Source organism: Neobacillus rhizosphaerae, assembly GCF_050477885.1.
Lineage (GTDB): Bacteria > Bacillota > Bacilli > Bacillales > Cytobacillaceae > Neobacillus > Neobacillus rhizosphaerae_A.
This window is the reverse complement of sequence record NZ_JBCNAC010000137.1, coordinates 1-57,671: the sequence shown is the minus strand read 5'-3', so window position 1 is coordinate 57,671 and position 57,671 is coordinate 1. Positions and strand designations below refer to the sequence as shown.

Genomic DNA, 57,671 nt, shown 5'->3' with positions numbered 1-57,671 from the left:
TAGCGATAAAAAATAATCGGTTTGAAGATGAAATCGTTCCCGTTGAGGTGAAAGGAAAAAAGAATTCGATTATTTTTTCAGTGGATGAACATCCGAGATCTGAAACAACAATCGAAAGCTTAAGCAAGTTAAGACCGGTGTTTAAAGAAAATGGAACGGTTACTGCTGGTAATGCCTGCGGCCGTAATGATGGGGCAGCTGCCTTAGTGTTGACGTCACGTAGTTATGCAGAAGGACTGGGATTGAAGCCAATGGCTAGAATTGTGGATTGGTCAGTGGTCGGTGTCTCACCACAGGTCATGGGAATTGGTCCAGTGCCAGCTGTAAAAAAGCTATTGGAGCGAACAGGGTTAACACTTGATGATATTGATTTATTTGAGTTAAATGAAGCCTTTGCCTCCCAGGCATTAGCTGTGATTCGGGAATTGAATGTTGATCAGGATAAGGTAAATGTGAACGGTGGTGCGATTGCGCTTGGACATCCGCTTGGAGCCACGGGGGCAAAAATCTTAACTACTTTAATTTACGAACTATCCCGACAACAGAAAAAAAGAGGCATTGCTACTTTATGTGTTGGCGGAGGCCAGGGAATGGCCATGATGGTAGAGATTATTTAACCTTACTCTTAAAGGAGAAAGACGAATGAAAATGCCCGAAACTACATCAACATTTTTCGACTATATGGGTTTTAGTGGGGAATGGTCGGATACCTTTCAATTAGAGATTGGCATGCATCCGCATTTACTTCAGGATGACGGAACCGTTCATCCTGGGGTCTTCTCCACCATGCTTGATATTATAATGGGAGCAAACATCTCTTTAGAAACCCAGTCATTCGCCGCTACCATTAATCTAAATCTATCATTCTTTGATCTTTTACCAAAAGAAAAATATCGTGCAGAAACAACAATATTGAACCAAGACGGAAAATATATCACGGCTGAAGGGACCATTTACGATCAAAATCATTCTCTAATTGCGAAAGGGATAGGGACATTTAAAACAAGTCCAATTATACAAGGATAGTAAGTAGGTGGGGATAAATTGTCGGTCTTGAATACGGAGCTTCATAAATATATAGAGAATAATCCGTTCAATAACCATATCGGTTTTGAACTAATAACTGAAAAGAAAGATGAAATCCTTCTTAAGCTTTCACTGAAAAGAGAGCTCCTAAATACTAATAAAACTGTTCACGGAGGAGTACATGCCTCCATGCTGGATACAGTGCATTCAATCGTTCTTCGGTCTATATATCAAACCCCGGTAGCAGCTATGAATTTGGATGTATATTATTTTTCACCAGCTCATTCTGGTCATCTCTATGCAAAAGCTAAAATCCTTCAAAAGGGCTATAAACTGGCTACTATCGAAGCGGAAATAGAAGACGATCATCAACAATTGATAGCAAAAGGTACAGGCATCTATCGGATTATTAGAAAACTATAAGGTCCAGAAGACTTTTCTACTATACTAATGAGGAATTTGTCGAATGACTGGATGTTGAATATTCTAAAAATTTCTAATATTATAAGATTAATAACATACCAACTAGTTAGTATGTTTAAGATTATTTAAACCTGTTTTTTTGGATTACCGAACTTTATGAAAAGACGATACCAATTGAGTGATAGAAATAGGAGGAAATAGAATGCACGTAAAAGACCTTTTTGATCTCAAAGGAAAAGTAGCCATTGTTACAGGTGGGGGTCGAGGATTAGGGCAGCAAATTGCTGAAGGATTTGCGGAAGCAGGGGCAAATGTAGTGGTCTGTTCCAGAAGACTGGAGGCCTGTGAAGAAGTGAGTGAAGGACTGAGGAAGCTTGGGGTGGAGAGCTTTGCATTACAATGTGATGTCACAAACCCTGAAGATGTCAAACAGGTCGTTGAGAAGACGGTAGAAAAATTTGGACGGATTGATATTCTCGTCAACAACAGTGGCGCTTCTTGGGGAGCACCAGTCGAAGAAATGCCACTTGAGGCCTGGTATAAGGTAATGAATGTGAATGTAACAGGCACTTTCTTAATGTCTCAGGCCGCTGGAAAAGTGATGCTTGAGCAGAAATCAGGAAAAATTATCAATATCGCTTCGGTTGCTGGTTTAAAAGGCAGTAACCCTAAATATATGAATGCCATTGGCTATAACGCTAGTAAAGGAGCCGTTATTACGTTTACGAAGGATTTGGCTGTGAAATGGGGCCCACAAGGAATCTATGTGAATGCGATTGCTCCGGGCTTTTTCCCAACAAAAATGTCCAAAGGGTTACTAGACCAAGGTGGAGAAGCGATTCTCGAAGGCACACCATTAAGAAAATTCGGCTCGGATACAGACCTTAAAGGAGTGGCGTTATTTTTAGCATCGCCTGCCTCTAATTTTGTAACCGGTGACATTATTGTAGTTGATGGCGGAGCACATGCCATGTAAATGAAATAATCCAAAAACTAGGGGGGATTTATACGATGAAAAGAGATGCAGTGATTGTTTCAGCGGTACGTACGGCGATTGGCAGACAAGGGAGTTCACTTGCAGGTGTTCCAGCCCATGTCTTAGGCGCAGAGGTCATTAAAGAAGCAGTAAAACGAGCAAAGATTCAGCCTGAAATGATTGATGATGTGATTTTCGGCAATGTGCTTTCAGGTGGAGGAAATATTGCTAGATTAACTGCATTACAGACAGGTTTATCGCTAGATTTACCTGGGTTAACAGTGGACCGGCAGTGCGGATCAGGAATTAACGCGATCAATCTTGCCGCACAGGCGATTCGGGCTGGAGATGGTGATGTGTATATTGCCGGTGGTACGGAAAGTATGAGCCGTGCTCCTTATTTAATGGATCGTCCAGAAAAACCTTACAATCCTATGCCGCCAAGCTTCCGAAAGTCTCAACTGTCGCCAAAGGAAATTGGCGACCCGCCAATGGGGATTACTGCTGAAAACCTTGTTGAAAAATACCAGATTTCACGAGAGGAACAGGATCAATTTTCCCTCCAAAGTCAACAGAGGATGGCAGTTGCAATGGAGGAGGGACGGTTTGATGAACAAATTGTGCCAATTTCCATTCCTGTAAAAAAGGGTGAACCTGTTGTATTTAAAACAGATGAGCACCCTAGACCACAAACAACCTATGAGGCATTGGCGAAGCTACAACCTGCTTTTCTAAAGGGTGGAACGGTCACTGCAGGAAACAGTTCAGGATTAAATGATGCAGCATCAGCTCTTGTCATTATGTCGAGAGAAAAGGCAGAAGAATTAAATCTCACTCCGCTTGCGGTTGTTCGTCACTACGCTGTAGCAGGTGTGGATCCAAATATAATGGGTATTGGACCGGTTCCTGCTGTAAGGAAAGTAATGGAGAAGTCCGGTCTATCCATAGAAGATATGGACTTAATTGAAATTAATGAAGCTTTTGCCTCACAGGTGCTAGCTTGTAACCGCGAGCTTGGTATGGATCTTGAAAAGGTAAATGTTAATGGAGGAGCCATTGCCCATGGACATCCACTAGGTGCTACAGGTGCCATCCTTGTCACAAAGGCAGTCTATGAACTAAAACGGTCAGAGGGACGATACGCCCTCATTACCGCCTGTATCGGTGGAGGCCAGGGAATCGCCACCATTATTGAACGCGAATAATTCCGCGGTGAGGTTGATTCAAAAATAAGGGAGTCAACCTCACCACAGGTAATTGCCGAAAGGAAATATCCAATGAAGCGAAAATTAATGGAGACTGGAATCCAGTTATTTGATCAAAATGGATTTAAATCCACGTCTGTGCAGGATATTGTTCAATCGCTGGGTGTGACGAAGGGAACCTTTTACTATTATTTTAGCAGTAAAGAAGAACTGCTAAAGGATATCCATTTGACCTACATCGAGGAACTGGTAAAAAAGCAGGAAGTAATCCTAAATAATCCTTACTCAGATTGTATAAAAAAGCTATATGAGATTGTCTTTATGCTAATCAGCAGCATTAAGACGGAACGACCGAGCGCGCGAATCTTTTCAAGGGAAATGCGGCATTTAAGCGAAAAATATATCGAGGAAATCAAACAAAAACGAACGTTGTTTAGGAAAAATACACAAAGACTGATTGAAGATGGAATAAAGCTTGGCAAATTTAAATCAAGTCTTCGTGCGGATATATTAACGATGGGGATTCTTGGAATAACCAATTGGAGTTTTTATTGGTTTAACCCAACCGGGGAAGTCCCGGAGGAGAAAGTCGTGGAGATTTATATAGATATGATCTTAAATGGAATTTTAAAAAATGACAGCGGTTACAGTAAAATCTAATATTCTATTTATTCAGGAGGATATGCAATGCTTACTCTTCATTACGAATACTGGCCAAAAATCTCTAAATCATTAAAAGTCCCTTCTACCTCTCTTTATGACAACCTACGAGTCAGTGCTGCCCGTTATCCGGACCAAGATGCCATTTTCTATTACGGAAACAAGGTATCCTATCAACAGCTGGACGAGGAAGTGAATGCGCTTGCCGGGTACCTGCAACATAAGCTTGGGGTAAAAAAGGGTGAAAAAGTATTGCTTTTCATGCAAAATTCACCACAATTTGTGATTGGTTATTATGCAATTTTAAGAGCAAATGCCGTGGTTGTTCCAATTAATCCGATGTTAGTTGCCGATGAATTAGAATTTTACGTGCGTGACTGTGAAATCAAAACAGCTCTAGCAGGTCAAGAGTTATATGACCGAGTCCGTCCATTATTAGGCACGACTACTCTTGAAAACTTAATGCTTGCAGCCTATTCAGATTATACAGGGACTGGGTTTGAAGATACGCTTCCAAAAGAGGTGGAAGCTCCAAGTGTTCCTTTTTCAGAGGCGGGTCACTATCTGTGGAAGGATGCAATTCAAGCTAATATAGCTCCATCTGAACATACAGCAAAGGGAGATGACCTCGCAGTCTTGCCCTATACATCGGGAACAACGGGTCTGCCAAAAGGCTGTATGCACACAAATCGGACGGTAAACGCCAATACTGTAGGTGCCTATCATTGGTCAAATACCACACCGAACGCAGTGCATTTAATGTCCCTTCCGCTTTTTCATGTAACAGGGATGGTGCACAGTATGCATATGCCAATCTACAGTGGAAGTACAATGGTCATTCTGACAAGATGGAATCGAGATGCGGCAGTCGAAATGATTAAAAATCTTCAATGTACCCATTGGGTAACAATTGCCACCATGATCGTCGATTTCTTAGCCAATCCAAAGCTGAAAGCAGAGGATATCGCATCTTTAACTTCGATCTCTGGTGGTGGTGCTGCCCTTCCTGAGGCGGTGGGGGAAAAGCTGTTCAAGCTATCGGGTTTACGGTTTGTCGAGGGCTACGGCTTATCTGAGACGATTGCTCAAACACATTTCAATCCGGCAGAGCGTCCCAAAATGCAATGTCTTGGAATTCCCTCCTTTGACGTGGATGCTAGAATTATCGAACCAGCTACAGGAAAAGAGCTTGGTGTTGGGGAAGTAGGCGAAATTATCGTCAATGGCCCACAGGTAATGGTTGGTTACTATAACCGCGACGATGAAAATAGAAGTGCTTTTATTGAAATCGATGGAAAATCGTTTTTTAGAACAGGTGATATTGGTCGCTATGATGAGGAAGGATACTTCTTCATTGTTGATCGCGTGAAACGGATGATTAATGCATCTGGTTATAAGGTATGGCCAACAGAAGTTGAGTCGTACCTGTATAAGCACCCAGCGATTCAGCAGGCATGTGTGGTTGGCATCCCTGATCCAAGAAGAGGGGAGACGGTGAAGGCATTCGTTATATTAAACGAAGGCTTTGAAGGAAAAGTGAGTGAAGAGGAAATTATTGAGTGGTCAAAACAACATATGGCTGCCTATAAATACCCAAGATTCATAGAATTCCGCAAGCAGTTCCCGATGACCTCAAGTGGAAAAATTTTATGGCGAACGCTTCAGGAAGAGGAAAAAGAGAAGGTAACAAATAAGGTACAGTAATTTTGTTCAAAAAGGGGAGCTATCCGAACGGAACGCTCCCGTAAAGAAATTAGTTTATTTGTATTGTAACTTCGAAAAAAGTATAAGGGGGAAGCTATGGAGATTCTTATTCAGCAGCTGTTTAATGGCTTAACCATTGGAAGCGTTTACGCCCTTGTTGCCTTAGGATTAACGCTCGTTTATGGTATCCTGCACATTCCAAATTTTGCGCATGGAGCATTATACATGATGGGTGGATACATAACCTTAACGATGATGACCAAGTTTGGGCTTCATTATTGGGTCGCTATTTTCGTTTCAATTCTAGTTGTGGGTCTTCTTGGTGTCATGATGGAACGGTTTGTCTTTCACCCACTTAGAGAAGCACCGCCCATACACGACAAAATTGCTGCCATTGGGATTCTCTTATTCTTAGAAGCTTTCGCCCAATTTTATTGGGGGGCAGAATATCAAAGTATGCCAACACCGTACGGGCAGGTCGTTCAACTATTTGGATTGACGTTTACGATGCAGCGAATCCTGATAGTTGTTGCAGCCATTGTCGTGATGATTCTTCTCTATCTTTTCTTGAAAAAAACCTTCACAGGGGCAACCATCATTGCTATGTCACAAAATCGTGAAGGTGCCAATCTGGTTGGTATTAACACAAACAAGGTGGCTATGTTAACCTTTATGATTTCTGGCGGACTTGCTGCCATTGCATCCTCTCTATCTGCACCTATTAATCTAGTATTCCCAGGAATGGGACAGCTAGTTATTCTTAAAGCCTTTGTTATCATTATCCTCGGTGGTATGGGCAGTATCCCGGGAGCCATTGTCGGTGGATATATCCTAGGTTTTAGTGAAAGTTTAGGCGCAACCTACATTTCAAACGACTACAAAGACATCATCGCTTTCGTCCTTCTCGTGATCATCTTAACAGTAAAACCAACAGGATTGTTTTCAAAGGGGGGACACTAATGGGAAAAGTATTTAATCAAAGAAATGTAATTATTGCTTTAATCCTTTTTGCCATCTGTTTCCCTTTAGTATCAAATAATAATTACTTCATTCACATCATGACGCTTGCTTTTATTTGGATGATTGGTGTGTACGGATTAAATTTACTAGCAGGTTATACGGGTTATCTTTCACTGGCCCATGCTGGCTTCTTTGGGATAGGAGCTTATTCCTTAGGGATCTTAACCGTAAAAGCAGGGATGAATTTCTGGGCGGCTTTCTTTTTATCCCTGGTAATTACTAGTGTACTAGGCTTCCTCGTTGGTTTAATCGCCTTACGGACGAAAGAACACTTCTTTGCTATTTATACTCTGTGTCTGGGCTACATTATCTATCTCGTTATTGATAAATGGGACAGCTTAACAGAAGGTGTCCGCGGCTTGATTGGAATTCCTGCACCTGCAGGGTTTGGTCCAATTACCTTTGATACAGAGGTTTCACACTATTATTTAGTGTTGTTCTTCTTACTACTCGTGGTTCTAGTCATGTACCGAATTATTCACTCCCTGTCAGGTCGGACCTATATTGCGATTCGAAACAGTGAAGATTTAGCACAAACCATTGGGATATCCACGATGAAAAATAAATTAACAGTCTTTGTATTGTCTACGCTTTTTGCCGGATTATCTGGAGCCCTATATGCATCATTTGTTCGTTTTATTGGTCCAGATATTGGCTCAATCACTATCACCTTTGACCTATTAACCTATTTGCTTGTAGGCGGAATTGGTACGCTAAGCGGTCCTCTGGTCGGCACCTTGCTTATTGTTTGGTTGTCACAGCAACTCCAGGATTTCCAACAGTACCGGATGCTTATTTTCGGCCCTGTCTTAACACTACTGGTCATTTTTTATCCACGTGGAATTGTGGGAGCGATCTCAAGTGGGGTGGCTAAACGGAGGGCGAAAAAAAATCAGCTGCAGCTTACTAGTACAGCCCGTGCTAACGGTAAGCCATTTATCGACCGTGAAAAGCAAGTAGAGGAGGTATAGGGATGCAATTTTTAGAAACAAGAAATCTAACAAAGAAATTTGGCGGCCTGGTTGCTGTGAATCAAGTGGATTTTACGATAGAACAAGGAAAAATAAATGCCATTATTGGTCCAAACGGGGCCGGTAAGTCAACCTTTTTCAACTTAATCAGCGGCTTTCATCAACCCAGCTCCGGACAGGTGATTTATAAAGGAAAGGATATTACCACGTTACCTTCCAATAAAATCGCAGAGCTAGGAGTGGCACGTACCTTTCAAACAACGAATTTGTTCGAACAATCCACCGTTCTTGACAATGTCATCGTTGGACATCGCTTGCGGACAAAGTCTAATTTGCTGGATGCCATTTTTCGCACACCGCGTTTAAGAAGCGAAGAGAAGCAGTGCCGTGAAAAAGCGATGGAAGTGTTAGAGTTCGTTGATTTAAAACAGGCAGCTAATAAACTCGTTGGCAGCTTAACGCAGGAAGAAAAAAAGCGAACGGCATTTGCCTTGGCGTTAGCAACGGATCCTGAAATCGTTTTTCTCGATGAACCAGCCGCCGGTGTAAACCCGGATGAAACGGAAGGGCTGGCAGATTTGATGAAAAAGATGGTAAGTAAAGGAATCACGGTTTGCTTAATCGAGCACAAAATGTCAATGATTATGAGAATTGCCGATAAAATTATGGTTCTAAATTATGGGGAAAAAATCGCCGAAGGCAGACCGGAAGAAATCCGTAATAATGAAACGGTTATAAAAGCGTACTTGGGAGGGAGCGCCATTGCTTAGTTTACAAAATATCTCTGTCAAATACGGTAGCTTTACGGCCATTCAAAACGTGAACATTGAGGTTAAAGAAGGAGAAATCGTCGTCCTATTGGGGTCAAATGGGGCCGGGAAAAGTACAACCTTCCGAACCATTAGTGGTCTAAGTAAGCCTGCCTCCGGGGAAATCCTTTTCGAAGGCAAAAGATTGAATCGAACATCGGCAGACCAAATTGTAAAATTAGGGATTGGTCAATGTCCGGAGGGAAGGAAACTGTTCCCAGCCATGTCTGTCCAAGAGAATCTTAGAATGGGTGCCTATGTTCACCGTAGAAAAAAGGAAGAATACAAGCAGTCTCTTGAGCATGTATATGAGTTGTTTCCGATTCTTAGGGAAAAAAAGAACGATGCTGCAGGCTCTCTAAGCGGTGGACAGCAACAAATGCTCGCCATTGGCAGAGCATTAATGTCAAAACCGAAGCTGATGCTGCTTGATGAACCCTCTATCGGTCTTGCACCGTTGATTGTGGAGCAAATGTTTGAGGTTATTCAAAAAATTAATCAAGAGGGGACTACCATCCTGTTAGCAGAACAAAATGCGAATGCGGCATTAAAAATTGCTGATAAAGGCTATGTCTTTGAAAATGGCTCCATCGTCCTTCAAGGTACTTCAGAAGAATTATTTGCGAATGATGAAGTGAGAAAGGCGTATATTGGCGCTTAATAGTTGCTTCATACGCTTATAAGGGGGTGAGGAACGGCTTATTACCACTGTCAAAATCTGAATATTTTTAAAATATAAGGGGGAAAACCAATGAAAAGATTAAAATCTCTTTTGATGCTGAGTTTGATCTTCGTAGTTATTTTCAGTTTGGTAGCATGTAACAGCACATCCAATGAATCAGCAAGCACGAAACCGGCTGCAGGAGGCGGCGGTGACAGTAAATCCGAAGAAGCAGGCACAGTTAATATTGGATATACTGGCCCATTAAGCGGACCTGCTGCCTTTTATGGTGAGCGTACTTTAAATGGTGTGAAGATGGCGGCAGAAGAGATTAATAGTGCCGGTGGATTTGAAGTAGGTGGAAAAAAATTCAAGCTGAATATTGTTTCTTTGGATGACAAATACCTACCGAATGAAGCTGGGGCTAACGCCAAAAGGTTGATTCAGGAAAACAAAACACCGATTATTTTCACTCCGCACAGCGGTGGTGTCTTTGCTCTTCAAGTATTTAACCAGCAAGATAAATTCCTCATTGGTGCTTACACAAGTGAACCTAAAGTGTCAGAGGTGGGCAATAACCTGACCGTTCGTATTCCTCCTCGTTATGATGGATATTTAAAGCCGTTTACAGACTATGAAATGAAAAAATTCGGTAAAAAGATTGCCTTCCTCCCAACTGCGTCACAATACGGAAAAGACTGGTCTGAAAAGCTGAAAGCACATTGGGAAAAAGAAGGTGGTAAGGTTGTTTACAACTCAGCCATCGACTTTGCGAAAGAAACAGACTTCTTCACGATTGTTACAAATGCTTTAAAGGAAAAGCCAGATGTATTGTTTATCGGCGGTGCATCTGAACCAACAGCAAAAGTAGCGAAGCAAGCACGTGAGCTAGGCTTTAAGGGCGGCTTCATCGTAATGGACCAAGCAAAATTTGATGAAATGAAAAAGGTAACGGGTTCTTATGATATGTTAAACGGTTCAATCGGCGTTATGCCTCTAATTGAATCAAAAAGCCCAGCTATTCCTGATTTTGCGAAGAAGTACAAGGAGAAGTATGGTGAGACTCCGGGATCAGAAGCAGGCCTCAATTACATTGCGATGTACATCTTTGTGGAAGCAATGAAAGCGGCAGGATCTGTTGATGACGCGGAAAAAATTCAAGCCAAAATGCAGGATGGCGTAAGCAATATTCCTGACAATGTGAAAATCTATGACTTTACGAAATTTACTGGCGGCGGCTTCGATGGTGAATTAGAGGTTGCAGCGGTAGAGGACGGAAAAATCGTACCAATCAAGATTAAATAATAGGTAGCAATATGAGACCTTCCCCCTTGTATATCATCCGACCCACTTGGGTGTTTAGTTTACAAGGGGGATTTTAATAGTTTTTTGAAAAAACATCACATAATCTTCGGTTGCTAGAAATATAGTCTATTGGTCAACCCTCCTTTAGAAGTGATTGCTACTACCAGACCAAAATCATTTAACAAACGAAGGAAAGGTCTCCTATAAGGCTTCTATGCGACCGAAACAGCTGAAAAAACGAAAGAAAGGTCTCCTATAAGGGCTCTATGCGACCAAAACAACTAAAAAAACGAAAGAACGGTCCCCTATAAGGGCTCTATGCGACCGAAACTACTAAAAAAACGAAAGAAAGGTCTCCTATAAGGGTTCTACGCGACCGAAACAGCTAAAAAAACGAAAAAAAGGTCTCCTATAAGGGTTCGAAGCCACCAAAACTTCTTGAAATTCAAAAGATTTGGCGCATTCCAGGCCTCTTATCGTTCAGAAGGGAGGAGCCGTTACATGTTTAAAATTGTTCCTCTAGAGCTACAAACACACTTTGCCGAAGGAACGGTCAATGCCTTCTTGGCCATTGGGGAAACCGTTACCTTAGTGGATACCGGAAACCCTGGCAGAGAGTCCTATCAACAGTTAAAGAATCAACTACATAATCATGGCATTCAACTAACAGATATTGATCATATTGTCCTCACCCATATTCATATAGACCATGCTGGTGCCATTCCACATCTTCAAGAAGAAGTCGATATTCCTATTTTTGTACATGAACAGGCGGCCGGGTCCATCAACACTGGTCTTCAAGAGTATGAAAGAGTACAGCAATTTTTTGACCAGTTTGTAACAAGCTGTGGTGCCGACCCGAAAAAGCATATTATTAAGCGTCCATTTCATGAGGAAATTTGGCGGAATGTTACTTACTTAAAAGAAGGAGACCTGGTTTCTCTAGGTGGCAGGGAATTTGAAGTGGTCCATGTTCCTGGTCATAGTCAATGTGATCTGTTGCTGTGGTGCCGTGAGACGGGGGAAACATTCGCTGGTGATCATTTATTAAAGGCCTTTTCCGTGAATGCCTTTATTGAACCGCCAAATCCGGGGGAGCTGATTCGTCCGCGACCATTATTACAATATAGGGATTCGATGAAAAAAGTCAGTCGGCTGCCTCTAGGAACGGTATATCCCGGCCATGGGGAGGTATTTACTGATCACGTATCATTAATCAAAACAAGATTGAATGAACAGGAAAAGCGCTGTAAACAGATTCTATCCATTCTTGATAGTGGCGAAAAAAGTATTTTTGAGATTTGTAGCGTGATGTATCCTCGATTAAATGGTAGAACGGTGTTTTTGGGGCTATCTCAAATCCAGGGTCATTTAGATTTGCTTGAGCAAAGACAGCAAGTAAGTTACGAAAAACAAGGTTCCATAGTGGTGTACCGAAGGGAGCGGATTGGATGAAGCTTAAGGAGTTACTTGAAACAAATATTACTAATTTTGGAGAGTACCCTTTTTTATTTTTCAAAGAGAAATCCTACACAAATGTGGAAACGAAACACTATGCAGACCAATTTGCACAAGGATTACGGAAACTTGGAATAAATAAGGGCGACCGAGTCATGATTTGCATGCCAAATTGTCCGGAAGTCCTCTTCTCCTATCAAGCGATCACAAGAGCAGGTGCCATCATTGTACCAGTCATGTTTACTTTACACCCGAAAGAGCTTCACTATATCGCGGAAAAATCTGGAGCCAAAGCTGTGATTACCTCCTCGTATGTGTTAGCTAATGTGGAAAAATCGCTTGAAGGATTAACAGTGAGACCAGAGTTAATTGTGGTCGACCAGGCTTCGTCGAGTCAGGTGAAAAATTTTTACGAGGTGATGGTTCAGGACAATTGTCCTCTAGATGAAGGGGTGACAGAAGAAGATACCGCAGTGATTTTATACACCTCTGGAACAACAGGAAATCCAAAAGGAGTTCTCTTGACCCATAAAAACTTATTTTCCAATGCTGAAAATTCGGCAAAACATAACGAAACGGAGCGCGGAACAACACTTGGGGTTCTACCGCTTGCTCATGTCTATGGTCTGACGGTGTCCAATGTATGCTACTTAACAGGCAGTTCGATCGTAGTTTTTTCAAGCTTTGATGTAACAGAAGTGTTTAAAGCCATTGAAACCTATAAGGTTCGGACGTTTTCCGCGGTTCCGGCGATGATTCATGCGATGTTATCCTTTCCGGGGGCGGATCAATATGATACATCCAGCCTGGAATCGGTCGGTTCGGGTTCAGCGCCGTTACCTGTTGCGCTGCTCCATGCGTTTGAACAAAGGTTTGGAGCGAAGGTGTACGAAGGCTATGGATTATCTGAAGCTGCACCGGTTGTGACGGCCCACCGGAAAGGGATTGAAATCAAACCAGGCTCTGTTGGCATTCCGATTCCAGGGGTAGAAGTAAAGGTAGTCAATGAAGAGGGCGAGGAGCTTCCCGCCGGTGAAGTGGGGGAATTGGTTGTCCGCGGTGACAATGTCACGCCAGGTTATTATCAAAATTTAGAGGAAACTAGCCGTGTGTTAAAGGAAGGGTGGTTATTCACTGGAGATATGGCGCGAATCGATGATGAGGGCTATGTCTATATTGTTGACCGGAAAAAGGACTTAATTATTCGCGGCGGCTTTAATGTCTACCCACGTGATGTAGAGGAAATTCTTAACGGCCATGAACTGGTGTTTGAGGCGGCTGTTGTTGGTGTTCCTGATGAGCGAATGGGCGAAGAGATGGTAGCTTGTGTCGTGAAAAAGCCAGGTTCGGAGGTAACGGAAGCGGAATTGATTCGCTATTGTCAGGACCATTTAGCGAAAAATAAAACGCCGAGAAGAATTGTTTTTCTAGAGGCGTTGCCTAGAAATGGCGTCGGGAAAATTTTAAAAACACATTTACGCCAAACTGCGTCTGAAATTGTTATCCAACCGTAAAGGGAAATGAGGGGGAATATCGTTATGGAAAAAAGAACTATTTTAACAACAAGCTCGAGGGGTCTGCTGGAGGATTCCTTCCCGTATCGACTTTATCAAAAAGCAAAACGATTAGGCACCTGGAATCCTGCTGATATTGATTTCAGTCAGGATCAACGTGATTGGAAAGCGATGAATGTTGAGCAGCAGCAGGATATTTTGCGCCTAATCTCTCAGTTTCAAGCGGGTGAGGAAGCGGTTACTCTCGATTTGCTACCGTTGATTATGGCGATTGCTAAAGAAGGCAGGCTTGAAGAAGAGATGTTTTTAACGACTTTTTTATTTGAGGAGGCGAAGCATACAGAGTTTTTCCGACTTGTATTGAATGCGATTGGGGAGAAGGGGGATCTCTCCCATTTCCATACAGAGACCTATCAGAAGATTTTTTATGAAATTTTACCGACGGCGATGGAACGTCTCGTTATCGATCAGTCTCCTGAAGCGATTGCTGAGGCATCTGTCGTGTATAACATGTTTGTTGAGGGCGTGTTAGCTGAAACGGGTTATTTCTCGTTTTATGCTGCTTTAGAAACAGCCGGGATTATGCCAGGACTGCTTGAAGGCATTGGGAATTTGAAGAAGGATGAGTCGAGACATATTGGTTACGGTACGTTCCTTCTGCAACGATTGATTTGTGAGCACCCACATCTTTTTGATTTTGTTGCGGCTAAAATGGGCGAGTTGACGCCACTAGCGATTCGTCTAAACCAGGAAGGCATCGCAGGGAGGGAGGTCAGTGCGTTCGGCGGGAATCCTGATGACATCATGAATTTTACTCTCAAACAACTATCCGTCCGAATGGAGATTTTAGCGAGAGCCAAAGGCAAAAAAATCGAAGAGATTTATAGATATTCAGATAGTGAGTTAGGGGTTTTGTAAAAATAAGTTTCGGTGACAAAAAAAGTAGTTTTCGAAGATTAATGAGGAGGAGTTACGATGACAGTTCAAGTTGAGGTGCAAACATTTCCCCATTTTATCAATGGAAAATGGGAGCCAGCCAGCAGTCAGGAAACCTTTGATGTGTTCAACCCTGCCACTGGGGAGCTAGTGGCTAAGGTAGCAAAAGGAAACAAGGAGGACGTGGATCGCGCGGTTATGGCTGCACTCGAAGCATTTGACCAGGGTGACTGGAAAAATATGAAGCCGAAGGATCGAGCCAATGTTCTTTATGCGATTTCCTATCAAATTGCCGAGCATGCCCAAGAACTCGTCTACTTAGAAGCGATTAGCTCCGGCGGAACGGTACGCCGAATCGGTAACAGTGACATTTTACAAATGGTTGACTTGTTCCAAACGTTAGCGAAATTCACGTTAGAGTATCCGTTTTCGGAAACGCTTCCTGTCCCTCCGTTCCCAGGACCGGCTCACAATTTTATCTGGCGTGAGCCAATCGGCGTGTGTGCTGCCATTACGCCATGGAATCTCCCAATGGTCATTGCAACCTGGAAGATTGCACCGGCGTTGGCCATGGGGAACACCATCGTCATTAAGCCAGCAAGCTATACACCGCTATCCACTTTGAAACTAGCAGAATTGATTTCTGCCGTCGTGCCTCCAGGTGTCATCAACGTGGTAGCAGGTCCAGGTGCTGAGGTGGGTGAAGCATTAGTCAGCCATCCAAAGGTAGATAAAGTGGCTTTCACCGGTTCAACAGAAGTGGGCCGAAACATTATGGCGCTTGCTGCAGGTACGATTAAAAATACCACCTTGGAGCTCGGTGGAAAGTCGCCCAATATTATTTTAGAGGATGCGGACCTAAACATCGCCCTTCCTGGAAGTTTGTTCGGAGTGTTTTTGCACTCAGGTCAGCTTTGTGAATCTGGCACACGTTTATTTGTCCCAGATAAGCTCTATGATCAAGTGGTTGAAGGATTAGTGGCACTCGCCAGCAAAATAAAGCTCGGCAATCCACTTGATCCGACAACTGACGTGGGTCCGGTTATTTCTAAAAAGCAAAAGGAATCCATCCTTTCCTATATTGAATCAGGCAAAGAAGAAGGTGCTACGCTTGCTTGCGGAGGGAAGGAAGTGAAGGTGGCTGGCTGTGAAGAAGGTCATTTCATTGAGCCAACCATTTTCACGAATGTAACCAATGATATGAAAATTGCTCAGGAGGAGATATTCGGTCCTGTTTTATGTGTCATCCGCTACTCCGATTTAGATGACGCGATTAAAATGGCGAACGATACGATTTATGGTTTAGCAGCTGGTGTGTGGACCCGAGATGTGAATAAAGCTTACGAGGTGGCTAGAAAACTTCAGGCTGGAGTGGTTTGGATCAATGACTGGCATATGCTTCGCAGTGACGCTCCGTTCGGCGGTTACAAGCAAAGTGGAATCGGCCGTGAAATGGGTCAGCATTCCCTAGATGCCTATACACAGGTAAAACATGTTCATACAAGCATGAGTCCAGAGCTTGAGAGACGCAACTGGTACGGTATTCTTTTTGGCCAAAACTAATGAAGAGGTGAAGATAACCATGAAAACAACCTTATCACAGTTCATGTTACGTACGGGAATCTATAGCGGCTCTAATTCACGGGCGATGGTTCCTAGTTTATTTGCCGGCCTTGGTGCCAAACGAGTTCTGTTATTGAGTGATAGAGGATTAGAAAAAGCAGGAGTCGTCGAAAAAGTAGCATCCATTTTTGACTTAACAGGTCATGGAAGCGGTCCTCAATTAGTTGGTATGTATCTTGATATCAAACAGGATGCCGAAAGTAGCTGCATTAATGATGCAGTCCGGTATGCACGAGAGATTGGCGCTGATTCGTTATTGGCAGTGGGCGGAGGCAGTGTGCTTGATACGGTAAAAGGAGTGAAGTATGCCCTTCACAAAGGGTTAGCCGATATTAAGGAAGCTATTCCTGGTGGCTTATTGTACGAGTCTTTTCCTAAGGCAAATTATATCCCGATTCCGCACATCGCAATTCCAACGACCGCGGGTACGGGTTCAGAGGTTTCTCCAATTGCAGTAATTTTTAATGAAGATATTCAAATGAAAACGAATATTATCAATCCATTTATCAGTGCAGATATGGCGATTTTGGATCCTGATTTAACAGTCGGCCTACCGCCACTGATAACGGCCTTTACTGGGTTTGATGCTTTAACCCATGCGATTGAAGCATTAGCCTCACCTACTGCTACGGGCTTAACGGATGCGTATGCCCTGCATGCCATTCGTTTAATTGAAAAAAATCTACCTGTGGCCGTGGCCGACGGGGGGAACCTGGATGCGCGCATGGATTTATTGCAGGCTAGTTTAATGGGAATCACTGCGTTCAGCTTTGCTTTGAATGCGATTCCAGTTCACAACATGGCTCACGCCTATGGTGCTTTATTCCGAATCCCACACGGCCTGGCAAATGCTGTCTTTTTACCGGTAGTAATGGAAATGGTACCAGATTTATATTTGCCGAAGGTGGCTGAGTTAGCTCAGGCATTGAATGTGGATGTGGAGGGTGATGATACTTCGGAGGTGGCACTAGCAAAGATTGTAGAGAAAATCAGATTGCTGCAGCATAAAGTGGGCTTACCAGCTGATTTCAAACAGTACAATATTAGTGAGGAGGCGCTTCAAGGCGCGATTCCAGCTGTAATGAAGGACCCAGCGGCATTAAGCTTCCCTATGCCAGCAGAGATGATAGCGGCGATTGGGCAGAAGGTTTGTCCGGTTGGGGTGAAGTAAGGTTGGGGACAGTCCCCCGGTGCGATAGTGCGTTAAAGTGAATCATGTGCAAAGGTGCAGGTTTCTGTACCTTTGCTTCTCTTTTTATAGTCTTGTTTTTTCTAAAACTGGGGTAATTTTACCATATATTGTCTTTTGACGCAAAAGCACTTAAAAATGGCACAAATCGTTGTGAAAATCGCACAAAAGTATCAGGAATCGGCACAAAACCACTGAAAATCGGCACAAAGCCAGCCGAAAATGGCACATATAACAAATTAAGCAAAAACGATGCCCAATTTCAAACCAAAACACGATTGGAGATGGAGCAAAATGATGGATTTTTCCTATTCAGAGGAGCAAGAATTGTTAAGAAAGACTGTTCGCCAGTTTGTGGACAAGGAGATTATGCCGTATATTCGCGAATGGGATGAAAGTCAGCATTTTGAGACAAGCATTTTAAAACGGCTCGCAAATCTAGGCCTAATGGGAGTCTGTATCCCTGAGCAATATGGTGGCAGTGGAATGGACTACAACTCATTGGCGATTGTCTGCGAGGAATTAGAACGCGGGGATACAGCTTTCCGTACAGCCGTATCCGTCCATACTGGTCTAAATAGCATGACACTCCTGCAATGGGGCAATGAGCATCAAAAGCAAAAATATCTCACCGCACAAGCAAAAGGCTATAAGGTTGGCGCCTTCGGACTAACGGAGCCGAATGCCGGGTCAGATGTGGCTGCGATGCAGACAACCGCCACCAAACAAGGTGAGTATTACATATTAAACGGATCAAAAACATGGATTTCTCTATGTGATGTCGCGGATTACTTCTTAGTGTTCGCCTACACCGATAAAAGCAAAAAGCACCACGGCATTTCTGCCTTTATCGTAGAACGCGAGTGGGAAGGGTTTTCCTCAAAGGCCATCAAAGGAAAGCTTGGCATCCGCGCTGGTAATACTGGCGAGCTCTTTTTTGATAATGTCAAGATTCCAAAAGAAAATCTGGTCGGGGAAGAAGGAGAAGGATTCAAAATTGCCATGTCAGCCCTTGATAATGGCCGGTTCACAGTAGCTGCCGGTGCCTGTGGGACAATCATGGCCAGCCTTGAAGCGAGCTTGAAATATTGCCATGAACGAAGCACCTTTGGTAAAGAAATAGGAAGACATCAGCTTGTACAGCAAATGATTGCAAAAATGGAAGCAGGGTTGCAACAGTCCCGGTTACTAGTTTTTAGAGCTGGATGGCTGAAAAATCAAGGAAAACGCAACACACGTGAAACTTCTCTAGCTAAATGGCAGGCCTGTGATTATGCCTATGAAGCAGCCAATGATGCCGTTCAAATCCACGGTGCATACGGTTTTTCCAATGAGTATCCGGTGGAACGATACTTAAGAAATGCAAAGGCCCCAGTGATTTATGAAGGAACACGCGAAATCCATACCGTTATGCAGGCAGAATATGTCCTTGGTTACCGAGAGGATAAACCACTATCCAAGTCCTTGCCAGCATGGCCGTTTCAGGAAGTAGAAGAAGTGGTTAAATAAACACGTCATCCAAAACCCATTATGAAGCATAATGGGTTTTTTTGAATAATCAAAAAATGGTTGCAAATGGAAGCGTTTTTTGATTTAATTAAAATAAACTGAACAGTCGGTTTTAGGCGCAAAAACATTTTAAAGCGGTTGAATAATGTAACAGCAAATTCCATAATTTTTTCATAGGAGGGGTGTTATGAACTTACAAATTAAGAGATTAACAGAATGTACGATACAAGAAATTATTACCGCCTGGAATAAAGGCTTCGAAGGCTATTTTGTTCAACTGGAAATGACACCTGAGATGTTTTTCAATCGTCTGGTCAATGAAGGACTTTCGTTACCGCATTCCATTGTTGCCTTTGATGACATGGTGCCCGTGGGCATTGTCTTAAATGGATTTAGGGTAATCGATGGGAAAAAAACTGCCTGGAATGGCGGTACTGGTATCGCTACGGAATATCGGGGCAAAGGGGTTTCCACTTTACTCATGGAAGAGATTCTAAAAATCTATGAGGAGGAAGGCTACGAGGTCGCTACCCTTGAAGCGATTAAAGAGAATGAGAGAGCGATCCGTTTGTATGCGAGGTTCGGCTATGAAGTTACCGATTCCCTTGTCTATGTAGCTGGTACTCTCGAAGGGAAAAATAACTCTCGCTTACAAACCGAGTTTATTCGTCCTGAGCAGCTACCAACCTACTCTTTTTATAAACAAAATATTCCATGGCAGTGTCAGTGGCAAAGTGTAAAGGCTGGTGAGGCACAAATCTATTTTGACGGAGAACAGAATCCAGTTGGCTATTCACTTTTTAAAAGAGTATGGAACCAAGAAGGGAAGCTTGAGAAGGTATTTTTATTTCAGGTGGAAATGTTGGGAGAGGTAACGGATGAGACATTCCAAGCAGTTTTCGCAGCCATAACAGAACAACAAACCCATCCAGTCAGCTTTATGACCGTCAATGCCTCTCAATCAAATCCAGTCATCCAATACTTGTTTGAGCAGGGCTTTAAGAAAACGACAGAGCAAGTACAGATGGTGAAAACCTTATAAATTCTAAAAGCCAGCTTCCTCTTAAAAAAAGGAAACTGGCTTTTTTCACCCTTTACGCAGGATCACGATATTTACGCGGCGATTTGCCTGTTTGTGTTCTTTCGTATCGTTTGGAAAGAGTGGCTGGTACTCACCGTATCCAACAAATTGCAAACGTTCTTTAGCAATGCTCTTTGATTCAAAGAAATGAAGAACGCTGACAGCCCGGGCAGAGGAAAGCTCCCAGTTAGACTGATACTTCGAATTTTTTATCGGAACATTATCTGTATGTCCTTCAATACTAATCGGATTAGTTACAGTTTTTGATAATCCAACTAATACATCAAGTGTCTTAAATGAACTAGCTTTTAAATCTGCGTTTCCAGGATCAAAAAGAATAACATCTTTTAACGAGATTTCTACTCCGCGTTTTGTATCTTGAAGAGAAATTACTGCTTCCAAATGGTTATCATTAATGTATTTTGTTAATTGTTCCTTAAGCTGGTTAAGCTCTATTTCTTCTTTACTTTGTGCGGGAGCAGCTTCAGGAGCCGTTGCTTGTTCCTGTTGATCAGTCTTTTCGTCTGATTCCTTATCCGAAGGTTTAATGGAGAGTCCAGAATCCTTATTTTCAATTTTGGTTCCAGTTAATTCAGATTTAAAAGCTTCCATAATAGACTCATATTTAGCTTTATCAACAGTACTGGAAGCAAATAAAACAATGAATAAAGCCAAAAGTAGAGTTAGAATATCAGCATATGGAATCAACCAGGATTCATCGATATGTTCTTCATGCTCTTCGTCAAAATTTCTACGCTGTTTTCTCATTCGCTACTTCCTCGTTTACCTTCTCAATCTTTTTACGTTCATTTGGCGCAATGTAGACAGTTAGCTTCTTTTCTAATGCGCTTGGAGATAGTCCTTGATAAACAGCAAGCAATCCTTCAATTGTAAGAAGCTTAAATTCCTGCTCGCGTTTTGAAAGACGTTTCAATTTATTAGCAAGAGGGTGCCACATAACATAACCCGAGAATATTCCAAGCAAGGTTGCAATAAATGCTGCAGAGATTGAATGTCCCAATTTTTCTACATCATTTAAATTTCCAAGTGATGCGACCAGACCTATTACAGCCCCAAGTACTCCTAAAGTTGGAGCATATGTGCCCGCTTGGGTAAAGATAAGGGCTCCTGTTTTGTGTCGTTTGTCAATTGCCGCTACTTCCTCTAATAAAACTTCTTCTATGAACTCAATATCATGGCCGTCAATAATCATTTCCAGGCCTTTTTTGAAAAAGGGATCTTTCGTTTCACCAGCAATTTCCTCAAGCGCTAAGAGTCCTTCTCTTTTCGCGATTTCAGCACATTTTACTAAGCTGGCAACCTGTTCAGACTTTGATGGCTGTTTTGGCTCAAATAGAGCAATTTTTAGTATAATAGGAAACTTTTTTATCTCGCTAAATGGAAATGCTATTAAAACTGCAGCCGCTGTGCCTCCAAAAATAATGAGATATGCTGCCGGATTGTTTAATGCAGATAGGGAGGCTCCTTTTAATACCATACCGACACCTATTGCTAGTAACGCCAATATAAAACCTATAATACTAGACATCATAATCTCCTTTATTGTAAAAGTTTTGTAATGTAATTGTACGCTAATCGCAAATTTTCGACAATAATGTTTTTTGTTTTATTTTGATTCAATCAAAATGTTTTTGTTAGTTCTTTCGAAAAAATTCTATTTGACGGTTACCTATTTATCTAGTAATTTTATACTACATATTTGATTAAGTTGAAGTATGAGAGGCAACTAAGAACGGTTTATATAAACTACATAAAAGAGTGTGTGAAATAGAAAACATTGCTGCTCCTATTATTTATATGAAAGTGTAGCGAGGAAAAAGGTGATACACATGCTAGAGAATGGGTTATTAAGATTAAGCCAAATGGTATATGACTATTGTGGATTGGGATATCATGATCGTCTTCCAATTCTTAAAGATAAAATTTCTAAACGGATCATGGAATTAGGAATAACCTATGAGGATTATTGTGGATTTTTAACAACATCAGCTACGGAATGGGATATTTTAATAGACCTATTAACTATTAATGAAACTTATTTTTATCGAGAAGAGGAACAATTAAACGAGTGTTGTTCATTTGTACTGCCATTATTGAAAAGTAGAAATATAAACCGCCCACTTAGGATATGGAGTGCTGCCTGTTCAAGTGGTGAGGAGCCCTATACACTAGCTATGTTAATACAGGAGACTGGTCTGTTTTTACCCGGGACAGTAGAGATTATTGCAACTGATATAAATAAGAAGGTTCTTCAGAAAGCGGAGAAGGGATGGTATCATAATAGTTCTTTCGCTTTTCGACGAATTCCTGAAAGCTTATTAAAAAAATATTTTATAGAAGAAAATGGTGGATACCAAATTAAAGCATCTACTAAAAGAATGGTAAAGTTTCAGCATTCAAACCTCCTTAACCAAGAAAAGGTTGCTGAAATTGGCGAAGTAGATATTATTTTTTGCAGGAATGTTTTGATCTATTTTGATCGAGATAAAACTCAACAAGTGATTCGTAGTTTATATCAAAATTTAGCACCTGATGGATACTTGTTTCTTGGCCATGCTGAATCGATAACAGATACGAACATGGGATTACAAAAAGTGCGCTCTGATAAGAGCTTTTATTATCGAAAGGAATCTGATTCGAATGAAACAATACGGAGTATTAGTAGTCGATGACTCTGCTTTTATGCGGAGGGCCATAAGTCTAATGCTGGAAACGGACCCTCGATTTTTTGTAATTGGAATTGCAAGAAATGGAGTGGATGCAGTTGATAAAGTTAAACGACTAAAACCCGATCTTGTTACAATGGATATAGAGATGCCCGAAATGAACGGCCTTTGTGCATTGGAGCAGATAATGAAAACAAATCCTGTTCCTGTAGTCATGATTAGCTCCCGGACCGGAGAAGGGGCTCAAGAAACTTTACAAGCTCTATCACTAGGTGCGGTGGATTTCTTTTTAAAAGAAAACCTGATTAGAAATCAGAACGGAGACGATCAGAGTATAGACTTTTTACAGCGCTTAGCAGGGATAGTAGAAGCTAAACTTCCTTCGGTTATATCAAAAATTAAATTGCCTGAAATGGAAGTAAGCATTGAAACTAACCAAAATACGGAACTTATTTTTATTGGCTGCTCAACCGGGGGACCAAAAGCGTTACAAACGATTTTACCTTGTTTTCCGAAAGATTTTCCCATCCCTATTGTCATTGCACAACATATGCCACCTGGTTTCACTAAGCATTTGGCTGAAAGATTTGATTCCATATGTCAAATGGAGGTACAAGAAGCTCAAAACGGAAAAGAAGTTAAACCAGGGACGATATATATTTGTCCTTCAGGGTACCAAACCCGTTTTGAAAAGATTGCAGGGACTATCGTATTCAAAGTGGACGATTGTGATCTGGTGAATGAATTATATAAGCCATCCATTGATATTACTCTCCGTTCAGCCGCTCCTATTTTCACCGATAAATTGTTATCAATCATTTTGACAGGAATGGGCGTCGATGGTGCAAAAGGATGTGGGGAGGTAAAAAAGTATAACGGAAAGGTGTTTGTAGAATCAGAAGAATCCTGTACAGTATATGGCATGCCGAAAGCTGTATTGGAAGCTGGTTTTGCAGATGGACAATTTGTTTTGTCGCAGATGTATAGTAAGATTACTTCTTTTTTATTGTAATTTAGAGAGAACAAGTAGTATCTCGGGATGCTGCTTGTTTTTTTCATATGTTGGTAACAAAATCTATCAAAATATTTGTCGATTTAAAAGACATAAATTGAAAAAGTAATCGAAAATTGTCATGACGAATTCAGGTCCATGAGGTATAATGTAGATTAATTGAAACTTTGGTTATTAGAAATGAGAGGAGGTAACTGTTTGGGTATCACTCCAATTGACATCAAAATAAATCAAACAAATCAAACGAACGTGGGCAAACCCAAGATATCTCTGAAATCAGGAGCTACAGAAAATTCCTTTAATCAAGTGTTAGCTATGGTTAATTTTATAGGTAAAACCCCTTCAATAGCTGTACCGGTTAATAAATCCTCCTTGCAGAGTGTTTCAGCAAACCAATTAGGAAATACTCCTACTGAACTAATTAAGTTCAACCAAGCTGACGTAGTGGTTAATTTGGGTCCCTTACCGGAAGATAATGGGCAGCCTGTTTTAGTAAAGAATATTGACGCTGAGCAGGAAACTAACGGAATAATCGTAAGTTCTGATAGTTTAAAGCAAAATGATGCTGATACTGAATCTAGTGAAACAAACTTAAATGATGATAACTTAATGAATCAATTTGCAATGTTCACTCCTGTTACTGGTTTAAACAATCCAGTTAATCCAGAAAACAGCCAATCGAGCTTTGAGGATATTAATGCAAATGAAATCCAATCTAGCAGGGTACAATCTAATATTAAAAACAACATATCTGACCGGGTTGATCTTCTTGATAAAAGTAAACCGATTGACTCATTAAAGGTAAGTGATGAAAATATTGCGCAGATAGAATCTATGTTGACTGCTCTGGCGAATGAGCTAAAAAAGCCTCAGCAGACACCAGGAATTTTAAATAATTCTTTAGTTAGTGATTCTTCGCAAGTGGGGACAAAATTATCAGTTGATTCAAATAGTTTGAGCCAGGTACCTAACTCTTCCCAAGAGATTAATAAATTGGTAGCTAAGGGACTGGAGTTAGTGGAAGCTGTGAAAACACAGTCGCCCGAGGATTCAACTCAATTGTTACATAAAGTAACCCAAATACTTGGGGAACTACAGGTCATTGATGATCAAAAGACTGCATTGAAAACTCCAGCTATTACTGAAGAGAAAATTCAAATAATTTTGAATGAAATAAATGCAGCACAAAAATCTGACACTTTTAAAGATGAGGTAAATCCGAAACTTATTGATGGAATAAAGCAAAATCTGAATACAAAAATAATCCATGGAGTAAGCTTGGATAAAAATCAAGTGCTTCATTCATCAGCTATACCAAATTCAGGGAATCCAATCCCGGAGGTTAATCGGTTATCTAGTACACCGTATATTCCAAAAGTAGATGATTTAAGCAAAACGAATGAACAACCCATTTTTATGAATCAGCAACAACTGTTGTCAAGTAATGATTTAAGCGAAGTAAATTTACCTAAAAATGTAGAAGTTATTAGATTTGCTCCCGAAGTTAGTGAATGGATTAATCGTTTCATGAAGGTAACCAATGGGAACTCTGGTAGTACGGAAGCAAAATTTTCACTGTTTCCTGAGCATTTAGGTCATATTGAAATAAAAGTAACTACGCAGCATGGACAGGTCTCTGCACAAATATTGACAGATACACCAATGGCGAAGGAAGCCTTGGAAGGACAGCTTCAACATTTGAAGCAGACACTTCAGCAATCTGGTTTGCATGTACAAAAGCTAGATGTGGTTCAGCAAACTTCTGTAGCCACGGATTCGAGTCAGGCCGGATTAGGCTTTTCACAGGACGGATCACATTCTTCCCGTGAACAACGGACCTATACCTCTTCGCCAAATAAAAGCAAAGATCAAAATGAGTATTCTGAGCAAAAAGATAAGGATGGGGAGATCTTACCTATTACATATGGTGGACCTTCCATTAAGACATCATCGCGAATAGACTTTACAGCATAGGAGGGAGCATCTGTTAATGAGTAATTGGGTAGATGTCACAACAGTGACTAAGAATAATTCCATTTACAGCAATGTAAAGCCTTTTGAACAAAAGAGCGCCCTTGGTAAGGATGAGTTTTTAAAAATCTTGACAACACAATTAGCCCATCAAGATCCTTCAAGTCCGCTTCAGGATAAAGACTTTATTGCACAAATGGCAACGTTTAGTTCACTTGAACAAATGACCAATCTTAATAAGGCTTTTGATAAATTTGCAGGAAATCAGATGAGTCAATATGCAGCGGTGATTGGCAAAGAAATTACCTGGACACCTGATGGTTCAGTACAATCTGTAACTGGTGTTGTTAATGGTGTATCCAACCAAGATGGCAATTACTATTATTTAGTTGGAAATGAAAAAGTCCCAATGTCAATAGTATCTCAGATAAAGGAAGTCACTTCCGAAACAAAATAATCAACATTTATGATTGAAAAATAGGAGGAAACACAATGTTAAAGTCGCTATACTCTGGCGTTTCAGGGATGAAGGGGTTTCAAACGAAACTCGATGTAATTGGAAATAACGTCGCTAATGTCAATACAGTTGGATTTAAAAAAGGCCGTGTAATGTTTCAAGATATCATTAGTCAGAATATGGCTGGTGCTACGGCTCCATCAGGTGAGCGCGGCGGGGTTAATCCAAAGCAAATAGGTTTAGGAGTGAAAATCGGATCAATAGATACAGTTTTTACACCAGGAAGCCCAATGACAACCAACGTTGGAACCGATTTAACTATTGATGGTGATGCATTTTTTATTGTAAGTCCTGAAGCCAATGGTGGTGCAAACTTTTTAACTCGAGCAGGTAACTTTACACGTGATGCCAACGGGGATTTAGTTACTTCTAATGGATTCTATGTAATGGGTGTAAATGAAGCAGGAGACTCAATTCCAATTAACATCAAATCAGATGATAAAAGTGATATGCCTTTCACCTCCTATTCTATAGACTCCAACGGTTATATTTATGTAGTACGTGAAGATGGCGCGAGTGGGAAACTTGCTTTTGATACAGCTTCGCAAGAATATTACTTAAATGATACTAACGATCAAACAAATAATATTTCTTTAGCAACAGCAGTGGTGTCCAATCCTGGAGGGTTAACTAAAGTTGGGAATACGTTCTTTCAAGTTAATGGGAATTCAGGTCCTGCAGTACTTAGTCGTATTGAAGATAATAAGGGTGGAACCATTAATGCCGGAGTATTGGAAATGTCAAACGTTGATTTGACAGAGGAATTTACGGAAATGATCGTAGCACAACGTGGATTCCAAGCAAATGCTAGAACTATAACTACTTCCGATTCTATTTTAGAAGAAGTAGTAAACTTAAAACGATAATAGCGTACTCATAGACTAAAATGATTGAATAACTCAGGGAAGAGTTAGGGGGATGCCCTTTGGCAGATGTATTATCACAGCAAGAGATCGATGCCCTGTTATCAGCCTTAAATAACGGTGAAATACAAGCGTCCGATGTAACGGTTAAAGATGAAAAAGTAAAACTATATGACTTCAAACGTGCCATGCGTTATTCCAAGGAACAGTTGAGAAGTATTACGAGAATTCATGAGAATTTTACTAGATTGCTAACTTCTTATCTTTCTGCCCAACTTAGAACCTATGTTCAAATTCAAATAGATTTGGTAGACCAAGTAAACTACCAAGAATATATCGCGTCTATCCCCTCGCGTACAATTTTGAACGTATTTGAGGTTCAACCGATGGATGGAAAAATGGTTATGGAAATGAATCCTATCGTAGCCTACGCAATATTAGAACGTTTGCTGGGCGGACAAGGGGATACATCATCACGTAATGGATCATTAACTGAGATAGAAACTGTACTTTTACAAAAAATATTTTCAAGAGCTTCAGACATATATCAAAACGCGTGGAAAAACATTGAAAATATGAAAGTGAGATCGGAAGCGATTGAATCAAATCCGCAATTTATACAAATTTCTTCTCCAAATGACACAGTGATTGTCATAGCTCTCCACACTACTATTGGAGAAATAACAGGAAGAATGACTTTATGTATACCACATCTAATTGTGGAACCTGTTTTGCCAAAATTATCAACACATCAATGGCTTTCTTCGATGTCAAAAACAAGTGCACCTCAGCAGGATAAAATTAAGCAAAACCTGGATACAGTAGGTGTACCCGTTATTGCAGAGCTAGGAAGGGCTACATTACCGATATCCGAACTCTACAACCTGCAGGTTGGAGATGTGATTGGTATTGAAACTGGTAAAATTCAAGTCAAGGTGGATCAAGTGACTAGATTTATAGGCAATCCGGGTCTTCAAAAGGGACGTTATGCAGTCCAAATCGAAGAAACAATCGACTCTGAAGGAGATGACATATAAAATGAACGAGGGGTTATTATCTCAAGAAGAGATCAACGCACTGTTTAATCAAATGAACGAGACACCTAGTTTGTCTATAGATGATTTTTTGAGTTCCTTGGAGCAGGACGCTTTAGGGGAGATAGGGAACATAGCACTAGGGAGCTCTACCACCGCGTTATCTTCACTGCTGAACCAACGGGTAGAGATTACCACACCTACACTGGCTGTGATTGAGCAGGAGAAAATGGAAGAGTTAATAAAAGAAAAACATGTAGCAGTGCACGTGGATTATACAGAGGGCATCCGTGGAAAAAATTTGTTAATGATCAAAGAGAAAGATGCTAGAATCATTGCCAATTTGATGATGGGTGGTGATGGCACTGTACTTGAACCTGAACTATCTGAACTGCATCTAAGTGCCGTTCAGGAAGCAATGAACCAAATGATGGGTTCTGCAGCAACATCAATGTCCACCATTTTTAGCCAAAAGGTGGATATCTCGCCACCAACAATTGATGTACTTGGATTTCCACCTAAGAAATTAGAAGATCTTGAAGACGATATTATTTTAGAAATATCTTTCCGTTTGAAAGTAGGAAGTCTAATTGACTCAAATATGATTCAATTTATTCCTTTGTCCTTCGGAAAGGATATGATCCAAAAAATTATGTCGCCAAGTAAGCCTGTTGAACCTAGTGTGAAAATCGAAAAGGAAGTGACTCCAGTACCTAGTCAACCGATTTCGATGCAAGAAGTTCCATCTGCACATTATCAAGAACAGGTTGTTTCACAAAACAGTACGCAGCAATCCTCATTTAATGCTAATGTTCAAAAAGTTGAATACAGTACTTTTACCGAAACTAGATCTGGTGATGCTCATCCTGGAAATATTGATATGTTATTTGACATTCCACTTGAAATAACAGTTGAGTTAGGGCGTACCAAAATGCAAATTCGCAAAATTTTGGAGTTAGGTCCTGGCGCTGTTATTCAACTAGATAAATTGGCAGGAGAACCTGTGGATATTCTTGCAAATCATAAGTTGATTGCCAAGGGTGAAGTAGTCGTAATAGAAGAAAGCTTCGGTGTACGAATTACAGATATTATCAGCCAAATCGACCGTATTACGAAAATGACCAATTAATATCAACAAAGAATGTAGGAGGAGAAAACTATGGCTAGAGTATTAATCGTTGATGATGCAGCATTTATGCGTATGATGTTAAAAGATATATTGACAAAGAATGGGCTTGAGGTTGTTGGTGAAGCAGTAAATGGAGCTGACGCTGTAGATAAATACCGTGAACTCAATCCTGATATTGTGACAATGGATATTACAATGCCTGAAAAAGATGGAATTAGTGCTGTTAAGGAAATCAGAGCTTCTCATCCGCAAGCTAAAATCATTATGTGCTCAGCAATGGGGCAGCAGCCAATGGTATTAGAAGCTATTCAAGCTGGGGCAAAAGATTTTGTAGTGAAACCTTTCCAACCTGACAGAGTTATGGAATCAATTAAAAAAGTATTAGGCAGCTAATCATTTACTATTCGCAGCATGGTTAGTAGCTTTTAATCTCAATTTTGTAAAAGGGAGTGGGGCTCTTGGCCACGCCACAACTAGGGAATTGTCCAAAATGCAGGAAACTTTATCTTCGTATTAGAAATATATGCGATGAATGTCACCAAAAAGCGGAAGAGGATTATTTGAAAACAGCTTCCTATCTTCGTGAATATCCTGGCAGCACGATACAGGAAGTTAGTGAAGAAACGAAAGTCTCCGTAGCTCAAATTAGGGAATATATATTAACTGGTCGTATTCTAATGGGAAGTTTTCCTAATTTAACCTACCCTTGCGAAACATGTGGGAATATGATTCGGGCGGGCAGGGTTTGCAAGAGCTGTACGACACAGATAAAACAGTTAGATCCTAACAGTCAAAAAGAAGTAGATCGCAGCCCAGAACGAGATGACAAGGCAGGCGGCTACATAACAAGATACTTATAAGCTAAAAAAAGCGAGATGTTATTAGAACCTTTCATGGTTCCTAGCACTCTCGCTTTTTTAATAAAATACCTATATAGAAAACTATCAAAAAATTTCGATTTCAAATCAAAATATATGCTACTGTGTAGTATATATTCTTTGATGTAGTAGTTGCGCGTAAAGGAGATGTAAGTAGTGGTGGGGAAAATAAGAAATTTATCAATGGGTGTTAAGCTCTGGGGTAGTTTTATTATTGTACTGTTATTTTTGGGATCTATTTCTATCGTTTCATACAATAAGATCAATACATTAAGTGATCATGTAGGTGAAATGGGCAGTACTCAAGTACCAGTTCTAGAAATCATCGGAAATTTAAAAGAAGAAGTAACAAGTATTAGAATGTATGCCTCTCAGCATGCCTATGAACAAGACGCTTCAACCAAAGCTAACCTTGAAAATTATATAAAAGTAGAAGCAACAAAAGTAAGAAAAAATATTAAAGATTTACAAAAACTAAATCCTTCACCAGAAAACAAAAAGTTTTTAGAAGAGTTTAGTAAAGACTTTGAAAAATATGTAGCCTATACACCTGACTTTTATGAGGTATCTAAGAGCAATAAATATGAAGAAGTTCACGGAAAAATGGGATTATTATCAGCTCTTGGTGGTAAAACCATGGTTTCCCTTGATCATCTGTCAAAGAGTGTAAAAAATACAAATAATGGAATCATTGAAAAGGCAGACAAGGATTCATCAAGTGCTATTGTCGAAATCATTGTGGTTTCAATTTTTGCCATGTTCTTTAGTATATTGGTTGCATTCCTTATTAATAACATCATTAGACGGTCGGTATTTGGAGTAGTTAAAAATGCAGAGATCACCACGAATTCTGCTGGAGAAATAAAAAAATCAATCGATAAGACAGCAACAAGTGCACAAGAGTTAGAAGAATCAATGAATAAAGCGAACGATTCAGTAGGGGAACTGGTTGCTTCTATTCAACAGGTTGCTGGTAACACCAATGTAACAGCTTCTGGTGTCGATGAAATTTCTGCTGCTGTTGAGCAAATGAGTGCCTCTATTAATTTAGTTAAAGGAAGTGCGGATTATTTGTCAGCCTCAGCTGAAGAGACTTCTTCCGCAATCCAGGAAATGATGGCATCAATCGAACAAGTGGCTGCAAATACAAGTAATGTAAATGAAAGTGTAGAAAAATTCTCAGAAGCGATTGAGGGAATGAGTGAATCAATTAAAGGAGTCAGTGAATACGCAGTTAGTTTGACGGATACAGCTGAGAAAACATCAGAAACAGTGGAAGAAATGGTTGTTTCTATAAAACAAGTTGCAGCAAGTGCACAAACAGTTAACCAGCTAAGTAACGAAGTGAAAGATGATGCATATAAAGGAACGATCTCTCTAAATGAAACCCTAAATGGAATGAAAGAGATTTCTTATGTGATTGAACAAGCTAGTGATGTAATGGAGAACTTAGGCAAAAGTTCGGAAGAGATTGGAAGCATCGTTGCTGTTATTGATGATATTGCTGATCAAACAAATTTATTAGCTCTTAATGCAGCAATTGAAGCAGCACGTGCTGGTGAACATGGTAAGGGATTTGCTGTAGTTGCCGATGAAGTACGTAAGCTTGCAGAGAGATCGGCAAAAGCAACAAAAGAAATTGCAAGCCTTGTAAAAGGTATTCAAAATGAAACGACTGTTGCTGTAGCATCTATTAAAGAAGGCGCTGATAAGGTAAAGGTAGGAAATGACCTAGCTGAACAAACGAATCAGGCAATTAAGAAAATCGCAGAAGGTATTGCGCAAGTAACAGATGAGATGAATCAAATCGCTAAAGCGACCGAAGAACAAACGAAGAATAGTGAATTTATTACTAAAGCAGTAGAAAGTGTTACGACCCAAGCGGTTCAAATGACTCAATCAGCACAAGAACAAACGGTCACTTCTGAAGAAATTGTAAAAGGAATTGTCGATACAAAAGAACAAATTCAACAAATTTCAATTGCAACAGCTGAACAAGCAAAAGGAAGCCATGCAATCGTATCAGCCATTGAAAATGTTACGAACCAATCTAGTTCAGTGACAAGTGCAACAAAAGAACAAGCATTAACTGCTGAAGAAATCGTACGTAATATTAACAGTATTAAAGATATGGTTCAACAAATGCTAATTGCAACAAATGACCAAGCAAGATATGGACAGGAGATTGCATTAGAGGTGGCAAATGTTCAAAAGCAAACCGAAGAGTTGAATTCAAGCATCGATACACAAACAAAAGAAGTCGATGAGGTAGTATTAGCCATTACAGATGTAAACTCACAGATTAAGAAACTAAAATAATTAATCAAAGGACGCTTTCGCTGTATTTGCGGAGGCGTTTTATTCATACTTTAGTATTTTGATGAATAGGATTAAATTTATTTATGATTTTGCTATCAAAAACTAAAAAACTATCAAAAAATTTGGTTATTATTATCAAAATATATGCTAATATGAGGTATATATCTGTATTTTTTTGGGTTATTAATGTATCTCTAGAACTACTTTTGTATGCTACTTAGCGAGGGGAAGTTGAAATGGATTTAAATAATTATTTAGAGATGTTTATCGAAGAATCAAAAGAACATTTACAGTCAATTAATGACGAACTTTTAAAGCTTGAATCAGATTCAACGAATACAGCTATTGTAAACGAAATATTTCGTTCTGCCCACACACTTAAAGGGATGGCTGGCTCAATGGGATTTGATGACCTTGCCTCATTAACGCATGAAATGGAAAATGTCCTGGATCTTCTTCGTAATTCTAAATTAACGATTACTTCAGAAATAATGGACGTTATTTTTAAATGTGTAGATTTAATAGAAAGAATGGTTGACAGTATTGAGTCGGGTGGAGATGGAAAAGAAAACGTCACAGAAGTTGTGTCTCAATTAAAAAAAATCCAAAATCCTAATCACAAAGAACTTGTCAGTGCTTCACGTGAGGTAGCCGCCACTGCAGAATTTGTACTGGATGAGTTTCAAGCAACAGTCATTAGTGAAGCTACGAAATCTGGAATGAATATATATCAGATTAAAGTATCACTTGATGCTAACTGTGTAATGAAGTCAATTAGAGCATATTTAGTTTTTCAGGCTGCTGAAGAATTAGGGGAGTTAATTCAAACCATCCCAAATGTAGAACAAATTGAGGAAGAGAAATTTGAAGATTCTTTTACCCTTTTAATGTTGTCAGAGCGTAGCTCTCAGGAAATACATGCTGCATTAATCAATGTTTCAGAGGTAAGAGAAGTCATTGTGGACGAGAGAACCGGAATAGAAAATACAGAAATGGCAAACTCATCTGCACCAGTAGAATCGGAAAAGGTTGAGTCAGTGAACCGTCAGCAAAATAAAGAAGATTCGAATGTTTCTAAGAAAAAACAACGCTCTAAATCCATTCGTGTCGACATAGATAAACTAGACCAGCTGATGAATTTATTCAGTGAATTAATTATTGACCGAGGAAGACTAGATCAGATTGCAAGGAAATCCCAGCTTTCTGAATTGACTGAAACGGTTGAACACATGACGCGAATTTCAACAGATTTGCAAGGACTCATATTAAATATGCGAATGGTCCAGGTAGAGCAAGTATTTAATCGTTTCCCTAGGATGATCCGAGACCTTGCCAAAGAATTGAATAAAAAAGTTCAATTAGTTATTGAAGGTTCAGAAACAGAGTTAGATAGAACAGTGATTGATGAAATAGGTGATCCATTGGTACATCTACTAAGGAATGCCTTAGACCATGGACTTGAGACAGCAGAAGAGAGAGCTGCAACTAACAAAGTTGAAGAAGGAACCATTTCATTAAAAGCATATCAAAGTGGAAATCACGTATTTATTGAAGTTTCTGATGATGGAAAAGGCATCAATCGTGAAAAGGTATTAAACAAAGCAATTGAACGCGCAGTAGTTTCAGAGGCGGAAGCTAAAACTCTGACAGATCAACAAGTTTATTCATTACTATTCTCCTCAGGTTTTAGTACAGCAGATAAGATTTCGGACATTTCTGGCCGTGGTGTAGGCCTTGATGTAGTAAAAACGAAAATTGAATCATTAGGTGGTTTAATTACGATTGATTCTACCCCTGGTAATGGCTCTGTTTTTCATATCCAATTACCACTGACTTTATCAATCATTTACGCGATGTTGGTGAAGGTGGAAGAAGAGACATTTGCAATCCCGTTTAACTCAATTGTGGAAATCACAACAGCTGATGAGAATCAAGTTACTACTCTTCAAGGTCAAAAAGTAATCCAATTTAGAGGACAGGTTGTTCCATTAGTATTCTTAAATGAAGTCCTGCAAGTTCCACCAACCAATGCATCGGTTGATAAGCAACAACAATTTATTGTAATCGTTCGTAAGGGTAACCAAAGCAGAGGAATCGTCATTGATTCAGTCGTTGGTCAACAAGAAATTGTCTTAAAATCATTAGGTGGATATTTAACTAACCTCCCTGTTATATCTGGTGCGACAATCCTTGGAAATGGACAAGTAGCACTAATCGTTGACTCCAATCAATTTTTTTAATAGAAAGGGTGAACCCAAGTTATGGAGAATATCAAAGTAATCGCTTTTACATTACGAGATGAAGAGTATGGATTGAACATTGATTATGTTCAATCCATTGAACGGCTGTCTCCCATTACAAGAGTTCCCAATGTCCCAGCTTATGTAAAAGGCGTCATTAACCTCAGGGGAAATATAATCCCCCTGATTGATCTCCAAAGTAAGTTAAGCCTAGGACAAGTGGAATACTCTGAAAGCACGCGAGTTATTATTGTGAAGTTTGAAGAGATTGAATTAGGTTTCATTGTAGATAAAACCAGTAATGTCATTAATATTCCTTCAGATGCCATTGAAGCTGCAGCATCCAGCGGTTTTAATACAGACTATTTTGAAGGAATTGCAAAATACGAAGGTCGATTAATTATCCTTGTAAATTTAGAAGAAATAATAAAAACTGAGGAAAATGAATCGGACGTAGAGGACTAAGTAATTCAAGAAGAGGGGTCATCGTATGAAAGATCAAGTCAAGTTTCAGGATGCTAAAGTACTTATTTTTAAATTAGGCCAGGAAGAATATGGTGTACATATCAATCAAGTTGTCTCCATTGAAAGAATGCAGACGCTTTCTATTACTCCCTATCCAAATCGGGCATCACATGTTCTAGGAGTTGCTTCCATTCGTGATGTTGTCATTCCTATTGTTGACATGCGTGCGGCATTGACAGGGGAAGCACTGAAACAAACAGATGTGACAAGAATCATAATTGTGAGAGTGTACGGCAAAGAAATTGGAATTGTAGTGGATGCGGCGACTGATGTGCTCGATCTTCCAGCAGAATCGGTTGAGCAAACCAATATTTTGGAAACAAATAATGTTTCTTACCTGTTGGGTATTTCAAGGTTTGATAATCGGTTAGTTATTCTTCTAGATATTGAAAAGCTATTGGAAAATACAACAAATCTTGATGATTTGAGAGATATGATCCAAAGCTTTATCAATAGCAAAGAAGGGGCAGAAGCCTAAAGGAGAGGTATACAATGCTGAAAAAAACGCAGAATAATGGTTCAAGTAAATCCTACAAGTATCTAAAGCTAGCAAATAATGTTTCTATGGGAGTCAAACTATGGGGCAGTTTTATCATTCTTCTAGTATTCTTAGGGTCAGTTTCGATCGTATCTTATTATAAAATAAATGTGTTAAGTGACGACGTAACTTATTTAGGGAATACTCAATTAAAAGAGGCCCAAATCATCTCAAAACTTAAAGACAGTATTACAGACATTCGATTAAATTTAACCAAATATTCATATGAGAAAAGTGCAGATGAAAAAGCAAAGATAGAAGATATAGTAAACGCGGATATTAAAAAAGTTAAAAGTGATGTAAAGGATTTGGAAAAACTTGTAGTGAATTCAAAAGATAAAAAGCTAGTACAGCAGTTTAATATTAACTTCGGTTCATATGAAAATACGATTCCAACAATCTTTAAAGCGACTGAAGGCGAGAATTACTACACTACCCATGCAAGATTAGGGGTTTTACAACATAATGGGGACAATACCATCAGTTCTCTTGAGAGTATGGCCAAAAGTTCACAAACAAATACCAATAAGATTATCGATGATGCTAAGCAACGCTCAACTAATTCACTTATTCAGATTATAGGTGTTTCTGTGTTAGCAATGGTATTAAGTATTTTGGTCGCATTTTTAATTAATGGACTCATTCGTCGTACAGTAAGCAGAGTATTGAAAAATGCAGAAATCACGTCTAATTCGGCTACAGAAATTAAAAATTCGATAGATAAAACAGCCATTAGTGCACAACAACTAGATGCTTCTATGAATAAAGCAAATGATGCGATAAGCGAATTAGTTGCATCCATACAGCAAGTTGCTGGCAACACGAATATAACGGCTTCAGGGGTAGATGAAATTTCTGCTGCTATTGAACAAATGAGTGCATCCATTAACTTAGTTGCAGCAAGTGCAGACCATTTTGCATCCTCTGCGGAAGAAACGTCTTCAGCAATCCAAGAAATGATGGCGTCTATTGAACAAGTGGCAATGAGTGTAGGTAATGCTGGTGCGAATGTAGAACAAATTTCTGTTTCGATTGAAGAAATGAGCCACTCTATTAAAGGAGTAAGTGAGCATGCTGTGAGCCTAACTGATACGGCTAAACAAACTTCAGACACAGTAGAAGAAATGGTTGTTTCCATTCAACAGGTTGCTGCAAGTGCCCAGACAGTTAATCAGCTAAGCAATGCAGTTAAAGATGATGCTTATGAAGGAACGATTTCATTAAATGAAACATTGAACGGGATGAAAGAGATTTCTAAAGTTATTGACCAGACTAGTAGAGTAATGGAGAACTTAGGAAAAAGCTCAGAAGAAATTGGCAGCATTATTGCAGTAATTGATGATATCGCTGATCAAACAAATCTTCTAGCTCTTAATGCAGCAATTGAAGCAGCACGTGCAGGGGAACACGGAAAAGGATTTGCAGTTGTTGCTGATGAGGTTCGTAAGCTTGCCGAAAGATCTGCAAAAGCAACGAAAGAAATTGCTGGTCTTATCAAGGGGATTCAGAATGAAACGACAGTTGCAGTATCTTCTATTAAAGATGGTGCTCAAAAAGTAAAAGTAGGAAACCAATTGGCGGATAAAACGAACCAAGCGATTAAGAAGATTTCTGAGGGGATCTCTCAAGTAACGGTTGAAATGAATCAAATTGCAAAAGCAACGGAAGAACAATCAAAAAATAGTGAGTTCATTACCAAAGCGGTGGAGAGCGTAACAAGCCAGGCTGAAGAAATGACTCAATCTACAAAAGAACAATCAATCACTGCTGAAGCAATTGTAAAAGGAATTACCAGTACGAAGGAACAGGTACAACAAATTTCTATTGCGACGGCTGAACAAGCCAAAGGAAGTCATGCTATTGTTGCTGCTGTAGAAAATGTAACACATCAATCTGGCTCTGTAACTAATGCAACGAAAGAACAGGCACTGACGGCGGCAGAAATCGTTCGCAATATTAACAGCATCAAAGAAATGGTTCAACAAATGATGATGGCAACCAATGAGCAAGCAAGATATGGCCAGGAAATTGCGTTAGAGGTAGGAAATGTTCAAAAACAAACAGAAGAACTAAATTCCAGCATCGATACGCAATCAAAAGGTGTTGAAGAAGTCGTACTTGCCATCACGGATGTAAATAAACAAATTCAAAGATTAAAATAATTAATAGTTTGACGAAACGCCTTCGCAATAAATGTGAAGGTGTTTTTTTATAAAAAATTATCATCCTATCAGTATACTTTTCTCTAACTATTAATGAAATTTCTGTTTACTTGAGGTATAATTACAACATAATTTTGATTTATTTTGATACTTTTGCAAAAGCCGATTTTGAAGAAGTAAGATGGGGTGAATTCACTTGAAAATTCAGGATCCAGTAAGATTTAATATAGGTGATTCCCGCCTTTCTCCGAGCGATCGTTCATCGACGAATACAGCATCCTTTCAAAAAATCATGAATACCTATTCGAAAGAACTCACCAAAGAACATCTCCAACAAATACTGAAAGAAATTGACCAGCAGGGCCAACGCTTAAGTGAGAAACCGACCTTTGCCGAACTGCGGAAATATAAAGAAGTGGTCAAGCGTTTTATGGGAGAAGTAACAAAGAATGCTGTTGGGCTCTATCAAACAGATAGTTGGGATCCATATGGAGGAAATAAAACATTAAAAACGGTCCAAGTTCTCGACCGTAAACTAATGGAATTAACTGACCATGTTTTAAAAGAGCAGGATGAAGGGTTATCTATATTGGATCGCATTGGTGAGATTAAGGGGTTATTAATTAATTTATATACTTGATTAATAGAAAGGGGAAGAACACGTGCAAGAATATCTAAATGTAGCAACTTTAGTAGTCAATTTTATCGCTGTGCTGTATTTAGTCATCAAGAGTTCTTTCCGAAAAAAAATGGACTATCAGCAGGAACTATCCTTAAAGATGTTATCCAATCAGGAAAAACTGATACGCCAAATGTCTGACTTAAAATCAATTGTGGAGCATAACCATTTGATTATTCAAAGAGAGAATGAACAATGGAAGGCAGAAATGGTTCAAGCAATGAATTCGGTGAAAATTGAATCTGACTCTATTTCAAAAGCAAACAATGGTCAGCAATTATTTTTGAATGATCGATATAAGGAAGTTTTTGATTTGAAAGCTAAAGGTCTCTCAGTGGAAGAGATTGCAAAGCAACTGGGTAAAGGCAATGGTGAAGTCGCTTTTATTCTCCAACTGGCTGAGCAGGCACGTACTTAAGAAGAGAGGTTTTTTTATGCTAAGAGGGTTATATTCTGCGGCTTCAGGAATGTTTTCTTTGGAGCGAAGACAAGAAACATTATCAAATAATCTTGCAAATGCACAAACACCTGGGTTTAAAAAGGATGATACCGTTCTACGTGCATTTCCCAAATTATTAGTGGAACGAATTAGAGACTTTAATGAAAATATACCGGGTTCCACCGGATTGCCAGGACAAGGAGTGCCTATCGGTGAATTAACGAAAGGTGTGTATGCGCAGGAACGCATCCCAAGCTTCCTTCAAGGGACACTTGTTCAGACAGACCAACCCTTGGATATTGCCATCGAAGATCAAAATATCCCTCTGCAGGTAGTCAATGGCCGAACCGTAAAACCAACCGCTTTCTTTGCGGTGGAGCTTCCTGATGGATCGGTTGGCTACACACGTAACGGGAAATGGGACTTAGATGCAAATGGGAATTTAGTCACATCGGATGGCTATCGAGTTCTAGGCGCAGATCACAAGCCAATTCAAATTACTGGTGGAGTTAGTAAAGAGAATCTGTACATAAATGCGGATGGTCAGCTAATTGCCAATCCTAACGATCCAGCTCAGTCTAGAAATGTTGGACAAATCGGAATTGCCGTCGTGCAAAATCCATATGAGCTTACACGGCAGGGAGGCAATGTTTATAAGTCTGAAAATCCATTGCCGTTTATTCAAGATGCGGGGGGAACAAATCCGGGTGTGGCCCTTCACCAAGGGGTCATTGAACAGTCGAATGTAGATCCCGGTCAAACAATGGCTGACATGATGATGACAGTCCGTGCCTATGAAGCTAATCAAAAGGTGGTTGGAGTATATAATCAATCGCTAGAACAACTATACTCTGTAGGGAAAATTAACGGATAATCATCCAGTTAGGAGAAAAGTCATTTGAATACGTCACTATATATTTCATCTGGTGCACTGCAGGCATACCAGCAAAAAATTGATACTTCTGCAAACAATGTGGCTAATGTGAACACCCCAGGATTTAAACGAAAAGACCAAAGTTTTTCTGAAATTTTAGCTTCTCAAATAAACAATCAAGAACGCGTTGATCAAGAAATCGGTCGCTTGACTCCGAATGGCGTGCGTGTTGGCTATGGGACACGTACAGGACTTACCCAGCTTGTCATGGAACAAGGTCAAGCCATTTCAACTGGAAATCCTTTCGATTTAATGATTCAAGGAAAAGGTTTTTTCCAAGTAAGTTATCCTTCTGCAACTGCTGGTGGAGCGGACGAGGTAAGATATACACGCGATGGGAATTTTCATTTAAGTCCGAATCCTAATAAACAAGGAAGCTATCATTTAGTTAATGCGAACGGTGGCTATTTGCTAGACCAAAGTGGAAAACCAATTGAATTAGATGATAAATACGAGGTCAGTATTGATGCGAACGGTCAAATGAACTTGAGAAGCAAAGATGGCAACGGAGCACCGTTTATTTCGGCCCAGCAAGTGGGTATTGTTGATATTCAAAATCCCCATGTTCTAAAAAATATGGGTGGGAATGAACTTTCTATTGATACTACCGTGTTACCTAATGGCTCTAACGCATCTGATTTTGTAAAAATGATGCAGCCAGAAGAAGTTCAAGTAGCATCTGGTTTTCTAGAAGGTTCTAATGTGGATTTAACGAAAGAAATGACAGACCTTATGACCACGCAAAGAGGGTTCCAGATGAATGCTAGAGCAGTGTCTTATGCGGATCAGATGATAGGGATTGCGAACGGAATTTTAAGGTAGTTTTATAGAGATGAGACGTTTTCATGCGTCTCTTTTTTTGTATTGTGTAATAAATAGGTTGAAAAAATACTTAACTATATTGTTTTTTCTCCGATAATAAAAACAAACTATTTTTTATCTAGTTATATAGATGATAGATAAGGAGTGAAACGGAATGATTAATAGCAGTAATACTTTGAGAGTCAGCGGGCTGGCTTCTGGTATGAATACGGATGAAATTGTAGCTAACCTTGTTAAGGCACAAAGTAGCCGGTTATTTAAAATGCAGCAAAATAAAATTACGGCCACTTGGAAACAGGATGCCTACCGTGATGTGAACAAAAAAGTGGATGAATTCCGGAAATCGATGGAAGCATTACGTCTGCAGTCGACTTTTAATAAGCAGACTGTAACTTCGAGTGATCCTAGAATAGAAGTATCTTCTGCTGGTACTAGTACTTTAACAGATTTTGTGATTTCTGAAGCAACACCTGCTGAGGCAGCAAAACCAGCTACTGTTAGTTTTGCGAGTGCATCTTCAAGTGTTGGGGCTGCGGGGCTTTCATTTAAATTAAACAATATTGATATTACTCTTGACCCCAATCTTACATTTGATCAAGCTATAGCAAAAATAAATGAAAAAAGTAGTCAAACCAATGTTAAAGCTGAAAATGTTGGTGGGTCACTGGTTTTTACTACTTTGGGAACAGGTGCAACACAAAAAATTGATATTGCAATTACAGATACAAATAATTCTTTGAAGATAGCCAACACTCCAGTTCCAACAACTAATATAGTCGGAACAGATACCAAAGATGGAACTGTAACTATTAATGGAACACAAATAACTGTTTCCTCAAATAAATTTACGTACCAGGGAGTATCGTTTAACTTAAAAGAAAAAATACCTGTAAACAGCACTATTTCAGTTCGGGTAAACAGTGATACTCAAGGAATATTTGATAGCATTAAGACATTTGTAGATAAATATAATGACCTTATTTCTGATTTAAATGGTAGATTATCAGAAAAACGCTATCGTGATTATCCGCCCTTACTTGATGATCAGAAAAAAGATATGAAAGATAATGATATTAAATTATGGGAAGAAAAGTCAAAGAGTGGACTTCTAACAAGTGATTCCACCATTAGATCCTTCCTGACAGAGATGCGTAATAGTCTTGTAGGTACAGTTCAAAACTCTGCACTGTCTGCAAGTTTTACATCATTAAAAGACATTGGGATTGATTTTTCTACAAATTATAGAGATAACGGTAAATTGATATTGAATGAAGATAAATTAAAGGGAGTTCTCCAAACAAATTTAGAAGATATTAAAAAACTTTTTACAACTAAAGAGTCCGGGACTACTTCCGCGACAACAGTGACTGATAGTAGTGTGCATGATAAAAGTGGTTTTGGTTTGAGAATTTATGAACGATTAAATGTTACGATTACAGAACTTGGTTCGTTAGCAGGTTCTCCAGACTCACTAGTTGATACTAAAAGTTTCATGGCAAAACAATTGAAGTCATTAGATGAAAACATTGGTAGAGAAGAATATAAGATTAATGCATATGAGCAAAGACTCTGGAAGCAATTTGGAGCAATGGAAAAAGCTTTGCAACAGTTAAACTCACAAGGATCATGGCTGTCACAACAATTAGGAATGTAAAAAATAGAAGAACTGTTCATCTCAAAGGTATTAACACTTTTGGATAAACAGTTCTTTTTTATATTTTATTTATTAAAAAAGTAACAACAAAATTATAAAAATAGCTAAACAATATTTTTGGCAAACCGATATATATAAACAACAAGAAAATTCTAAGAGTTTTTAATGAATCAAATAAATAAAAATAACATGAAATTTCTTGAAACACAAACTGAAAATCTTTCAAAAAAATACTAAACAATTCAAAAAGTCAGCCGATAATAAGAATTGTAATAGTAAATGCATCAATGGAGGATGGTAACGTGCTCATTGTAGGCAGAGAAATCGGGCAATCAGTGATCATTGATGATGTTATTAAGGTTACTGTCATACAAGTTGGTTCTAAACTTCGCTTAGTCATTGATGCTCCAAAGAACGTTTCAATTATTAAAGTGAAAGAGAGTAAAAAAAGTAGTAATTATCTTAAAAAGGGCACCAAAATAATTGATTCCTCAACTCAGATTGGAGAATACATAAAAATTACTATTCTTCAAACTGAATCAGGATTACTAAGATTTGCAATTGATGCACCTAGAGAAATTAGTGTTTTTCGAGAAGAATTGTATAAAGGAAAACAAAAAGAACAAATAATTTAAGATTCAGATCGTTTAATTTTGATAATAACCCTAAGGGTTTATTATAGATAATTTTTAAGGGAATTTCCCAAATAATTTATTTTGATTTAATTCTAAGGAGGAAAAATATTATGCGTATTAATCACAACATTGCAGCACTTAACACACACCGTCAGTTGAACACGGCATCAACAAATCAATCAAAATCAATGGAAAAGTTATCTTCTGGTCTTCGTATTAACCGTGCTGGTGACGATGCGGCAGGACTTGCAATCTCTGAAAAAATGCGTGGGCAAATTCGTGGTTTGGATCAAGCTTCTCGTAATGCTCAAGATTCAATTTCTTTAATCCAAACTGCCGAGGGTGCCTTAAACGAAACTCATGACATCCTTCAGCGTATGCGTGAATTAGCAGTTCAAGGTGCAAACGATACAAACACATCTGCTGATAGAAATGAAATACAAAAAGAATTAACTCAGTTAACAAGTGAAGTGGATCGTATCGCTAATACAACTCAATTCAACACTCAAAACTTATTAAGCGGCGGTTTCGACGGAAAGTTTTTCCAAATTGGAGCTAATGCAAGTCAGATAATTTCACTTTCTGTTGTTAGTATGACAGCTGCAGGCTTAGGCATCACAGCAGGTGCAATCGGTGTTGGAAGCAACGGTTCTGCTAACCTATCAATTTCAGCTCTTAACAAAGCGATCTCTAGAGTATCAGCTGAGCGTTCAAAATTGGGTGCAGTGCAAAACCGCTTAGATCATACAATCAACAACCTATCTACTTCTAGCGAAAACTTAACAGCTGCTGAGTCTCGTATCCGTGACGTAGATATGGCGAAAGAAATGATGAACCAAACTAAAAACTCTATCCTATCTCAGGCTGCTCAAGCAATGCTTGCTCAAGCAAACCAACAGCCTCAAGGAGTTCTACAATTACTTCGTTAATTTTAAATATTTAGGAACTAATAGATAGCCTTTTAACAAAGGCTATCTATATTTATAATTAGAATAAATTTTATCCTTTTGCCAATAATTTATTCGGACTATTATGAAGGGGTAAGGGACTTCAAGGAATGGAACATAAAATTCAAACACAGAAAGCAAGAGACGGTTCTTCTGTTTTTATATACGAAACTGAAGGCAGGAAAACAGCACTAAATTCTGTTTATTCACCTGAAAAGGAAATAAACTATTTTTTTAAGGAATTAGAGGATAAAAATAAACAATTCATAGTGGTTATTGGTGTTGGAAATGGAATATTAATTGATAAATTGGTAAGAAACGATATCTTTGATAAAAATGTTCATTTCCTGTTTATTGAGCCATTTTCTGATATTGATCTTTCTCAGGAAACTAAGAATATTATTCTTTTGAATCAACATAAACTTTCATTTTTCCATTTAAGTGATTTTTCTTCTTTATTATTTTCAAAGTATCTGGCACGGTTTGTGACGATTCCTGTAATCATCCTTTTACATCCTAATTATCTAAAGGCAAACAAGAGGAAGATTGAAGAAATTATTTCAATCCTCAAAGAGGGAATCGAAATGCAGAAATTATTTAACAATACTGAAAGCCGGTTTGCGGTTGATTGGATTGTTGAACCGCTATTGAATTTGGAAATGGTTGAGGAATCTATAAATTTAAGGCACTATAAAGACCGCTTCGAAGGAGAAACGGCCATCCTTGTTTCTGCAGGTCCTACATTGCATCAAAATATGCCATTTGTTGAAAGAATGCAGAAATCCTGCCATTTATTTGCTGTAGGTCCGGCACTTCGTCCTTTAATGAAGAATGGAATCAAGCCTGATTATGCATTAAGCTTGGATTCAAGCGATACCAACTACGAAACCCATTTTAAAGATATTAATTATGACGGCGTACTCATTTATGAAACAATGTCAAATCACAATATCCAAAAGGAACACAAAGGAAAAAAAGTGGTATCCAAGGCATTAACTGAACAAGTGACCCCGTTGGTTTTTAAAGATATTTTTGGCTTTCCAAATTCAGTGCCTTCTGTAGCTATTTTTGCACTGCAAGTAATTAAGTTTTTAGGTTTTAACGAGGTTATTTTTGTAGGTCAGGATTTGGCATTAGTCGGTGGAAAGTATTATGCCGAAGGGGTTAAAAACCATACTGGTATGATCAACACCGAGGAAGAATTATCTGTTATAAACAATAGAGGTGAGAAAGTAGGCACCACCAAAGCATTAAAATTATTTTTAGATGTATTTGAAACAATCATTAAAGAATTTCCAAAGGATTCTTTTAGAATAATAAATATCTCTGAATTTGGAGCCAGAATTGAAGGAACAGAATTTTTGTCTCCAGATAAAATTGTTAAAAATACGGTTAAAAAAGAAATTATGATTCCAGAATTTCCAAATGAACCAATACATCCTGTTAATGAATTTTTAAATGAAATGGTAGAGAACTTGATACTATTGAAAGAAATAATTAAAAACGCTGATAAAAAAATAGAGAATCACCTAGAAAATCAAATATTTTCAAAAGAAGACCAAATGGAAATGTTGAACACATTTAATGAAATCGCTGAAAATAAAATTGTAGAACAAATCCTTTTATCAAATTTGACATATATTTTTGATAACATCATAAATAAAGTAGTCTATTATGACCAAAAAAGTGAATATACCCTTGAAGATTTATTCAGTATAACTAAAGAACTCTCAAGTTTATATAAAATCATGGATAAATATTTAGAGGGGATAATAAAGGATTCAAGGATAACAAAAATATTCGAAAATGGTGTGTGAATTTCTCTTTGAAAAATTTAACATTTTTTAGATATAAAAGGAAGAATCGAGGAAAGTAGAATGAGCAATGAAGAATTAGTTAATGATACATTAATTTCACTTAAAGAATTTTTACCTAATGTGATACTTGAAACAAGAAACACAGCGGAATTATTTCATTCTGACCGCGAGGCCACAGCTTTAGGGAAATTGGTCCATTTAATCGATGCCTACTCTTGGATTATCGATGCCGTAAGTGGAATGAAAAACCTAGGTTATGTACAACAATTGAATTTTGGGGGCATAACCAATTTCTTGAAAGATATTGAGCAAGCAATGTCAATTCAGGATTTCGTAGCAGTAAGTGATATTTTAGAATATGAAATTGCTGAGATATTTGAAAACTGGAATAAAGAATTAAATGAAGGAATCGGTGAAAATTAGATTGGAATGGTCACAACAAGAAACAAAAAGCGGGGACGTAAGTGTCAAGCTTATTGATGAAGAAAAGATATTTTACTTGCACAGCAGATATAACCCTCGTCGGGAAGCCGAAAATCTTGTGGAGCAAATAGATATTCCACCTGAAAAGGATATATTACTGATTGTTGGGATTGGAGCTGGCTTTCATGTTGAACAATTTCAAAAAAAATACAATAAACTTCAATTAGTCGTTATAGAATTCAACCATTTATATGCTGAATGGGCAAAAAAGCAGTTGAGTCTTGTCAAAAATCTTGTGTCTGATGGGAAGATTACTTTTATATCTTCAACCAACCAAGATGAACTTAAAGCCATTTTAGTGAGCTATCTATCAAATAGCTCTGTTGAATTATTTATTTATAAGCCTGCAATTGAATTATTGCAGGATTTACATTTGAAATTGTGGTTTAAACAAATGCGGTTAATAAGGAAATCCTATGAAAATCAGAAGGAGAAAATGGAGGACAATTTTCGACAAAATCTCCTTTACCAGAATAACGGATTATCACATTTTTCAAATCCATTTAAAAATAAGAATTTTATTTTAGTATCAGCCGGTCCTTCACTGATCAAACAACTTCCGTTATTGAAAAAATTAGACGCGACAGAAAAATTTGTGATTGCATGTGTTGGTACGTCGTTTAAACTCTTGCACCAACATCGGATTTCGCCGAGCTTTGTCATGATTTCTGATGCAAGTGATAAAATTGGCCAGCAATTTGATTTTCAATATAATAAAGAAGTTCCATTGTTTTTTTTGAGCACAGCAAATCATGATACAGTGTGTAATTACAGAGGGCCGAAGTACATTATCTGGCAAGAGGGATATCGACTCTCAGAGGAAATGTCTGATGAAAAACAGGCCCCTTTAATAAAGACAGGAGGGTCCGTGGCCACCTGCTTATTGGATTTAAGTGTTTTCCTTGGAGCAAAATCTATTGCATTAGTTGGTCAAGACTTGGCTTTTACGGATCTTCAGACACATGCACATGGTATTTCATGCAATAAAACGAAGATTAGAACTGACTCTTTACTGGCCGTTCAGGACTTTTATCGGAAGAAAAAAGTCTATACTCCTCTTAATTTGTATACATACAAAGTATGGTTTGAAAATTATGCATTGACGTCAAAAGGACCTGTAGAACTATGGAATTGTACCGAGGGCGGTGCTTATATTGCCAATTGGAGAAATGAAAAACTGCAAAATTTTGCAGATAAATTTGTAAAATAAATGAATGAATCGGCTGAATTAAACACAATGAGGAGCTTAAGAAATGGAGACAAGAAAAACAGTTGTTTTTTTTCTAGGACAAAGTCAATATGAATCCATGCGAGAGATGACATTTTGTTTTATGGACGCTTTTTATCGTCTTGGATATGAGACTATTAGTATAGATTTATGTGATAGCAGCTACAATGAAAGACTGATTAATACCATTAATAACTTCAAGATTGATCTTTTTTTTGGTTTAAATGGGTGGGGTGGGGATTTTTTAATTAATGGGAAATCCCTTTATGATACGATAAATGTTCCCTTTTTTGCTTTTTACGTCGATCACCCTATGTATCATGTCGAGCGTTTAAAATGGAATATCGACAATTATATAGTATCGTTTATAGATAAGGGACATATTAAGGACATTGATAATTTTCTAGACTCCTCCAAAAAGTTCACAAAAGCTTTTGTTCCTCATGCAACTTATTTAAAAACGCCAAAAAATGATATTCAAAATAGAAAACATGAAATAGTATTTGCTGGGTCTATCAAAAATCCTGACGATATTCGTAAAAACTGGTTAGAATTATCAAATCCACTAAGAAATTTAATGGAAACAGTGGTTGAAAAATCGATTTATTCTGACAACCGAGATATTCTTTCATTATTTTCGGATTCGCTTGCTGAGAACGATATCTATTTAAGTGGGGATAACTTTAAAAAACTCTTAGCTGTTTTTCAGCAGGTAGATAGTTTTACCAGAAATTACAGAAGAGATAAAGTGATTAGGTCTCTATTAAAAACCCCTATCACAATTTATGGGAATGGCTGGGATTACATTAGTTGGGCTGGCGGGAATAAGGCAGAATTTTTCCCAGCTTTAAAGACAAAGGAGCTATACAGTATTCTTGAAGACACAAAAATATTCTTAAATGTATTCCCAAATTATCCAAATGGAAGCCATGAAAGAGTTTTTGATGCCATGATTCATCATGCGGTCTGTTTAACCGATGAAAGCCATTATTTAAAAGATTTTTTTAAACATGAAGAAAATATATTATATTATCAATATGATGACCAGCTATTAGGTGATAAACTGAAACATTATGTATCAAATACTTCATTTTTGCAACAAGTGGCTGACCAAGGCTATCATGTTACTCAGGAGCATCATACTTGGAATAATCGTGCAGCGAAAATATTAGAGATTGTCAAATTGCATACAACAATTAGGAGTTTAAATAGTTTATAAGCAGTGGTTAGGAGGTTTTTTTTTGACTAGGAAGGTTCTTGTTACCGGTGCAGACGGTTTTATCGGTTCACACTTAACTGAAGAATTAGTAAGGCAGGGATATCAAGTCAGGCCGTTTGTTTATTATAATTCCTTTAATTCATGGGGATGGCTGGACTCGTCCTCGAAAGAAATCAAAAATGAATTGGATGTTTTTGCAGGAGATATTCGTGATCCACACGGTGTAAAAGAAGCAATGAAAGGATGCGATACTGTACTACATTTAGCTTCATTGATTGCTATTCCGTATTCTTATCATTCACCGGATACATATGTAGATACAAATATTAAAGGGACTTTAAACATCTTGCAGGCAGTCAGGGAATTGGGTGTTTCCAAACTTGTTCACACTTCAACTAGTGAGGTATATGGAACGGCACAATATGTTCCTATAGATGAAAATCATCCTTTGCAAGGGCAATCACCATATTCCGCTTCTAAAATTGGTGCTGATCAAATGGCTCTTTCTTTTTATCGTTCCTTTAATTTACCGGTAGCCATTATCCGTCCATTTAACACATATGGACCACGTCAATCTGCGCGTGCTGTTATTCCAACCATAATTACTCAACTCGCTGCAGGAAAAGAAAAAATTAAGTTGGGTGCAGTAAGTCCAACGAGGGACTTTAATTATGTAAAGGATACTGTTAGCGGCTTTATTTCCATTATGGAACATGATCGGTCTATTGGTGAAGTAATCAATATTGGGAGTAATTATGAAATTTCTATAGGAGAGACTGCTAAGGTGATTGCACAAACAATGGGTAAATTGATTGAGATTGAAACAGATGAAATTCGCATTCGCCCTGAAAAAAGCGAAGTTGAACGTTTATGGGCAGATAATAGAAAGGCAAGGGAACTGTTAGGTTGGGAGCCAAAATATGGTGGACTTGAAGGTTTTAAACTTGGAGTTAAAGAAACTGCAGAGTGGTTTAGTAATTCTATGAATTTATCTCAATATAAGGCAGATGTATATAACATATGAGTAATCAATGGTCAGAAATTGCTCGAAAAATTAAGGGTATTTATGATAACCAGGATTTCATTCCGCTGCACGAACCAACATTTAATGAAAGAGAAATCCAGCTTGTAACTGATTGTATCGCAACAGGTTGGGTTTCTTCTGTCGGGAAATATGTTGATCAATTTGAGAAAATGTTAGCTGAATACACTGGGGTAAAACGTGCTGTTGCGATTATGAATGGAACTGCCGCTTTACATATAGCATTGAAAATAGCTGGTGTGCAGGCCAATGATGAAGTCTTTATTCCCTCACTTACTTTTGTTGCAACCGCGAATGCGGTTACCTATTTGCAGGCAATTCCACATTTTGTAGATGTATCCAAAGAAACACTAGGCATGGACCCTGTCAAATTGGAAGCATATATACTTGAGATTGGTAAGATGGAAAATGGTCAATTAATAAATAAACAGACAGGAAGAATCATTCGTGCAGTGGTTCCAATGCATACTTTTGGTCATTCCGTGGACATTGATCCATTAGTTGAATTGTGTGAACTTTATAATATTGTACTTGTTGAGGACGCAGCCGAATCACTGGGAACTTTTTATAAAGGGAAGCATACCGGGGGATTTGGTCTGGTCGGAGCGCTAAGTTTTAATGGGAATAAAATTGTAACGACTGGTGGTGGCGGTGCTATCTTAACCAATGATGAAATGCTAGCTGATTATGCAAAACATATTACTACCACTGCAAAGATTCCTCATCGCTGGGAATATAGACATGATGTAATTGGTTACAACTATCGTATGCCAAATATTAATGCTGCGTTAGGCTGTGCCCAGTTGGAGAAGATGGATAAATTTCTTTCATCCAAGAGAATGTTAACAGAACATTACCAGAAATTATTTAACAATCAAAGAGGAGTCAAGTTTTTTGCAGAGCCAGAATTTAGCAAAAGTAATTATTGGCTCCAAACCATTTTAATTGATCCACAATTACATACCAGAAATGATATTTTAGATAAATTAAATGATGAAGGGGTCATGTCACGACCAATTTGGACTCCAATTCATGAATTGGAACCTTATTCAAATTGTCCTAAGGCTGATCTTGATGTTACACATGAGTTAAACAAGCGCATTATTAATATTCCATCTACTCCATTGAGAGGGATATAAATGGATAAACGTAAAATATGTGTTGTTACTGGAACAAGGGCTGAGTATGGGCTCTTATATTGGATAATGAAACAAATTCAAACAGATGATGAACTTGTATTACAGATCATTGCAACGGGAATGCACCTGTCTCCTGAATTTGGCTTAACGTATAAACAAATTGAAGAAGATGGTTTTATGATCGATGAAAAAGTTGAAATGCTGTTATCTGGGGATACACCATCCGCTATTACTAAGGCTGTAGGTTTAGGAACAATTGGTTTTGCCGATTCGTTTAATAGGTTAAAACCTGATATTGTGGTTTTATTGGGTGATAGATTTGAAATTTTTTCCGCTGCACAGTCAGCCATGATTCATCGAATTCCAATTGCCCATATACATGGTGGTGAATTATCAGAAGGATCCATTGATGATCCCATCCGTCACTCCATAACAAAAATGGCACATGTCCATTTTACTGCTGCAGAAATTTATCGCCAAAGGGTCATTCAAATGGGAGAGCAACCGGACCATGCTTTTAATGTAGGGGCTCCGGGGATAGACGGCATAAAGAAAACCAAATTATTGAGCCAGGAAGAATTATCTCATTCTATTGGTTTTGATTTAAACAGATTTTTCTTGATTACTTTACACCCAACAACGTTCGAAAATGACACGGGAGAGCAGCATGTTAAATATTTATTAACTGCTATGGAGGCTTTTCCTAATCACCAGTTTATCTTTACAAAAACCAATTCGGATACTAATGGCAGAGTGATTAATGAAAAAATTGAAAAATTTGTTTCTGTACATCATGAACGTGCAAGAGTCTACGATTCACTCGGTCAAGTTCGTTATTTAAGTGCTTTAAAGTACTGTGAGGTTGTGATTGGCAATTCCTCCAGCGGTCTAATCGAAGCTCCTGTATTTTATAAACCCACTGTTAATATAGGTGATCGGCAACGGGGACGCCTTAAGGCAGCTTCGGTAATCGATTGCGATTTTGATAAAGATGCAGTAATAAACGCAATTAATAAAGCTATTTCTCCATGTTTTCTATCTTTAATAGAAAACATGAAACTTCCATATGGTGGAGGAGAAACATCAAAACAAATAGTAAAACATCTTAAACAAATACAATTGGAAAATATCGTTAAAAAAGTCTTTTTTGATCTGGAGAACCAGAGTGTCGCTGATTGAATACCAGCTTCTATTGGCTGGTTAAGGAGAGTGTGATAAATTGGGTGTTTATATAATTGCTGAAGCAGGAGTAAACCATAATGGGTCACTTGATCTCGCGTATGCATTAGTAGATGCGGCAGTTGTATCGGGTGCAAGTGCAGTGAAATTTCAGACCTTTAAAGCGGATAATTTAGTTACCAAACAAGCCAAACAGGCACAATATCAGGTTCAAAACTTGGGAGAAGAAACATCCCAATATGCCATGTTGAAAAAACTTGAACTTTCTTTTGAGGAATTTGCTAAATTGAAATCTTATTGTAATGAAAAAAAGATAGAATTTTTATCAACTCCATTCGATTTGGAAAGCGTCGATTTTTTAGTAGAAAAAATGGGAATGGAAATAGTAAAAATTCCTTCTGGTGAATTAACAAATTCACCTTTTATTCATTATATTGCAACAAAACGTAAGCGGATGATTTTATCAACGGGAATGGCAACATTAGAGGACATTCATGAAGCACTATCTTTTATTTCATTTGGACTGGCATTTCCAAATGAAGAAGTAAGTATAAATTCTGTTCAGGCATTTTATAACACCGTTGAAGCGAAAAAATGGTTAAAGGATTATGTTACTGTCTTACAATGTACGACAGAGTATCCTACGCCATTTGAGGATGTTAATCTGAACACTATACATCGATTAAGAGAAGAGTTGAACATTGATATCGGGTTTTCTGATCATTCAGAAGGTATATATATCCCTGTTTCCGCTGTTGCCTGTGGTGCAACAGTAATTGAAAAACATTTTACCATTAGTCGACTTTTGCCAGGCCCGGATCACAAGGCTTCACTTGAACCGGATGAACTTTCTGAAATGGTGAAAGCCATTCGAATAGTGGAGAAATCCCTGGGAAACGGTTTTAAAGAACCGACCATTAAAGAACAGGGAAATAAAATGGCGGCTCGTAAAAGTATCATTGCAGCAAAAGCAATCGAATCTGGGGAGATTTTTACTGTAAAGAATCTCGCAATAAAGAGGCCAGGTAGTGGGATGGCTCCTTCTCAATGGTGGTCTTTAATTGGGAAGCCTTCTTCGAAGAAATACAATGAGGATGATTTAATTGACGAATAAACCAATTATAATGATCGGTAATGGTGGCCATGCATCGGTATTGACTGAAATCTTATTACAACAAAAACGTAACATTAAAGGTTTTACAGCACCTAAAGATCAGGAAAATCGGTTTAATTTGCCATATCTTGGAGAGGACAAGGTAATATATAAGTATAACCCCGATGAGATTGAACTTGTCCTTGGAATTGGTTCAATCAACGTTTCAAGAAAAAGAGAAGAAATTTTTAATCAGTATAAACAACAAGGTTTTTTCTTTGCTTCAGTAATACATAATAGTGCTATAATTTCTCCAACTGTAAAAACAGGAGAGGGATTACAAATAATGGCAAACGTTGTTATTCAACCTTTTGTGGAAATAGACGATAATACCATTATTAATACATCTACATCAATTGATCATGAATCTAGGATAGGGAAACATTGCCATCTGGCTCCAGGTTCGACATTATCTGGAAATGTTAGTATCGGAAATTCTACTCATGTAGGGACAGGATCGATTTTCATACAGAATGTCAAGATTGGAAATAATGTCCTGATTGGTGCTGGATCACTTGTAATCACATCCATTAATGATAATTGTAAAGCATATGGTGTACCTGCAAAGGAAGTGTAAAGGATGAAAAATTGGAGAGAAATTCTTATTTCACCAAAAACCACGATTTTAACAACAATGAAAATTATTGACCAAGCTTCATTACAATTTGCTGTAGTAGTGAATGAAAATCAAAAATTACTTGGGACTGTCACCGATGGCGATATTCGCCGAGGAATTCTACGAGGTTTGCCACTCGAAACATCCATTACAGAAGTAATGAACAGATTACCTGTTTTTGAATTATCTGGAAAAAAACCATTCTATTATAGGGAAATAATGAGGAAAAGAAAGTTAAAGCAATTGCCGATCGTAAATAACAAAAAACAGATTCAAAACATTCTTTTTTCTGAGGAGATGGCAACTGCTTTACAAAAAAATAATACAGTTGTATTGATGGCAGGCGGGCTGGGAACACGGCTTCGTCCGCTTACCAACGAGATACCAAAACCGATGCTTAAAGTAGGAGATAAACCAATATTAGAAACGATTATAGAAAGTTTTAACGGGTTTGGTTTCCATAAATTCATATTAACAGTTAACTATAAAAAAGAAATTGTTAAAGATTATTTCCAGGATGGTGCCCATCTTGGTGTCCAAATTGAATATATTGAGGAAGAAAAAAGGCTTGGAACAGCGGGTGCACTATCACTGCTGCCTGAACGATTGAATGATCCTTTTTTTGTGATGAATGGAGATTTGTTAACTAAGATAAATTATGAGCAGCTTCTGGACTTTCATAATGAAACAAAATCTATCTCAACCATGTGTGTCAGAGAATATGAGTACCAAATACCATTTGGTGTAATAGAAATTGATCATCATCGATTAATGTCAATTGAAGAAAAACCTATTCATAAAAGCTTTGTAAACGCGGGTATATATGTATTAAGTCCTGATGTATTGGAATTTGTCCCACAAAATGTGTTTTTCGATATGCCTGATCTTTTTAAAAAATTAATGGAACATAGAAAAGAAAGAGTAATTTCTGCTTTTCCTTTAAGAGAATATTGGCTGGATATTGGCAGACTGGATGATTTTGAAAAGGCAAATGGAGATTTTAGTGGAGGATTTTTATGATTGAAGGGAAAAAGGTCCTGGCAGTGGTACCAGCTCGAGGTGGATCTAAGGGGGTCCCAAGAAAAAATATAAAGGAGCTTGCTGGTAAACCACTGATCGCCTGGACAATTACGGAAGCTAAAAAATCATCTTATATAGATAAATTAATCTTAAGTTCAGATGAACCGGAAATTATCGAAGTTGCCAAAAAATATGATTGTGAAGTGCCTTTCATTCGTCCAAAAGAGTTAGCGAATGATAAAACACCAGGTATAGAACCTGTTTTACATGCAATTAAAAAAATGGAGGATTTTGATATAATTGTTCTTCTTCAGCCGACCTCTCCATTGCGTTCAGTCGATGACATTGATGGTTGTATAGAGAAATGTGTAGTTGAAAGGGCAAATTCATGTGTTTCAGTGGTAGAAGTTGACAAATCACCTTACTGGATGTTCTTAATAGAAGAACACAGCAAGATGTCACCCTTAATGAATGTTGGAGAAATATATAATTTGAGACAAGAACTCCCATCTGTTTATGTTTTGAATGGAGCGGTCTATGTTGCCAATATTCCGTGGTTAGAAAGACATAAAACTTTTTTAACTTCTGAAACCATATCATACATCATGCCAAAAAATCGCTCATTTGATATTGATACAGAATTTGATTTTTTGATGTGTGAAACCATTATTGATAAAGAGTTATAAGGATTATAGGAATATTTGATAATTTTTAATAGGATTAAAGAATGCCCTAACTCTTAAATATTTCCTTGAAATATCATGAACGATATAAAAAGGGTTTTAGGAAAATGATCGATAAGTTATCAAATTAAAGTAATAATCAAACTGCAGAATATCAGATAAAATCAGTTGAACAGGTAGATAATGCCAAAATCAAAAGAGGTTTCAGCTGATCAAGCTGGAATCTCGAAAAGGAAGAAACTTATCAAATTAATAGTAAAGATGCACATGCATGGCAATTGGAATTAGAAAATGAAGATATAAATTAATAGCGGTGAATATATAATAGATTATGGTTATATCACTGGTGTATGGTTTAGGATTTTCAAAGGAAAATGGTGTAGAGAAATAATTCAATTTTAAGAGGAAAAATGGTTAACTATGGGGAGATAGGATCTAGATATTAGAGTTAGAGAATTAGCTTATGGCTTTTATGATATTTATATAAGTTATTGTTTCACTTTCAGAGGGGGTTCGATTTCAAATTGGCAACCTTAAATTGATTTGAAAATAGTCTTTGAGGTGTTCTTTAAGAAGAGTTAATTCCTCTAAGGGGTTGTTCTGTAAGTATAAATAGATATGGGGTAAAGTTTGGTTAGCTCTCCATTACCTATAGTACTAGTAATTAGTACATTTACTTGAATGTTATTTAGAGCTTGAAATAAAATCGCCCCCCCACTTTTCAAGAACGTATGATACTGTTTTGGTTCTTAAGCATTTTAGGTTAATTCCTAATGCTTAATTGATAGTTTAATAACTGTTTTTTTGCATTTACATAATTTTCACTAAACATTAATGTTTTTCATCCGATAATAAACTAAAATGATTTTGACAAAAAGGGAGGCATGAAATGGTAGACAAATTGTCCAATTCTACTAACCAATCAGTAGATTATACCGTTCCGAAAGTGGAAGCTACCGTCAAGGTTAAAGAAGTATTACCAGAAAAACAAGAGCAGCCTCAATCACCACCACAACAACAATCACAAACAAAAGAAAAAACTGAAAAAGTAATCAATAGTATGAATGAATTTTTAAAGGCTTCCAATACTCACTTGAAATTCCAATTTCATGACGAGCTAAAAGAATACTATGTAACATTGGTTGACGATACAACAAACGAAGTCGTCAAAGAAATCCCTTCTAAGAAACTCCTAGATATGTATGCAGCAATGACTGATTACCTTGGACTCTTAGTTGATAAAAAAGTATAGGTTATGGTGAACCATCATGCAGATTCCCCAAATTAGACTACATCAAACCTATGCCCAAATTGGACTCCGAATTACACAGCCGGTCCAAGAAATAGAACAAAAGCCTGCTGATCAATCGATCAAACAGGTTCCCGCGACCATGAATATAGAACGAAAGCCAAGCCACCTAGATATTGATCAAGAACAATTATGGAATGAGCTAAACTTTAAAAGTAATAGTGTATTTAGTGAGGATATGGCAGCGTCCGCAAAGCAAGAAGTATTAGAAGCGACAGCTGAAAAAGCACAAGAAGGCGATCAATTAGCAGCCATTGAGAAAAAGAATGATGCGATTAACTCAATAGTTTCAGCAAAAGCAAACCCAGGACCTGCTGAATTTAATATCGGCTTTATCCCAAGTTACGGTTCAGTAAAAATTCACTTTACACCTACTGAGCTAACTATTAACTGGAAACAAGGCGGTGCTGAAATACAGACGACTCAAAATAAGCCAATTCACAACTATACACCAGGGAAAACGGAAGTATACCTTCGTCAAATGCAGGATCTACAAATCGACTTTGTCGGAGGAAATGTGGATAGTAAATCATAAAACCGACAGCAGCGGAAAGGAATCCTTTCGGCTGTATTTTTAATATTGTGTTGGTAATAACATAATGAAATCAAAAGGATATTTTGATACAATTATATAGATTATTATCTTTTTTATTAGGCTGAGGTAATGAACATTATGGATTTTTATACCCTGTTGATTGGAGCGGAAGACGCGAAGACTCCTGTGGGAG

General features: G+C 38.4%; 55 protein-coding genes (1 of these 55 running past the window's edge). 53 read left to right on the top strand and 2 right to left on the bottom strand.

Translation table 11 applies throughout. The features are described 5' to 3' along the window. The 19 genes from ABES03_RS18895 to ABES03_RS18805 form a co-directional block, all read left to right on the top strand. Positions 1-617, top strand: the 3' portion of a protein-coding gene (locus ABES03_RS18895; RefSeq protein WP_430119549.1) for a thiolase family protein. It extends 565 nt beyond the left edge of the window; 617 of the gene's 1,182 nt are visible here — the last part of the coding sequence; its start codon lies beyond the left edge, outside the window; it ends in the stop codon at positions 615-617. A gap of 25 nt (positions 618-642) precedes the next feature. After that, positions 643-1,026 (top strand): PaaI family thioesterase, encoded by a 384-nt coding sequence (locus ABES03_RS18890; RefSeq protein WP_430119546.1) that lies wholly within the window; start codon positions 643-645, stop codon positions 1,024-1,026. Between the two features lie 18 nt (positions 1,027-1,044). Then, complete coding sequence (locus tag ABES03_RS18885) at positions 1,045-1,449, top strand: PaaI family thioesterase (RefSeq protein WP_430119543.1); 405 nt, start codon at positions 1,045-1,047, stop codon at positions 1,447-1,449. Positions 1,450-1,651: 202 nt separating this feature from the next. Next, positions 1,652-2,425, top strand: coding sequence for an SDR family oxidoreductase (locus tag ABES03_RS18880; RefSeq protein ID WP_430119540.1), 774 nt, complete (start codon positions 1,652-1,654; stop codon positions 2,423-2,425). 35 nt (positions 2,426-2,460) lie between these two features. Beyond that, positions 2,461-3,630: a thiolase family protein gene (locus ABES03_RS18875; protein WP_430119538.1), complete on the top strand. Its 1,170-nt coding sequence runs from the start codon at positions 2,461-2,463 to the stop codon at positions 3,628-3,630. 72 nt (positions 3,631-3,702) lie between these two features. Continuing rightward, positions 3,703-4,290, top strand: a complete 588-nt coding sequence (locus ABES03_RS18870) for a TetR/AcrR family transcriptional regulator (protein WP_430119535.1) — start codon at positions 3,703-3,705, stop codon at positions 4,288-4,290. 27 nt (positions 4,291-4,317) lie between these two features. Beyond that, the gene (locus tag ABES03_RS18865; RefSeq protein ID WP_430119533.1) at positions 4,318-5,994 is read left to right on the top strand and encodes a long-chain fatty acid--CoA ligase; all 1,677 of its coding nucleotides are present in this window, start codon (positions 4,318-4,320) and stop codon (positions 5,992-5,994) included. A gap of 96 nt (positions 5,995-6,090) precedes the next feature. Continuing rightward, the gene (locus ABES03_RS18860; protein WP_308079737.1) at positions 6,091-6,954 is read left to right on the top strand and encodes a branched-chain amino acid ABC transporter permease; all 864 of its coding nucleotides are present in this window, start codon (positions 6,091-6,093) and stop codon (positions 6,952-6,954) included. After that, positions 6,954-7,985, top strand: coding sequence for a branched-chain amino acid ABC transporter permease (locus ABES03_RS18855; protein WP_430119530.1), 1,032 nt, complete (start codon positions 6,954-6,956; stop codon positions 7,983-7,985). Before ABES03_RS18860 ends, ABES03_RS18855 begins: the two co-directional genes overlap by 1 nt. Before the next feature lie 2 nt (positions 7,986-7,987). Continuing rightward, on the top strand, positions 7,988-8,755 hold the full coding sequence (locus ABES03_RS18850) for an ABC transporter ATP-binding protein (RefSeq protein WP_430119527.1): 768 nt from the start codon (positions 7,988-7,990) through the stop codon (positions 8,753-8,755). Further along, positions 8,748-9,455, top strand: a complete 708-nt coding sequence (locus ABES03_RS18845) for an ABC transporter ATP-binding protein (protein ID WP_430119524.1) — start codon at positions 8,748-8,750, stop codon at positions 9,453-9,455. Before ABES03_RS18850 ends, ABES03_RS18845 begins: the two co-directional genes overlap by 8 nt. A gap of 90 nt (positions 9,456-9,545) precedes the next feature. Next, complete coding sequence (locus ABES03_RS18840; RefSeq protein ID WP_430119522.1) at positions 9,546-10,760, top strand: ABC transporter substrate-binding protein; 1,215 nt, start codon at positions 9,546-9,548, stop codon at positions 10,758-10,760. Positions 10,761-11,261: 501 nt separating this feature from the next. Continuing rightward, complete coding sequence (locus ABES03_RS18835; protein ID WP_430119518.1) at positions 11,262-12,215, top strand: MBL fold metallo-hydrolase; 954 nt, start codon at positions 11,262-11,264, stop codon at positions 12,213-12,215. Then, on the top strand, positions 12,212-13,732 hold the full coding sequence (locus ABES03_RS18830; RefSeq protein ID WP_430119516.1) for a class I adenylate-forming enzyme family protein: 1,521 nt from the start codon (positions 12,212-12,214) through the stop codon (positions 13,730-13,732). Before ABES03_RS18835 ends, ABES03_RS18830 begins: the two co-directional genes overlap by 4 nt. Before the next feature lie 24 nt (positions 13,733-13,756). After that, positions 13,757-14,650: a R2-like ligand-binding oxidase gene (locus ABES03_RS18825; protein WP_430119513.1), complete on the top strand. Its 894-nt coding sequence runs from the start codon at positions 13,757-13,759 to the stop codon at positions 14,648-14,650. A gap of 57 nt (positions 14,651-14,707) precedes the next feature. Beyond that, positions 14,708-16,231 (top strand): aldehyde dehydrogenase family protein, encoded by a 1,524-nt coding sequence (locus tag ABES03_RS18820; protein WP_430119510.1) that lies wholly within the window; start codon positions 14,708-14,710, stop codon positions 16,229-16,231. Between the two features lie 19 nt (positions 16,232-16,250). Then, on the top strand, positions 16,251-17,462 hold the full coding sequence (locus ABES03_RS18815; RefSeq protein ID WP_430119508.1) for an iron-containing alcohol dehydrogenase: 1,212 nt from the start codon (positions 16,251-16,253) through the stop codon (positions 17,460-17,462). A 315-nt stretch (positions 17,463-17,777) separates the two neighbouring features. Beyond that, positions 17,778-18,989 (top strand): acyl-CoA dehydrogenase family protein, encoded by a 1,212-nt coding sequence (locus ABES03_RS18810; RefSeq protein WP_430119580.1) that lies wholly within the window; start codon positions 17,778-17,780, stop codon positions 18,987-18,989. A 187-nt stretch (positions 18,990-19,176) separates the two neighbouring features. After that, complete coding sequence (locus tag ABES03_RS18805) at positions 19,177-20,031, top strand: GNAT family N-acetyltransferase (protein ID WP_430119505.1); 855 nt, start codon at positions 19,177-19,179, stop codon at positions 20,029-20,031. 45 nt (positions 20,032-20,076) lie between these two features. Here ABES03_RS18805 and ABES03_RS18800 read toward each other — a convergent pair whose 3' ends face one another. Together ABES03_RS18800 and motA are read right to left on the bottom strand one after the other, a co-directional pair. Further along, positions 20,077-20,838: a flagellar motor protein MotB gene (locus ABES03_RS18800; protein WP_430119503.1), complete on the bottom strand. Its 762-nt coding sequence runs from the start codon at positions 20,836-20,838 to the stop codon at positions 20,077-20,079. Further along, the gene (gene motA, locus ABES03_RS18795; protein ID WP_430119577.1) at positions 20,822-21,625 is read right to left on the bottom strand and encodes a flagellar motor stator protein MotA; all 804 of its coding nucleotides are present in this window, start codon (positions 21,623-21,625) and stop codon (positions 20,822-20,824) included. The genes ABES03_RS18800 and motA overlap by 17 nt, the downstream gene beginning before the upstream one ends. Before the next feature lie 295 nt (positions 21,626-21,920). Between motA and ABES03_RS18790 the strand changes: the two genes are divergently transcribed. The 34 genes from ABES03_RS18790 to ABES03_RS18625 all read left to right on the top strand — a co-directional run bounded on the left by ABES03_RS18790 (position 21,921) and on the right by ABES03_RS18625 (position 57,478). Next, positions 21,921-22,763 carry a CheR family methyltransferase gene (locus tag ABES03_RS18790; RefSeq protein ID WP_430119501.1) on the top strand — a complete coding sequence of 281 codons (843 nt, stop codon included), beginning with the start codon at positions 21,921-21,923 and terminating at the stop codon, positions 22,761-22,763. Further along, on the top strand, positions 22,732-23,769 hold the full coding sequence (locus ABES03_RS18785; RefSeq protein ID WP_430119498.1) for a protein-glutamate methylesterase/protein-glutamine glutaminase: 1,038 nt from the start codon (positions 22,732-22,734) through the stop codon (positions 23,767-23,769). Before ABES03_RS18790 ends, ABES03_RS18785 begins: the two co-directional genes overlap by 32 nt. Before the next feature lie 198 nt (positions 23,770-23,967). Further along, entirely contained in the window at positions 23,968-25,743 is a 1,776-nt protein-coding gene (locus tag ABES03_RS18780) for a flagellar hook-length control protein FliK (protein WP_430119495.1), read from the top strand. A 16-nt stretch (positions 25,744-25,759) separates the two neighbouring features. Next, positions 25,760-26,197: a flagellar hook assembly protein FlgD gene (flgD, locus tag ABES03_RS18775; RefSeq protein ID WP_430119492.1), complete on the top strand. Its 438-nt coding sequence runs from the start codon at positions 25,760-25,762 to the stop codon at positions 26,195-26,197. Between the two features lie 35 nt (positions 26,198-26,232). After that, a complete protein-coding gene (locus ABES03_RS18770; protein WP_430119490.1) occupies positions 26,233-27,123 on the top strand; it encodes a flagellar hook-basal body complex protein in 891 nt (296 codons plus the stop codon). A 59-nt stretch (positions 27,124-27,182) separates the two neighbouring features. Next, complete coding sequence (fliM, locus tag ABES03_RS18765; protein ID WP_430119487.1) at positions 27,183-28,157, top strand: flagellar motor switch protein FliM; 975 nt, start codon at positions 27,183-27,185, stop codon at positions 28,155-28,157. A gap of 1 nt (position 28,158) precedes the next feature. Beyond that, a complete protein-coding gene (fliY, locus tag ABES03_RS18760; protein ID WP_430119485.1) occupies positions 28,159-29,283 on the top strand; it encodes a flagellar motor switch phosphatase FliY in 1,125 nt (374 codons plus the stop codon). Positions 29,284-29,313: 30 nt separating this feature from the next. Further along, on the top strand, positions 29,314-29,676 hold the full coding sequence (locus ABES03_RS18755) for a response regulator (RefSeq protein ID WP_430119483.1): 363 nt from the start codon (positions 29,314-29,316) through the stop codon (positions 29,674-29,676). A gap of 65 nt (positions 29,677-29,741) precedes the next feature. Beyond that, the gene (locus tag ABES03_RS18750; RefSeq protein ID WP_430119481.1) at positions 29,742-30,143 is read left to right on the top strand and encodes a flagellar protein; all 402 of its coding nucleotides are present in this window, start codon (positions 29,742-29,744) and stop codon (positions 30,141-30,143) included. A gap of 174 nt (positions 30,144-30,317) precedes the next feature. Then, a complete protein-coding gene (locus ABES03_RS18745) occupies positions 30,318-32,480 on the top strand; it encodes a methyl-accepting chemotaxis protein (protein WP_430119478.1) in 2,163 nt (720 codons plus the stop codon). A gap of 236 nt (positions 32,481-32,716) precedes the next feature. Next, complete coding sequence (locus tag ABES03_RS18740) at positions 32,717-34,720, top strand: chemotaxis protein CheW (protein ID WP_430119475.1); 2,004 nt, start codon at positions 32,717-32,719, stop codon at positions 34,718-34,720. 21 nt (positions 34,721-34,741) lie between these two features. Beyond that, a complete protein-coding gene (locus tag ABES03_RS18735; RefSeq protein ID WP_430119473.1) occupies positions 34,742-35,185 on the top strand; it encodes a chemotaxis protein CheW in 444 nt (147 codons plus the stop codon). 25 nt (positions 35,186-35,210) lie between these two features. Further along, positions 35,211-35,723 carry a chemotaxis protein CheW gene (locus tag ABES03_RS18730; protein WP_430119470.1) on the top strand — a complete coding sequence of 171 codons (513 nt, stop codon included), beginning with the start codon at positions 35,211-35,213 and terminating at the stop codon, positions 35,721-35,723. A gap of 14 nt (positions 35,724-35,737) precedes the next feature. Then, a complete protein-coding gene (locus tag ABES03_RS18725) occupies positions 35,738-37,945 on the top strand; it encodes a HAMP domain-containing methyl-accepting chemotaxis protein (protein ID WP_430119468.1) in 2,208 nt (735 codons plus the stop codon). Between the two features lie 196 nt (positions 37,946-38,141). Then, positions 38,142-38,585, top strand: coding sequence for a YaaR family protein (locus tag ABES03_RS18720; RefSeq protein WP_430119465.1), 444 nt, complete (start codon positions 38,142-38,144; stop codon positions 38,583-38,585). Between the two features lie 22 nt (positions 38,586-38,607). Then, positions 38,608-39,042, top strand: coding sequence for a DUF6115 domain-containing protein (locus tag ABES03_RS18715; protein ID WP_430119463.1), 435 nt, complete (start codon positions 38,608-38,610; stop codon positions 39,040-39,042). A gap of 16 nt (positions 39,043-39,058) precedes the next feature. Then, positions 39,059-39,937: a flagellar hook-basal body protein gene (locus ABES03_RS18710; RefSeq protein WP_430119460.1), complete on the top strand. Its 879-nt coding sequence runs from the start codon at positions 39,059-39,061 to the stop codon at positions 39,935-39,937. Between the two features lie 24 nt (positions 39,938-39,961). Continuing rightward, positions 39,962-40,819 carry a flagellar hook-basal body protein gene (locus ABES03_RS18705; protein WP_430119457.1) on the top strand — a complete coding sequence of 286 codons (858 nt, stop codon included), beginning with the start codon at positions 39,962-39,964 and terminating at the stop codon, positions 40,817-40,819. A 154-nt stretch (positions 40,820-40,973) separates the two neighbouring features. After that, the gene (fliD, locus tag ABES03_RS18700) at positions 40,974-42,473 is read left to right on the top strand and encodes a flagellar filament capping protein FliD (RefSeq protein ID WP_430119455.1); all 1,500 of its coding nucleotides are present in this window, start codon (positions 40,974-40,976) and stop codon (positions 42,471-42,473) included. A 302-nt stretch (positions 42,474-42,775) separates the two neighbouring features. After that, positions 42,776-43,108: a carbon storage regulator gene (locus ABES03_RS18695; protein WP_430119453.1), complete on the top strand. Its 333-nt coding sequence runs from the start codon at positions 42,776-42,778 to the stop codon at positions 43,106-43,108. Between the two features lie 110 nt (positions 43,109-43,218). Beyond that, entirely contained in the window at positions 43,219-44,037 is an 819-nt protein-coding gene (locus ABES03_RS18690; protein ID WP_430119451.1) for a flagellin, read from the top strand. Positions 44,038-44,324: 287 nt separating this feature from the next. Beyond that, positions 44,325-45,872, top strand: a complete 1,548-nt coding sequence (locus tag ABES03_RS18685; protein ID WP_430119448.1) for a motility associated factor glycosyltransferase family protein — start codon at positions 44,325-44,327, stop codon at positions 45,870-45,872. A gap of 60 nt (positions 45,873-45,932) precedes the next feature. Further along, entirely contained in the window at positions 45,933-46,295 is a 363-nt protein-coding gene (locus ABES03_RS18680) for a hypothetical protein (RefSeq protein ID WP_430119445.1), read from the top strand. Next, positions 46,285-47,565, top strand: a complete 1,281-nt coding sequence (locus ABES03_RS18675) for a motility associated factor glycosyltransferase family protein (RefSeq protein WP_430119443.1) — start codon at positions 46,285-46,287, stop codon at positions 47,563-47,565. Before ABES03_RS18680 ends, ABES03_RS18675 begins: the two co-directional genes overlap by 11 nt. A gap of 43 nt (positions 47,566-47,608) precedes the next feature. After that, on the top strand, positions 47,609-48,802 hold the full coding sequence (locus ABES03_RS18670) for a glycosyltransferase (RefSeq protein ID WP_430119441.1): 1,194 nt from the start codon (positions 47,609-47,611) through the stop codon (positions 48,800-48,802). Between the two features lie 22 nt (positions 48,803-48,824). Continuing rightward, positions 48,825-49,826, top strand: coding sequence for an NAD-dependent 4,6-dehydratase LegB (locus tag ABES03_RS18665; RefSeq protein ID WP_430119438.1), 1,002 nt, complete (start codon positions 48,825-48,827; stop codon positions 49,824-49,826). Further along, positions 49,823-50,983 carry a LegC family aminotransferase gene (locus ABES03_RS18660; RefSeq protein ID WP_430119436.1) on the top strand — a complete coding sequence of 387 codons (1,161 nt, stop codon included), beginning with the start codon at positions 49,823-49,825 and terminating at the stop codon, positions 50,981-50,983. Before ABES03_RS18665 ends, ABES03_RS18660 begins: the two co-directional genes overlap by 4 nt. Continuing rightward, a complete protein-coding gene (neuC, locus tag ABES03_RS18655) occupies positions 50,984-52,162 on the top strand; it encodes a UDP-N-acetylglucosamine 2-epimerase (RefSeq protein ID WP_430119433.1) in 1,179 nt (392 codons plus the stop codon). Between the two features lie 40 nt (positions 52,163-52,202). Beyond that, positions 52,203-53,276 (top strand): N-acetylneuraminate synthase, encoded by a 1,074-nt coding sequence (gene neuB, locus ABES03_RS18650; protein ID WP_430119430.1) that lies wholly within the window; start codon positions 52,203-52,205, stop codon positions 53,274-53,276. Further along, positions 53,266-53,892, top strand: a complete 627-nt coding sequence (locus ABES03_RS18645; protein ID WP_430119427.1) for an acetyltransferase — start codon at positions 53,266-53,268, stop codon at positions 53,890-53,892. Before neuB ends, ABES03_RS18645 begins: the two co-directional genes overlap by 11 nt. 3 nt (positions 53,893-53,895) lie before the next feature. Beyond that, on the top strand, positions 53,896-54,951 hold the full coding sequence (locus ABES03_RS18640; protein ID WP_430119424.1) for a nucleotidyltransferase family protein: 1,056 nt from the start codon (positions 53,896-53,898) through the stop codon (positions 54,949-54,951). Then, positions 54,948-55,637: a cytidylyltransferase domain-containing protein gene (locus tag ABES03_RS18635; RefSeq protein ID WP_430119422.1), complete on the top strand. Its 690-nt coding sequence runs from the start codon at positions 54,948-54,950 to the stop codon at positions 55,635-55,637. The genes ABES03_RS18640 and ABES03_RS18635 overlap by 4 nt, the downstream gene beginning before the upstream one ends. An 886-nt stretch (positions 55,638-56,523) precedes the next feature. After that, complete coding sequence (flaG, locus tag ABES03_RS18630; protein ID WP_430119419.1) at positions 56,524-56,886, top strand: flagellar protein FlaG; 363 nt, start codon at positions 56,524-56,526, stop codon at positions 56,884-56,886. A gap of 16 nt (positions 56,887-56,902) precedes the next feature. Beyond that, a complete protein-coding gene (locus ABES03_RS18625) occupies positions 56,903-57,478 on the top strand; it encodes a DUF6470 family protein (protein WP_430119417.1) in 576 nt (191 codons plus the stop codon). Positions 57,479-57,671: the final 193 nt, after the last annotated feature.

Coding starts and splice junctions, on each gene's coding strand:
- ABES03_RS18770 (WP_430119490.1), top strand. CDS start 26,233: ATGTTAAAGTCGCTATACTCTGGCGTTTCAGGGATGAAGGGGTTTCAA.
- ABES03_RS18815 (WP_430119508.1), top strand. CDS start 16,251: ATGAAAACAACCTTATCACAGTTCATGTTACGTACGGGAATCTATAGC.
- ABES03_RS18690 (WP_430119451.1), top strand. CDS start 43,219: ATGCGTATTAATCACAACATTGCAGCACTTAACACACACCGTCAGTTG.
- ABES03_RS18850 (WP_430119527.1), top strand. CDS start 7,988: ATGCAATTTTTAGAAACAAGAAATCTAACAAAGAAATTTGGCGGCCTG.
- ABES03_RS18825 (WP_430119513.1), top strand. CDS start 13,757: ATGGAAAAAAGAACTATTTTAACAACAAGCTCGAGGGGTCTGCTGGAG.
- ABES03_RS18735 (WP_430119473.1), top strand. CDS start 34,742: ATGGAGAATATCAAAGTAATCGCTTTTACATTACGAGATGAAGAGTAT.
- ABES03_RS18870 (WP_430119535.1), top strand. CDS start 3,703: ATGAAGCGAAAATTAATGGAGACTGGAATCCAGTTATTTGATCAAAAT.
- ABES03_RS18710 (WP_430119460.1), top strand. CDS start 39,059: ATGCTAAGAGGGTTATATTCTGCGGCTTCAGGAATGTTTTCTTTGGAG.
- fliD (WP_430119455.1), top strand. CDS start 40,974: ATGATTAATAGCAGTAATACTTTGAGAGTCAGCGGGCTGGCTTCTGGT.
- ABES03_RS18810 (WP_430119580.1), top strand. CDS start 17,778: ATGGATTTTTCCTATTCAGAGGAGCAAGAATTGTTAAGAAAGACTGTT.
- ABES03_RS18730 (WP_430119470.1), top strand. CDS start 35,211: ATGAAAGATCAAGTCAAGTTTCAGGATGCTAAAGTACTTATTTTTAAA.
- ABES03_RS18865 (WP_430119533.1), top strand. CDS start 4,318: ATGCTTACTCTTCATTACGAATACTGGCCAAAAATCTCTAAATCATTA.
- flaG (WP_430119419.1), top strand. CDS start 56,524: ATGGTAGACAAATTGTCCAATTCTACTAACCAATCAGTAGATTATACC.
- fliY (WP_430119485.1), top strand. CDS start 28,159: ATGAACGAGGGGTTATTATCTCAAGAAGAGATCAACGCACTGTTTAAT.
- ABES03_RS18740 (WP_430119475.1), top strand. CDS start 32,717: ATGGATTTAAATAATTATTTAGAGATGTTTATCGAAGAATCAAAAGAA.
- ABES03_RS18670 (WP_430119441.1), top strand. CDS start 47,609: ATGGAGACAAGAAAAACAGTTGTTTTTTTTCTAGGACAAAGTCAATAT.
- ABES03_RS18820 (WP_430119510.1), top strand. CDS start 14,708: ATGACAGTTCAAGTTGAGGTGCAAACATTTCCCCATTTTATCAATGGA.
- ABES03_RS18805 (WP_430119505.1), top strand. CDS start 19,177: ATGAACTTACAAATTAAGAGATTAACAGAATGTACGATACAAGAAATT.
- ABES03_RS18680 (WP_430119445.1), top strand. CDS start 45,933: ATGAGCAATGAAGAATTAGTTAATGATACATTAATTTCACTTAAAGAA.
- neuC (WP_430119433.1), top strand. CDS start 50,984: ATGGATAAACGTAAAATATGTGTTGTTACTGGAACAAGGGCTGAGTAT.
- ABES03_RS18755 (WP_430119483.1), top strand. CDS start 29,314: ATGGCTAGAGTATTAATCGTTGATGATGCAGCATTTATGCGTATGATG.
- ABES03_RS18725 (WP_430119468.1), top strand. CDS start 35,738: ATGCTGAAAAAAACGCAGAATAATGGTTCAAGTAAATCCTACAAGTAT.
- ABES03_RS18640 (WP_430119424.1), top strand. CDS start 53,896: ATGAAAAATTGGAGAGAAATTCTTATTTCACCAAAAACCACGATTTTA.
- ABES03_RS18855 (WP_430119530.1), top strand. CDS start 6,954: ATGGGAAAAGTATTTAATCAAAGAAATGTAATTATTGCTTTAATCCTT.
- ABES03_RS18625 (WP_430119417.1), top strand. CDS start 56,903: ATGCAGATTCCCCAAATTAGACTACATCAAACCTATGCCCAAATTGGA.
- ABES03_RS18785 (WP_430119498.1), top strand. CDS start 22,732: ATGAAACAATACGGAGTATTAGTAGTCGATGACTCTGCTTTTATGCGG.
- ABES03_RS18660 (WP_430119436.1), top strand. CDS start 49,823: ATGAGTAATCAATGGTCAGAAATTGCTCGAAAAATTAAGGGTATTTAT.
- ABES03_RS18875 (WP_430119538.1), top strand. CDS start 2,461: ATGAAAAGAGATGCAGTGATTGTTTCAGCGGTACGTACGGCGATTGGC.
- ABES03_RS18835 (WP_430119518.1), top strand. CDS start 11,262: ATGTTTAAAATTGTTCCTCTAGAGCTACAAACACACTTTGCCGAAGGA.
- ABES03_RS18790 (WP_430119501.1), top strand. CDS start 21,921: ATGCTAGAGAATGGGTTATTAAGATTAAGCCAAATGGTATATGACTAT.
- ABES03_RS18635 (WP_430119422.1), top strand. CDS start 54,948: ATGATTGAAGGGAAAAAGGTCCTGGCAGTGGTACCAGCTCGAGGTGGA.
- ABES03_RS18800 (WP_430119503.1), bottom strand. CDS start 20,838: ATGAGAAAACAGCGTAGAAATTTTGACGAAGAGCATGAAGAACATATC.
- ABES03_RS18830 (WP_430119516.1), top strand. CDS start 12,212: ATGAAGCTTAAGGAGTTACTTGAAACAAATATTACTAATTTTGGAGAG.
- ABES03_RS18890 (WP_430119546.1), top strand. CDS start 643: ATGAAAATGCCCGAAACTACATCAACATTTTTCGACTATATGGGTTTT.
- ABES03_RS18860 (WP_308079737.1), top strand. CDS start 6,091: ATGGAGATTCTTATTCAGCAGCTGTTTAATGGCTTAACCATTGGAAGC.
- ABES03_RS18880 (WP_430119540.1), top strand. CDS start 1,652: ATGCACGTAAAAGACCTTTTTGATCTCAAAGGAAAAGTAGCCATTGTT.
- ABES03_RS18840 (WP_430119522.1), top strand. CDS start 9,546: ATGAAAAGATTAAAATCTCTTTTGATGCTGAGTTTGATCTTCGTAGTT.
- flgD (WP_430119492.1), top strand. CDS start 25,760: ATGAGTAATTGGGTAGATGTCACAACAGTGACTAAGAATAATTCCATT.